This window comes from Paractinoplanes toevensis (genome assembly GCF_018332695.1).
GTDB classification, from domain to species: domain Bacteria; phylum Actinomycetota; class Actinomycetes; order Mycobacteriales; family Micromonosporaceae; genus Actinoplanes; species Actinoplanes toevensis.
In genome coordinates, this window is record NZ_BOQN01000132.1 from 1 (window position 1) to 55295 (window position 55295).

Annotated in this window: 58 protein-coding genes, 1 tRNA gene and 1 riboswitch (1 of these 60 running past the window's edge); of the genes, 28 read left to right on the top strand and 31 right to left on the bottom strand. The window is 70.7% G+C overall.

What is annotated here, in order from left to right; genetic code table 11:
- Positions 1 to 165 precede the first annotated feature (165 nt).
- Entirely contained in the window at positions 166 to 792 is a 627-nt protein-coding gene (locus Ato02nite_RS43625; RefSeq protein ID WP_213012608.1) for a TIGR03086 family metal-binding protein, read from the bottom strand.
- A 256-nt stretch (positions 793 to 1048) separates the two neighbouring features.
- On the bottom strand, positions 1049 to 3028 hold the full coding sequence (locus Ato02nite_RS43630; RefSeq protein ID WP_246608085.1) for a cobyrinic acid a,c-diamide synthase CobB: 1980 nt from the start codon (positions 3026 to 3028) through the stop codon (positions 1049 to 1051).
- Positions 3029 to 3139: 111 nt separating this feature from the next.
- On the opposite strand from Ato02nite_RS43630, the gene Ato02nite_RS43635 reads away from it, so the two are divergent.
- Positions 3140 to 4063: an SURF1 family cytochrome oxidase biogenesis protein gene (locus Ato02nite_RS43635; RefSeq protein ID WP_213012609.1), complete on the top strand. Its 924-nt coding sequence runs from the start codon at positions 3140 to 3142 to the stop codon at positions 4061 to 4063.
- A 9-nt stretch (positions 4064 to 4072) separates the two neighbouring features.
- Positions 4073 to 4537: a hypothetical protein gene (locus Ato02nite_RS43640; RefSeq protein WP_213012610.1), complete on the top strand. Its 465-nt coding sequence runs from the start codon at positions 4073 to 4075 to the stop codon at positions 4535 to 4537.
- Here Ato02nite_RS43640 and Ato02nite_RS43645 read toward each other — a convergent pair.
- From Ato02nite_RS43645 to Ato02nite_RS43685, 9 genes are all read right to left on the bottom strand, one after another.
- Positions 4534 to 6048: an ATP-dependent DNA ligase gene (locus tag Ato02nite_RS43645; protein ID WP_213012611.1), complete on the bottom strand. Its 1515-nt coding sequence runs from the start codon at positions 6046 to 6048 to the stop codon at positions 4534 to 4536. The genes Ato02nite_RS43640 and Ato02nite_RS43645 overlap by 4 nt on opposite strands.
- A gap of 106 nt (positions 6049 to 6154) precedes the next feature.
- On the bottom strand, positions 6155 to 6451 hold the full coding sequence (locus Ato02nite_RS52910) for a hypothetical protein (protein WP_307854267.1): 297 nt from the start codon (positions 6449 to 6451) through the stop codon (positions 6155 to 6157).
- 54 nt (positions 6452 to 6505) lie between these two features.
- Positions 6506 to 7975, bottom strand: coding sequence for an FAD-dependent monooxygenase (locus Ato02nite_RS43655; protein ID WP_213012612.1), 1470 nt, complete (start codon positions 7973 to 7975; stop codon positions 6506 to 6508).
- Between the two features lie 16 nt (positions 7976 to 7991).
- On the bottom strand, positions 7992 to 9344 hold the full coding sequence (locus tag Ato02nite_RS43660) for a dipeptidase (protein WP_213012613.1): 1353 nt from the start codon (positions 9342 to 9344) through the stop codon (positions 7992 to 7994).
- Between the two features lie 18 nt (positions 9345 to 9362).
- The gene (locus Ato02nite_RS43665) at positions 9363 to 10409 is read right to left on the bottom strand and encodes a M48 family metallopeptidase (RefSeq protein WP_213012614.1); all 1047 of its coding nucleotides are present in this window, start codon (positions 10407 to 10409) and stop codon (positions 9363 to 9365) included.
- 67 nt (positions 10410 to 10476) lie between these two features.
- Positions 10477 to 12003, bottom strand: coding sequence for a cobyric acid synthase (locus Ato02nite_RS43670; RefSeq protein WP_213012615.1), 1527 nt, complete (start codon positions 12001 to 12003; stop codon positions 10477 to 10479).
- Positions 12000 to 12950, bottom strand: a complete 951-nt coding sequence (locus tag Ato02nite_RS43675) for a cobalamin biosynthesis protein (protein ID WP_246608086.1) — start codon at positions 12948 to 12950, stop codon at positions 12000 to 12002. Before Ato02nite_RS43675 ends, Ato02nite_RS43670 begins: the two co-directional genes overlap by 4 nt.
- On the bottom strand, positions 12926 to 13381 hold the full coding sequence (locus Ato02nite_RS43680; protein ID WP_213012616.1) for a hypothetical protein: 456 nt from the start codon (positions 13379 to 13381) through the stop codon (positions 12926 to 12928). The genes Ato02nite_RS43675 and Ato02nite_RS43680 overlap by 25 nt, the downstream gene beginning before the upstream one ends.
- Before the next feature lie 114 nt (positions 13382 to 13495).
- Complete coding sequence (locus tag Ato02nite_RS43685) at positions 13496 to 14146, bottom strand: single-stranded DNA-binding protein (protein WP_213012617.1); 651 nt, start codon at positions 14144 to 14146, stop codon at positions 13496 to 13498.
- 156 nt (positions 14147 to 14302) lie between these two features.
- Here Ato02nite_RS43685 and Ato02nite_RS43690 point away from each other — a divergent pair, with 156 nt between their 5' ends.
- Entirely contained in the window at positions 14303 to 15322 is a 1020-nt protein-coding gene (locus tag Ato02nite_RS43690; RefSeq protein ID WP_213012618.1) for an alpha/beta hydrolase, read from the top strand.
- A gap of 15 nt (positions 15323 to 15337) precedes the next feature.
- Positions 15338 to 15410, top strand: a tRNA-Arg gene (locus tag Ato02nite_RS43695).
- A gap of 64 nt (positions 15411 to 15474) precedes the next feature.
- On the opposite strand, the gene Ato02nite_RS43700 is transcribed toward Ato02nite_RS43695, so the two are convergent.
- Entirely contained in the window at positions 15475 to 16110 is a 636-nt protein-coding gene (locus tag Ato02nite_RS43700) for a DUF4360 domain-containing protein (RefSeq protein WP_213012619.1), read from the bottom strand.
- Between the two features lie 237 nt (positions 16111 to 16347).
- On the opposite strand from Ato02nite_RS43700, the gene Ato02nite_RS43705 reads away from it, so the two are divergent.
- Positions 16348 to 16998 (top strand): DUF4360 domain-containing protein, encoded by a 651-nt coding sequence (locus Ato02nite_RS43705; protein ID WP_438873115.1) that lies wholly within the window; start codon positions 16348 to 16350, stop codon positions 16996 to 16998.
- A gap of 64 nt (positions 16999 to 17062) precedes the next feature.
- Here the strand turns inward: Ato02nite_RS43705 and Ato02nite_RS43710 are convergent, their stop codons facing one another.
- Genes Ato02nite_RS43710 through Ato02nite_RS43725 form a run of 4 tightly spaced genes read right to left on the bottom strand, consistent with a single transcriptional unit; the run spans position 17063 to position 20549 of the window.
- A complete protein-coding gene (locus Ato02nite_RS43710; RefSeq protein ID WP_213012621.1) occupies positions 17063 to 18244 on the bottom strand; it encodes an ABC transporter permease in 1182 nt (393 codons plus the stop codon).
- On the bottom strand, positions 18245 to 18895 hold the full coding sequence (locus Ato02nite_RS43715) for an ABC transporter ATP-binding protein (RefSeq protein WP_213012671.1): 651 nt from the start codon (positions 18893 to 18895) through the stop codon (positions 18245 to 18247).
- Between the two features lie 5 nt (positions 18896 to 18900).
- Positions 18901 to 19956 (bottom strand): peptidoglycan-binding protein, encoded by a 1056-nt coding sequence (locus Ato02nite_RS43720; RefSeq protein ID WP_213012622.1) that lies wholly within the window; start codon positions 19954 to 19956, stop codon positions 18901 to 18903.
- Complete coding sequence (locus tag Ato02nite_RS43725; protein WP_213012623.1) at positions 19953 to 20549, bottom strand: hypothetical protein; 597 nt, start codon at positions 20547 to 20549, stop codon at positions 19953 to 19955. The genes Ato02nite_RS43720 and Ato02nite_RS43725 overlap by 4 nt, the downstream gene beginning before the upstream one ends.
- A gap of 125 nt (positions 20550 to 20674) precedes the next feature.
- Here Ato02nite_RS43725 and Ato02nite_RS43730 point away from each other — a divergent pair, with 125 nt between their 5' ends.
- Together Ato02nite_RS43730 and Ato02nite_RS43735 are read left to right on the top strand one after the other, a co-directional pair.
- The gene (locus Ato02nite_RS43730; RefSeq protein WP_213012624.1) at positions 20675 to 21328 is read left to right on the top strand and encodes a response regulator transcription factor; all 654 of its coding nucleotides are present in this window, start codon (positions 20675 to 20677) and stop codon (positions 21326 to 21328) included.
- The gene (locus Ato02nite_RS43735; RefSeq protein ID WP_246608087.1) at positions 21325 to 22455 is read left to right on the top strand and encodes a sensor histidine kinase; all 1131 of its coding nucleotides are present in this window, start codon (positions 21325 to 21327) and stop codon (positions 22453 to 22455) included. Before Ato02nite_RS43730 ends, Ato02nite_RS43735 begins: the two co-directional genes overlap by 4 nt.
- A 19-nt stretch (positions 22456 to 22474) precedes the next feature.
- Here Ato02nite_RS43735 and Ato02nite_RS43740 read toward each other — a convergent pair whose 3' ends face one another.
- Positions 22475 to 23305: a DMT family transporter gene (locus Ato02nite_RS43740; protein ID WP_246608088.1), complete on the bottom strand. Its 831-nt coding sequence runs from the start codon at positions 23303 to 23305 to the stop codon at positions 22475 to 22477.
- Positions 23306 to 23504: 199 nt separating this feature from the next.
- On the opposite strand from Ato02nite_RS43740, the gene Ato02nite_RS43745 reads away from it, so the two are divergent.
- Positions 23505 to 24425 carry a phosphotransferase gene (locus Ato02nite_RS43745; protein ID WP_213012626.1) on the top strand — a complete coding sequence of 307 codons (921 nt, stop codon included), beginning with the start codon at positions 23505 to 23507 and terminating at the stop codon, positions 24423 to 24425.
- A gap of 163 nt (positions 24426 to 24588) precedes the next feature.
- A complete protein-coding gene (serA, locus tag Ato02nite_RS43750; protein WP_213012627.1) occupies positions 24589 to 25803 on the top strand; it encodes a phosphoglycerate dehydrogenase in 1215 nt (404 codons plus the stop codon).
- A gap of 38 nt (positions 25804 to 25841) precedes the next feature.
- Here the strand turns inward: serA and Ato02nite_RS43755 are convergent, their stop codons facing one another.
- On the bottom strand, positions 25842 to 27311 hold the full coding sequence (locus Ato02nite_RS43755; protein ID WP_213012628.1) for a hypothetical protein: 1470 nt from the start codon (positions 27309 to 27311) through the stop codon (positions 25842 to 25844).
- 101 nt (positions 27312 to 27412) lie between these two features.
- The gene (locus tag Ato02nite_RS43760) at positions 27413 to 28069 is read right to left on the bottom strand and encodes a response regulator (protein ID WP_213012629.1); all 657 of its coding nucleotides are present in this window, start codon (positions 28067 to 28069) and stop codon (positions 27413 to 27415) included.
- A gap of 221 nt (positions 28070 to 28290) precedes the next feature.
- Here Ato02nite_RS43760 and Ato02nite_RS43765 point away from each other — a divergent pair, with 221 nt between their 5' ends.
- The 4 genes from Ato02nite_RS43765 (at position 28291) to Ato02nite_RS43780 (ending at position 31750) form a co-directional block, all read left to right on the top strand.
- Positions 28291 to 28782 carry an AfsR/SARP family transcriptional regulator gene (locus Ato02nite_RS43765; RefSeq protein WP_213012630.1) on the top strand — a complete coding sequence of 164 codons (492 nt, stop codon included), beginning with the start codon at positions 28291 to 28293 and terminating at the stop codon, positions 28780 to 28782.
- Positions 28783 to 28833: 51 nt separating this feature from the next.
- Entirely contained in the window at positions 28834 to 29427 is a 594-nt protein-coding gene (locus tag Ato02nite_RS43770) for a class I SAM-dependent methyltransferase (protein ID WP_213012631.1), read from the top strand.
- Positions 29428 to 29573: 146 nt separating this feature from the next.
- On the top strand, positions 29574 to 30011 hold the full coding sequence (locus tag Ato02nite_RS43775) for a MarR family winged helix-turn-helix transcriptional regulator (protein WP_213012632.1): 438 nt from the start codon (positions 29574 to 29576) through the stop codon (positions 30009 to 30011).
- Positions 30008 to 31750, top strand: coding sequence for an MDR family MFS transporter (locus Ato02nite_RS43780; RefSeq protein ID WP_213012633.1), 1743 nt, complete (start codon positions 30008 to 30010; stop codon positions 31748 to 31750). Before Ato02nite_RS43775 ends, Ato02nite_RS43780 begins: the two co-directional genes overlap by 4 nt.
- 154 nt (positions 31751 to 31904) lie before the next feature.
- Here Ato02nite_RS43780 and Ato02nite_RS43785 read toward each other — a convergent pair whose 3' ends face one another.
- On the bottom strand, positions 31905 to 32684 hold the full coding sequence (locus Ato02nite_RS43785; protein WP_246608089.1) for an ANTAR domain-containing protein: 780 nt from the start codon (positions 32682 to 32684) through the stop codon (positions 31905 to 31907).
- Between the two features lie 48 nt (positions 32685 to 32732).
- Positions 32733 to 32921, bottom strand: coding sequence for a hypothetical protein (locus tag Ato02nite_RS43790; RefSeq protein ID WP_213012634.1), 189 nt, complete (start codon positions 32919 to 32921; stop codon positions 32733 to 32735).
- Positions 32922 to 33204: 283 nt separating this feature from the next.
- On the opposite strand from Ato02nite_RS43790, the gene Ato02nite_RS43795 reads away from it, so the two are divergent.
- From Ato02nite_RS43795 to Ato02nite_RS43815, 5 genes are all read left to right on the top strand, one after another.
- Positions 33205 to 33405, top strand: a complete 201-nt coding sequence (locus Ato02nite_RS43795; RefSeq protein ID WP_246608090.1) for a hypothetical protein — start codon at positions 33205 to 33207, stop codon at positions 33403 to 33405.
- Between the two features lie 10 nt (positions 33406 to 33415).
- The gene (locus tag Ato02nite_RS43800; protein WP_213012636.1) at positions 33416 to 33568 is read left to right on the top strand and encodes a hypothetical protein; all 153 of its coding nucleotides are present in this window, start codon (positions 33416 to 33418) and stop codon (positions 33566 to 33568) included.
- Positions 33569 to 33606: 38 nt separating this feature from the next.
- Positions 33607 to 34014: a hypothetical protein gene (locus Ato02nite_RS43805; protein ID WP_213012637.1), complete on the top strand. Its 408-nt coding sequence runs from the start codon at positions 33607 to 33609 to the stop codon at positions 34012 to 34014.
- 10 nt (positions 34015 to 34024) lie between these two features.
- The gene (locus Ato02nite_RS43810; RefSeq protein WP_203801599.1) at positions 34025 to 34342 is read left to right on the top strand and encodes a DUF3817 domain-containing protein; all 318 of its coding nucleotides are present in this window, start codon (positions 34025 to 34027) and stop codon (positions 34340 to 34342) included.
- A 208-nt stretch (positions 34343 to 34550) separates the two neighbouring features.
- A riboswitch (cyclic di-AMP (ydaO/yuaA leader) is annotated at positions 34551 to 34697 on the top strand.
- A gap of 58 nt (positions 34698 to 34755) precedes the next feature.
- Positions 34756 to 35685 carry a C40 family peptidase gene (locus tag Ato02nite_RS43815; protein WP_213012638.1) on the top strand — a complete coding sequence of 310 codons (930 nt, stop codon included), beginning with the start codon at positions 34756 to 34758 and terminating at the stop codon, positions 35683 to 35685.
- Between the two features lie 67 nt (positions 35686 to 35752).
- Here Ato02nite_RS43815 and Ato02nite_RS43820 read toward each other — a convergent pair whose 3' ends face one another.
- Positions 35753 to 36703 carry a sigma-70 family RNA polymerase sigma factor gene (locus Ato02nite_RS43820; RefSeq protein WP_213012639.1) on the bottom strand — a complete coding sequence of 317 codons (951 nt, stop codon included), beginning with the start codon at positions 36701 to 36703 and terminating at the stop codon, positions 35753 to 35755.
- Between the two features lie 533 nt (positions 36704 to 37236).
- Here Ato02nite_RS43820 and Ato02nite_RS43825 point away from each other — a divergent pair.
- Entirely contained in the window at positions 37237 to 37926 is a 690-nt protein-coding gene (locus Ato02nite_RS43825) for an SDR family NAD(P)-dependent oxidoreductase (RefSeq protein ID WP_213012640.1), read from the top strand.
- 4 nt (positions 37927 to 37930) lie between these two features.
- Here the strand turns inward: Ato02nite_RS43825 and Ato02nite_RS43830 are convergent, their stop codons facing one another.
- Positions 37931 to 38641 (bottom strand): dTMP kinase, encoded by a 711-nt coding sequence (locus Ato02nite_RS43830; RefSeq protein ID WP_213012641.1) that lies wholly within the window; start codon positions 38639 to 38641, stop codon positions 37931 to 37933.
- Positions 38642 to 38825: 184 nt separating this feature from the next.
- Between Ato02nite_RS43830 and Ato02nite_RS43835 the strand changes: the two genes are divergently transcribed.
- The 7 genes from Ato02nite_RS43835 to Ato02nite_RS43865 all read left to right on the top strand — a co-directional run bounded on the left by Ato02nite_RS43835 (position 38826) and on the right by Ato02nite_RS43865 (position 43975).
- Positions 38826 to 39410, top strand: coding sequence for a nucleotidyltransferase (locus tag Ato02nite_RS43835; protein WP_213012642.1), 585 nt, complete (start codon positions 38826 to 38828; stop codon positions 39408 to 39410).
- 1 nt (position 39411) lies between these two features.
- A complete protein-coding gene (locus Ato02nite_RS43840) occupies positions 39412 to 39663 on the top strand; it encodes a hypothetical protein (RefSeq protein WP_213012643.1) in 252 nt (83 codons plus the stop codon).
- Positions 39660 to 40403: a metallophosphoesterase family protein gene (locus Ato02nite_RS43845; RefSeq protein WP_213012644.1), complete on the top strand. Its 744-nt coding sequence runs from the start codon at positions 39660 to 39662 to the stop codon at positions 40401 to 40403. The genes Ato02nite_RS43840 and Ato02nite_RS43845 overlap by 4 nt, the downstream gene beginning before the upstream one ends.
- A 40-nt stretch (positions 40404 to 40443) precedes the next feature.
- Positions 40444 to 40587 (top strand): GPGG-motif small membrane protein, encoded by a 144-nt coding sequence (locus tag Ato02nite_RS43850; RefSeq protein WP_203801636.1) that lies wholly within the window; start codon positions 40444 to 40446, stop codon positions 40585 to 40587.
- A gap of 164 nt (positions 40588 to 40751) precedes the next feature.
- A complete protein-coding gene (locus tag Ato02nite_RS43855) occupies positions 40752 to 41633 on the top strand; it encodes an MHYT domain-containing protein (protein ID WP_213012645.1) in 882 nt (293 codons plus the stop codon).
- Between the two features lie 5 nt (positions 41634 to 41638).
- On the top strand, positions 41639 to 42355 hold the full coding sequence (locus Ato02nite_RS43860) for an HD domain-containing protein (RefSeq protein WP_213012646.1): 717 nt from the start codon (positions 41639 to 41641) through the stop codon (positions 42353 to 42355).
- Positions 42356 to 42364: 9 nt separating this feature from the next.
- On the top strand, positions 42365 to 43975 hold the full coding sequence (locus tag Ato02nite_RS43865) for a glycoside hydrolase family 13 protein (RefSeq protein WP_213012647.1): 1611 nt from the start codon (positions 42365 to 42367) through the stop codon (positions 43973 to 43975).
- Here the strand turns inward: Ato02nite_RS43865 and Ato02nite_RS43870 are convergent.
- Genes Ato02nite_RS43870 through xylA form a run of 3 tightly spaced genes read right to left on the bottom strand, consistent with a single transcriptional unit; the run spans position 43883 to position 47949 of the window.
- Positions 43883 to 45349 (bottom strand): MFS transporter, encoded by a 1467-nt coding sequence (locus Ato02nite_RS43870; RefSeq protein ID WP_213012648.1) that lies wholly within the window; start codon positions 45347 to 45349, stop codon positions 43883 to 43885. The genes Ato02nite_RS43865 and Ato02nite_RS43870 overlap by 93 nt on opposite strands.
- Positions 45350 to 45358: 9 nt before the next feature.
- Positions 45359 to 46741, bottom strand: a complete 1383-nt coding sequence (gene xylB / locus Ato02nite_RS43875; RefSeq protein WP_213012649.1) for a xylulokinase — start codon at positions 46739 to 46741, stop codon at positions 45359 to 45361.
- Positions 46742 to 46761: 20 nt separating this feature from the next.
- Positions 46762 to 47949: a xylose isomerase gene (gene xylA / locus Ato02nite_RS43880; protein ID WP_213012650.1), complete on the bottom strand. Its 1188-nt coding sequence runs from the start codon at positions 47947 to 47949 to the stop codon at positions 46762 to 46764.
- Positions 47950 to 48038: 89 nt separating this feature from the next.
- Between xylA and Ato02nite_RS43885 the strand changes: the two genes are divergently transcribed.
- Positions 48039 to 49157, top strand: coding sequence for an ROK family protein (locus Ato02nite_RS43885; protein WP_213012674.1), 1119 nt, complete (start codon positions 48039 to 48041; stop codon positions 49155 to 49157).
- A gap of 203 nt (positions 49158 to 49360) precedes the next feature.
- Here Ato02nite_RS43885 and Ato02nite_RS43890 read toward each other — a convergent pair whose 3' ends face one another.
- The 5 genes from Ato02nite_RS43890 to Ato02nite_RS43910 form a co-directional block, all read right to left on the bottom strand.
- A complete protein-coding gene (locus Ato02nite_RS43890) occupies positions 49361 to 49840 on the bottom strand; it encodes a MarR family winged helix-turn-helix transcriptional regulator (RefSeq protein ID WP_213012651.1) in 480 nt (159 codons plus the stop codon).
- 180 nt (positions 49841 to 50020) lie between these two features.
- Positions 50021 to 51721 (bottom strand): VWA domain-containing protein, encoded by a 1701-nt coding sequence (locus Ato02nite_RS43895; protein ID WP_213012652.1) that lies wholly within the window; start codon positions 51719 to 51721, stop codon positions 50021 to 50023.
- A gap of 239 nt (positions 51722 to 51960) precedes the next feature.
- A complete protein-coding gene (locus tag Ato02nite_RS43900; protein WP_213012653.1) occupies positions 51961 to 53013 on the bottom strand; it encodes a lactonase family protein in 1053 nt (350 codons plus the stop codon).
- A gap of 31 nt (positions 53014 to 53044) precedes the next feature.
- Positions 53045 to 53599, bottom strand: coding sequence for a hypothetical protein (locus Ato02nite_RS43905; RefSeq protein WP_213012654.1), 555 nt, complete (start codon positions 53597 to 53599; stop codon positions 53045 to 53047).
- A 67-nt stretch (positions 53600 to 53666) separates the two neighbouring features.
- On the bottom strand, positions 53667 to 54470 hold the full coding sequence (locus tag Ato02nite_RS43910; RefSeq protein ID WP_213012655.1) for a hypothetical protein: 804 nt from the start codon (positions 54468 to 54470) through the stop codon (positions 53667 to 53669).
- Positions 54471 to 54612: 142 nt separating this feature from the next.
- Here Ato02nite_RS43910 and Ato02nite_RS43915 point away from each other — a divergent pair, with 142 nt between their 5' ends.
- Positions 54613 to 55295: the start of a BTAD domain-containing putative transcriptional regulator gene (locus Ato02nite_RS43915; protein WP_213012656.1), read on the top strand. 871 nt of this gene lie beyond the right edge of the window; the window shows 683 of its 1554 coding nt (coding positions 1-683); the start codon lies at positions 54613 to 54615; its stop codon lies off the right edge, out of view.

Here is a 55295-nt window from a genome sequence, read left to right on the forward strand (position 1 = left end):
CCGGCGCTCAGCCGACTCGGACCGCTCAGGCCGGCGGTCGGGTGACTCGGACCGCCCAGGTCGGCGGTCGGACGACTCGGACCGCCCGGGCCGCACGGACAACTCGGACGACTCGGGCCGGCGGGCGGGCGACTCCGGCTCGGGTGACTCCGGCTGGGGCGGGGACTAAGCCGCCGGGGCCGCTCTCACCCAGCGCCGCGGCGGGCGGCGCCACGACGGGTCGCGACCGGCCAGGGCCAGGGTCTGGTCGAGCAGGGTGGCCTCGCTGTCGGTCGGAACCACCGGGCCGAACAGGCCGGGCACGCCCTCGGCCGGACCCTGGGACAGGAACTCGACCAGCACCTCGAGGGTGCGCGGATCGGCGAAGTACTCCTGGCCGGTGGCCCGGGCCAGGTCCCAGCTGTGCATGATCAATTCGTTCATCGCGACGATGCCGAGGCTCGCGGCCGGCATGGTCACGCCGCCCACGCGGGACGTGCCGGTCCAGGCGGCCGGGTCCTTCCACGCGGTGGCCAGCTCTTCCAGCAGGACCGGGAGACTGCTGCGCCAGTGGCGGCCGAGATGCTGGGCGGAGGGGTCGGGCGGTTGCTCGTCGGTGCCGGGAGCGTCGGTGCGTTTGCGAGCGGCCTGGGTGAACGCATAGGACAGGCCCATCAAATGATCGAGCAGGGCGGCGACGGTCCAGTCGGGACAGGGAGTCGGGCCGGCCAGTTCGGCGTCGCCGACGCCGAGGAGAAGAGCTCGCAGTTTACGAACCGGCGGGTCGAAATCCAGCGGCACACGATCGGCCACGGTCATCCTCCTTCGGGTCGTTGGTGTTAACCCCACGTTACGGGTGGGGTACGACACTTTTCCGGTCGAGGAAGACCGTTTTCGCGGCTGGGCGAGTTTCCCCTGGTTGCCGACCGACAGAGACGATCAGGCCGGCCGGTCGGGGACGGTCAGGCCAACCGGTCAGGGACAGTCAGGCCGGCCAGGGAGGAGACGGTCAGGCCAACCGGTCAGGGACAGTCAGGCCGGCCAGGGAGGAGACGGTCAAAGCCACCGGTCAGGAGACGGTGATGTCAGCCGTGTCGGCGAGGTCGGGCACGCTCGCGACGCCGGAGCCGCCGGCCGGCACCGGACCGGAGGCCGGCCTCGGCCCGCCCGCTGGCGGACGCGGATGGCCCTGCGGTCCCTCCGGCGGGCGCGGATGACCCTGGAGACCTTCCGGTGAACGCGGATGACCCTGCGGTCCCTCCAGCGGACGCGGATGACCCTGCGGTCCCTCCAGCGGACGCGGATGGCCCTGCGGTCCCTCCGGCGGACGCGGATGACCCTGCGGATTTTCCGGGGGCCAGGGATGACCGTGCCCGTGCGGGCCGTCCGGTGGGCGGGGGCCGCGCGGGCCCTCCGGCGGACGCGGGTGGCCGTGCGGACCCTGCGGGTAGGGCGACTGCTGGCCGTGCGACATGGCCGGGGAGGCCGGCTGGGCGTACGCCACCGGCTCGTCGCCGGCGATCCCCGGGGACGCCGGCTGGCCGTAGGGCTGCTCGAACAACGCCGGCTGGTCGTGCGGCATCGCGGAGGAGGCCGCCACCATCGGCGCGGCGTGCGCCATCGGGACGGGGAGCGGGATGGGCTGGGTGTTCTGCGGCGGCTGAAGGTGCTGCGGCGGCCCCTGCAGAGCGGCCGGGCCGGCGATCGCGGCCGACACCACCCGCTTCGCGATCTCGGGGGCGGCCGCCCAGTGCAGACCCAGCTGGGACGCGTGCACCTGCCGCCAGACGAAGCCCTCGGGGTTGCCGCCCGACCAGGTCCAGGCCGGCACCGCACCGGCCCGCGGCGTGACGATCCCGCGGTGCTGCTTGTAGCCGGTGATCCGGGCGCCGGCCGGCGCCAGCAGCGAGGTCGTCGGTGCGGTCGCCTCGCGGTAGCCGGCCACCGTCTGATCCCCGGTGGACGCCGACGTGTCCAGGACCGCGCACATCGGCCGGCCGTCGAAGTCGCGGCCCAGCCAGGGCAGCGCCACGCCCTCGGCCACCACCGGCCAGCCGTCGTGCGCGAACTTCGCGACCACGTTGCACAGCCGCCGATTGGCGGAGAGCTCCTCGGCGTACCCCTCGGGCAGGCCCGCCCCGACGACCAGCGCTCGCGTGCCCGCCGGGAGTGCCTCATCCCGCAGCGGGTCGACGACCACCACGTCGGCGCCGGCCGCGGTGAGCAGTTCGGCCGTCTCGACGTACGTGTAGGGCGCGCCCGGCCCACCGGCCAGCGCGACGATCGGACGCTGGTCGAACACCTCGCCGCCGACGGCGTCGCCGGGGGTCCAGATCGGGCCCGGCAGGGCCGGCGCGGCGTTCGCGAGGGCCATCAGGCGTTCCAGGTCGAGGCCGCCCGCGACCGCCTCGCCCAGCCGGCGCACCGCCCGGCCGGCCTCCACCGTGCGGTGCGCCACCGGAACCGGGCCGTGCGCGCGGGACGGCAGGACGTTCGGCAGGTCGCCGCGCCGCAGCGCGCCCAGCACCGGCATGCCGATGTCGTCGAGCGCGGTGCGCAGCATCTGTTCGTGCCGGGGTGACGCCACCCGGTTGAGGATCACCCCGCCCAGGTGCACCATCTCGTCGAACATCCGGAAGCCGTGCACGAGCGCGGCCAGCGAATGCCCCATCGCCGCGACGTCGATGACCAGTACGACCGGTGCGCGCAGGCTGGCCGCGACCGCGGCCGTCCCGTCCACCTCGGGCTGACCGGTCAGCGAGTCGAACAGGCCCATGGCGCCCTCGACGACCGAGAGCTGCGCGCCGGCCGCTCCGTGCGCGAAAAGCGGCGCGATCCGTTGCGCACCGACCAGGCGCGGGTCTAGGTTGCGCCCAGGACGACCGGCGGCGAGACCGAGGTACGCGGCGTCGGTGTGATCCGGTCCGACCTTGAATCCGGCGGCCGGGATGCCACGAGCCACACAGGCCGCGAGCAGTCCGACGGCGACGGCCGTCTTACCGTGCCCCGACGAGGGGGCGCTCACGACCAGACGGGGCTGGGCGGTCATCACTGGTTCTCCCGACGCTGAACTGGACCGGCGTGCCCGCGAACAGGTCCGCCGGACGGCACAGTACCCGGCTGCGGCGGTCGCCGCCCGACCGCCGGGTAGCCTCAGAGGGTGTACCGGTTCCTGCTGACACCTCGCTGGCTGGGCGCTGCCGTGCTGACGATCGTGGCCTCAGTGATCATGGTCATGCTCGGCAACTGGCAACTGCGGCGCTACGAGGAACGCAGCGCCATCAACAACCGCATCGACGCCGCCGATTCGACGCAGGCGGTCCCGCTCACCTCGATCCTGACTGCCCCGGCCGGTGCCGGCACCGCGGGCGCCTCCCCCGGCAAGAGCCTGGCCTGGACAAAGGTGACGGTCACCGGGCAGTACGACCCGACCCACGAGATCCAGGCCCGGGGGCGGACGGTGGACAGCAACGTCGGCTTCGAGATCGTCACGCCGCTGGTGCTGGCCGACGGCACCGCGGTGCTGATCGATCGGGGCTGGGTGCCGGCACCGCCCGAGGGCGCCAGCGCGGCTCCGACCGTGCCGGCCGCGCCGACCGGGGAGGTCACGGTGGTCGGACAGGTTCACCTGTCGGAAAGCCGACCTGCCCCGATCGAGCACCGGGACGGCCGGCTGGACACCCGGCGGATCGCGGTGCCGCACCTCGCGGGCGAGATGCCCTATCCGGTCTACGGGGCGTACGTGCTGCTCACCGAGCAGACGCCGGCCGCCGACCCGGCGTTCACCGCGATCCCGATCGACCACGAGGACGCCTGGCAGAACGGCGGCTACGCGGTCCAGTGGTGGCTCTTCGCCCTGATGGCCCTGATCGCGTACGGCGTGCAGGCGCGCAAGGAAGCCCAGGGGCCGGAGGCGCCCGCGAAGAAGCCGACGCTGCGCGACCGGGTCGCCGAGGCCGACAAGAAACGGGAGTCCGCCCGGCTCGCCGCGCTCCACGAGCCGGTGGATCGGGTCGAGGAGGCGGACCGCCGGGCGGCCGCCGAGGCGGAACGCCGGCTCGCGGCGCAGAGCGGCCAAGACTAGGGTCCTTGCATGACCTCGCCGAGCGACCCGTGGGGCCCCTCTCCGGACGATCCGTGGACCGTGCCCAGCCCGTCGCCGGCCACTCCGGCGCTTCCGGTCTCCGGGCCGCCGGCAGCCGCGCCCGGCCCGGTCATCGTGCAGATCGCGGAGATCGCGGTCACCTCGACGACCGTGCACACCCCGGCCGGTGACATCCCGCTCGCCGGGTCACAGTGGCAGGTCAACGACTACTGGCACAGCCAGCAGCGCATCCCGAGATGGGCGATCGTCCTCGCCATCGTCGGCTTCTGCGTGCTTACCGTGCTGAGCCTGCTCTTCCTGCTGATCAAGGAAACGGTGATGCAGGGCACGGTGCAGGTGACCGTGACCAACGGCACGCGGCAATATGTGGCCCGCATCCCGGTCACCGACCAGGTCGCCGTCACCACCATCAACCAGCAGGTCAACTACGTCCGCACGTTGGCTGCGCTCTAGGCGCCGAGTTGCAGGGCCCGCACGCTGTCGATCGTGTCGGCCTCGCTCGCCGGCTTGTCGTCGCGGTAGCGCAGCACCCGGGCGAACCGCAGCGCCACCCCGCCCGGATAGCGCGGTGAGGTCTGCACCCCGTCGAACGCGATCTCGACCACCTGCTCGGGCCGCACCCGCACCACCCAGCCGTCGTCCTCGGTCTTCAGCTCCTGGAAGCGCTCGGTCTGCCAGCGCAGCAGCTCGTCGGTGAGGCCCTTGAACGTCTTGCCGAGCATCACGAAACCGCCGGTCGCCGGGTCGAGCGCGCCCAGGTGGAGGTTGGACAGCCAGCCCTTGCGGCGGCCGTGCCCCCACTCGACGGCGAGCACCACCAGGTCGAGCGTGTGCCGGGGTTTGACCTTGACCCAGGCCGAGCCGCGGCGACCCACGTCGTACGGCGCCTCGAGGGCCTTGATGACCACGCCCTCCTGACCGGCCGCCAGCGCGGCGGCGAAGGCCGCCGCGGCCTCCTCCTCGACGGTGGCCGTCGTGCGCCCGACGAGCAGCGACGCCGGCAGCGCGTCGGCGAGGGCCGACCAGCGCACCCGGCCCGGCTCGTCGAGCAGGTCGGTGCCGTCCAGGTGGAGCAGGTCGAAGAAGTAGGGCACCAGGGCGGCAGCGGCGTCGCCCCGGGTGGCGGCCCGGCTCGACGTCTCCTGGAACGGGCGGGGTCGCCCGTCGGGGCCGAGGGTCATCGCCTCGCCGTCGAGCACCACCTCGCGCAGCGGCAGTGCCCGGACCGCCGCGACCACCTCGGGCATCCGGCCGGTGATGTCGTCGAGGCTGCGGGTGAAGACGGCCACATCGTCGCCGGACCGGTGCACCTGGATGCGGATGCCGTCGAGCTTGACGTCGACCGCGGCGGGCACACCGGTGGCCAGCAGCGCGGCGCCCACGTCGGGGGCACTCTGCGCGAGCATCGGGGTGAGCGGGGTGCCGACCCGCAGGTTGATCTCGGCGAGCGCGGCGGCACCGCCGGTCAGCGCGGCCACCGCCACCTGCTTGAGGTCGCCGGAGAGCAGCAGCGCCCGGCGCACCGCGACCACCGGCACCTCGGCGGCCTTGGCGATCGCGTCGGCGAGCAGCCCGGCCTGGGCGCCCTGCCGCAACTCGCCGGAGAACAGACCGATCAGCAGCCGCTGCTCGTCGACCGTCGCCGCGCCGAACAGCGCGCCGAGCAGGTCACGCCGCCGAGCCTGCGAACCGGCCCCGGCCACCACCGAGATCTCGGCGATCGCCGCGTCGACCGCGCCGACCGTCAGCGACGGCTCGGCGGCCGGCGGCGGCCGGTCGCGCAGGCTCGCATAGCCGACGCCGGTCTGCCGCTGCCGCAGCTCACCGGCAAGATAGGCCGACCCGGCCGCGATCTCGCCCGGGTCGAGCCGCCGCAGCGCGTCGGCCAACAACTCGATCTTGGCCTTGCGCCCGGGAACAGCCGCTACGGCAGCCGAGGTGGCCGCCAGATCTAGGAACCGCACGGGCTCATCCTGGCAGCCACCTCTGACATTTTCTTGCCGTCACGAAGCTCCCGACCCCCGGTCTCTTCGCGACTGTCGCGCGCTCCCCCGTTAGAAACGCGCGAGCTCAGGCCGCGAGCGGCTCGGCGATGCGGAACCCGCGGGCTCGCACCGCGTCGGCGACGCGGGACAGTTGGGCGTCGATCGCGCAGAGCGTCTGCGAGATCTCCGCGAGGTGATCGTTGAGGGCGGAGTCGTCCCACCCCTCGACGTCGACCTCGTCGAGCGCGCGCACGGCGGCACGCAGGCGGACGATGGACTCAAGGCGGTCACGGGAGCGAAGTCGATCGATGGCGTGGCGCGGCCCGACGGGCATCGGACGCACCACCAGGGACACCGAGGCAGGCACATCATTCGAACGCATGTTCGAGATCCTAACAGGATTAGAACACCTGTCGCACCTGCCTCACCCGTCCGGTTACGCGTGCATCAGGTGGCCGAACTCCTGCGCGGCGTCGGCCGGAAGGGCTTGCGCGGCCACGAAGCCGTCCGGCCGGACTAGGTACAGATTCCCTGGTCGCAGCGGTGTTTGCGGCGCCGCCGGGAAGATGTGCACCGAGACGCCCAGGTCGGGTGCGTCGGTCGCGGCGACTCCGCCGTAGGCGTGGATCTGCCATTGCAGCGACCGCAGCGCGGCGAAGTTGTCGCCGGCCCACGGGAGCCGGCGGCCCACCACCGCATCCCGCCGTCCGCCACCCGCCCCGGGCGTCATTCCGTAGTGGATGCGGGTCTGCGAGACGTACTGGAACAGGCGCGAACCGCCCCGGGTCAACGGCAGCACCCGCACCCCCAGCGGCGCCGCGAGCGGCACGACGGCCCGGCGCAGGGCGCGCGACACCGGTGACTGGGAGGTGATCGCGCCGAAGATCCGGTCGGTCGTGCCGACCAGGCGTTTCGCCACCGGGCGGCGCTCCGCCTCGTACCGGTCGAGCCAGCCGTCGCGACGCCGGCCGTGCACCACGTCGGCCAGTTTGAAGGCCAGGTTGTGGGCGTCCTGCAGGCCGGTGTTCATGCCCTGGCCGCCGACCGGCGAGTGCACGTGCGCGGCGTCGCCGGCCAGGAAGAACGGGCCGTCCCGGAACTGCGCGGCGATGCGGTGGTGCACCCGGTAGGTGGCGAACCAGCGGGATTTGTCGTAGGTCACCGCGAACCGGCGCAGCCGCGGCCGGACGTCGTCCTCGGTGAGCGTGCCGTCGCCGTCCGAGTCGCGAACCAGGCCGATCAGCCGCCAGGTGCCGCGGCCGCGCATCGGGAAGCCGAGCAGGAAGTCGTCGGTGCCGGGCCGCACATTGATCGCGCCCTCCACCATGCCGGCCGTGGCCAGGGCGTCGATCACGTAGAACCGGTGCGGGTTGGTGATGCCCTCGAAGTCGATCCGCCGGGCGCGGCGCACCGGGGAATTCGAACCGTCGCAACCGACGCAGAAGCGCGCCCGGACGGTGTCGTTGCCGGCCTTCGCCTCGACCCCGTAGTCGGTCTGCACGACCGCGGTGATCGGGGTCTCCCAGCGCACGTCCACACCGAGCTTCTGCAGGTTCTCGTAGAGGATCTCCTCGTTGCGGCTCTGCTCGAGAATCTGGATGTACGGGTACGGCGTGACGCCCTCCCCGAGCCGGCCGAGCGGAACCCGTCCGTAGACCCGGTCGAGGAAGCCGGGCGCCACCGCGTCGGCGCGCTGGGCCGCGGACAGCACCAGGTCGCCGAGGCCGAGTTGGTCGTAGATCTCGAGGCTGCGGGCCTGGACGACCAGTGCCCGGGATTCCCGGGTCGGGCCGTCCTTGCTGTCCACCACGATCACGTCGACCCCGAGTTTGACCAGCCAGTTGGCCAGCATCAGCCCGGTCGGACCGGCGCCCGCCACCAGCACGTCGCACGTCAGGTCGGCCATCGGCGACCCGCCTCCTTCAGCTCGTCAGCGCCTCCGCCACGTTCTTGAGCAGCAGGGCCTCGGCCACGCAGACCCGCTCGAACTCGCCCAGGTGCAGGCTCTCGTCGGGGCCGTGCGCACCGGAGTACGGATCTTCCACGCCGGTCACCAGGATCGCGGCGGCCGGGAACAGCTCCTGGAAGGTGGCGATGAACGGGATCGACCCGCCGACGCCCATGTCCACCGGTGCGGTGCCGTCCCAGGCGCTGGCGAACGCAGCGCGGGCCGCGTCGTACACCGGGCCGGTCGCGTCGATGACGCAGGGCGAACCGCCGGCCTCCAGGGTGACCTCGACCTGGGCGCCCCACGGAACGTACTTCTCCAGGTGGGCGCGGACGGCCGCGTACGCCGAGATGGGGTCGTCGCCGGGCGCGAGCCGCACGCTGATCTTCGCCTTGGCGGTCGGCTGCAGGGCGTTCGCCGCCTCGAAGGTGCGTGGGGCGTCGATGCCGAGCACCGAGATGGCCGGTTTGGTCCAAATCCGGTCGGTGATGGTGCCATGGCCGATCAGCTTGACGCCGTCGACGACGCCGCCCTCCTCCCGGAACCGGTCTTCCGGGTAGTCCACGCTGGCGCCCTCGCGACCGACCAGGCCGTCGACGGCGACGTCGCCGTTCTCGTCGTGCAGGGTGGTCAACAGCCGCGCGAGGGTCATCAGCGCGTCCGGGATCGGGCCGCCGAACATGCCACTGTGCACGGCGTTCTTGAGCACCTTGACCTCGGCGAACAGGTTGACGATGCCGCGCAGCGAGGTGGTCAGCGCAGGCTGGCCGATGTCCCAGTTGCCGGAGTCGGCGATCACGATGACGTCGGAGCGCAGCTCTTCGGTGTGCGCCTCGATGATGTCGTTGAGCGAATCGGAGCCGTACTCCTCCTCGCCCTCGACGAAGACGACGACGCCGACCGGCAGCTGGTCGCCGAACGCGCGCAGCGCGGCGACGTGCGCCATCACGCCGGCCTTGTCGTCGGCGGCGCCCCGGCCGTAGAGCCGGCCGTCCCGCTCGACCGGCTCGAACGGGTCACTGGTCCAGAGCGACACGTCGCCGGTCGGCTGTACGTCGTGGTGTGCGTAGAGCAGCACGGTGGGCGCGCCGGCCGGGGCCGCCTTGCGGCCGATGACCGCGGGCTGGCCGCCGTGCCGCACGATCTCCGTCTCGAGCCCGCAGCCCCGCAGCAGCTCGGCGACGGCCGTCGCGGACCGCTCGACCTGGGTGTGGTCGAAGCCCTCGAAGGCGATGCCGGGGATCCGGACCAGGTTTTCCAGGTCGGCACGGACCCCGGGCATCTCCCGCGCGATCGCGGCGCGCAGATCGGTTTCACTCAAGCTCATGGAACCGATCCTAGGGCCTCAGTCGGATGAATCCCGGCCTCGAGTGGAGGCCCAGTCGCGGGCACCGCGGGCGGCCGAGCCGGCCAGGTCGGCCGCGCCGCCGCCGACCTTGCGCACCAGGTTGACGAGCGGGTCCTGGGAGGAGGTGAAGCTCTCGCGGTAGGAGTTGGCGGCGGCCTTCACGTCCTCCGAGACCGAGGCGTTGCCGTCGTCGTCGCGGCGAGGGTACTCGCCGCCGAGGATCCGGGCGTACTCCCCCGAGTCGACCCATTTGCGCAGGTCGGCGGCCCGGGCCACGGGGACCGGGTGGGTGCTGCCCACGGTGATGCCGATCTTGTGGATGCTGTCCCGCAGGTCGCCACCGCTTTCGTACTCGGCGGCCTGCTCCAGGAACGCGGCCGTGTCGATCTGCGACAGGTCGCCGCCGCCGGCCAGTTTCATCAGCAGGCGGATCGAGGCGGCCGGGTCCTGACCGGCTAGCAGGCCGGCCCGGTCGGCGGACAGCTCGGCCTTGCGCCACCACTCGAGCATCGCCGCGATGATCCCGCGCAGGGCGAGCACGCCGATCGGCAGCCAGCTGACGTTCGCGGTCCAGGCGGTGAGGATCATCATGATGGTCTTGTAGACGGCGTGGCCGCTGAGCACGTGCCCCAGCTCGTGCCCGAGCATCGCGCGCAGCTCGTCGTCGTCGAGCTTTTCCACGGCGGCCGTGGTGATCACGATGAACGGCTTGTTGAGGCCGATGGCCTGCCCGTTGATGATCGGCGACTGGTTGACGAAGAGTTCGGGCAGCTCGGCCACGTCGAGGGCGCTCGCCGCCTCGGTGAAGCGCTGGTAGACGCGTGGGTACTGCCGGTGGTCGACCCGGATCGCGCCGGCCAGGAACTGGAGGCGGAAACCGCGCTCGTTCCACATGCCGAAGAACGCTTTGACCAGGTCGTCGAAGCCGCGCAGCTCGCGCAGCGCGGTCAGGGCGCCGCGGTCGGCCGGGTGCTCCCAGGCCCGCGAACTGATCCCGGTGAGCGTGACCCGCCGGCGTACCGGACGGTTTTCCTCGTCGGTCATGACTCCCCGCCTTTGAGCTGTCGTCGGGCCGTGCACCTCCGTCGACGGTACGCCGGGAACGCAACGCCTAGGGGGCGCCCGGTGGGACGAACGGCAGGTCGGGCGCCGGGCCCTCCTCGATCAGCCGCCACAGCGCCGCGGTGTCCAGATGTTCCTCGACCAGGTCGCCGAGCACGTCGAGGGCCCGCTCGCGGACGGCCGCGAACCGGGTGTCCGGTGCCGCCACGAACCCCCGTCGCCCGGCCAGCCGCGCCGCTTCCACCAGGAACCGGCGGCGGAACTCGTCGTTCTCGAAGGCGCCGTGCCAGTGCGTACCGAAGACGTTGCCGGCCACGGCACCCTCCGGGCGGCCGTCGGCGTAGTGCAGCAGCGGTTCGGCGGTGCCGGCCACCACGTACCCGTGATGGATCTCGTAGCCGCGCACCGGCGCACCGAGCCCGACACCGGCCGGCCGGGCCAGGGTCTTGCGCTGAGCGAACGCGATGTCCACCGGCAGCAGTCCGAGGCCGTCGACGGTGCCGAGCCCGCTCTCCACCTCGTCGTCGATCCGGCGGGCCAGCATCTGGAACCCGCCGCAGATGCCCAGCAGCGGCTTCCCGGCCGCCGCGTGCTGCCGGATGGCCTGATCGAGACTGTGTTCGCGGAGCCAGCCGAGGTCACTGACGGTCGCTTTCGACCCGGGCAGCACGACCAGGTCGGCGTCGGCGATATCGCCGGGTTCGACGGTGAGATGCACCCGTACGCCGGGTTCGGCGGCCAGCGCCTCGGCGTCGGTGGCGTTGGAGATGCGCGGCAGCCGCACCACGGCGACGCGCAGCCACTCCCGGCCGCGCGGCGCCGCGGGCCGGCCGAGGCTGCGCCCGTAGGCGAGCGAGTCCTCGGCGTCGAGCCAGACGTCGGGGTGGAACGGCAGGACGCCGTGCACCGGCCGCCCGGTCGCCGCGGTGATCATGTCGAGGCCCGGTTGCAGCAGGCCGAGGTCGCCGCGGAACTTGTTGATGACGAAGCCGCTGACCAGCGCCTGGTCCTCCGGGCTGAGCAGGGCGACCGTGCCGAACAGGGCCGCGAACACCCCGCCCCGGTCGATGTCGCCGACCACGATCGCGGGCAGGCCGGCCGCGCGGGCCAGGCCCATGTTCACGAAGTCGCCGTCGCGAAGGTTGATCTCGGCCGGGCTGCCGGCTCCTTCGCAGATCACCGCGTCGAAGTCGTTGCGCAGGCCGGTCAGGGTCTCGAAGGCCGTTTCCGCGAGCCGCTCCCGCATCGAGCGGTAGTTGCGGGCGGTGACCGTGCCGACCACCTCGCCGAGCAGCACGACCTGGCTGGACCGGTCGCTGCCCGGCTTGAGCAGCACCGGGTTGAACCGCACCTCGGGCGCCAGCCCGCACGCCGCCGCCTGCATCGCCTGGGCCCGGCCGATCTCGCCGCCGCGACCGTCCGGGCCGACCACGACGGCCGAGTTGTTGGACATGTTCTGCGCCTTGAACGGCGCCACCCGGACCGCGCGCCGGTGCAGCCAGCGGCAGATCCCGGCGGTCAGCACGCTCTTACCGGCGTCCGAGGTGGTGCCGGCGACGAGCAGGCCGCCGGTCATCGGCGGGCCAGCGCGATCCCGGCCGCGATCACCGCGGCCAACGCACCCACTGCCCCCGAGACCCGGGCGGCCCGCCGCAGGTGCACAGCCGACGGCCGCGGTCCGTCGCCAAGGAACGGTCGCACCTCGCTGCGTCCGAAATAGACGTTTCGCCCGCCGAGCCGCACCCCGAGCGCCCCGGCCATGGCCGACTCGCACTGCCCGGCGTTGGGCGACGGATGGTCGTTGCGGTCCCGCTTCCAGACCCGCAGCGTTTCCCCGGGCCGCCCACCGGCGACCGGTGACACCGCGACCGTCAGCAGCCCCGTCAGCCGCGCCGGCCCCAGATTGAGCAGGTCGTCGAGCCGCGCCGACGGTGTGCCGAACCGGGCGTACCGCGCCGAGCGGTGCCCGACCATGGCGTCCAGGGTGTTCGCCGCCCGGTAGGCCAGCAGGCCCGGCAGTCCGAGCAAGCCACCCCAGATCAGCGGCGCCACGACGGCGTCCGATGTGTTCTCGGCGACCGACTCCACCGTGGCCCGGGCCAGCTCGCCCGAGTCCGATGTCGACGGATCCCGTCCGCACAGGTGATTGAGCCGCCCCCGGGCCGCCGCCAGGTCACCGCGGTCCAGATGGCCCGCCATGATCCGCGACTCGCGCCGCAGCGTTCGGCCGCCGAGCACGGTCCAGGTCGCGGCCGCGACGAGCGCCGCCCGGGCAACCGGCCGCCGCCGGGTGGCCGCCGCCGCGGCGAGCCCCAGCAGTGCGGGCCCGCCGACGGCGACGGCCGTGAAAACGGCACCGGACCGGCGATCCGGCGCGTACACCTTCTTCTCCAGCGCACCGGCCGCCGTGCCGAAGCCGGCGACCGGGTGGAACCGACGCGGATCACCGAGCACGGCGTCGAGCAGGAACCCGGCGAGCAGCCCGGTCGCGTCCGCTTTCACGAGCACAGATCGCAGACCCACACCGGCTGCTCGTCGGCATCCGGCGCGGGCTCGAACGGCACCGGCTCCAGCTGACCCCAGGCGATCGCGCCCGGCGCCCGGTCCACCAGGAACTCGGTGACGATCGCGTGCAGGTCGCTGGTGACCCGGTAGGGCGAGCCGAACGGCAGCTCGTCCGGCCCGCACGTGCGGGTCGAGCAGCGCAACTGCCCGGCTTCCCCGTCGTGCCAGACGTAGAACGTGACCGGCCCCGGCTGCTTGGCCGTCGCCACCTGGTCGCGCAGCAGTTCCGCCGTCTCCTCGAAGGCGGCCACCACCTCGTCGGACGTCAAGCCCATGCGCTCGTGCGGCGGCGCGCCGAACCAGCTGGTGTTGACGAGCTCGGCGTCCTGGTCGTGCGGCGAAAGCACCAGTGTCTCGCCCGCGATCGCTCGGATCTCCTTCAACAGCACTGGTTCAGTCTGCCCGCCCGACCCCGGGCCGGACCAACCGGGCGGGTCCTCCGGGTGGCCCGATCCCACGAAACGATCGGGCCACCCCGTTCGGGCGAGTGAAAGGCGGGTGGATCAGGCCGCCACCGGCTCCCGTTTCGTCCGCCGGGTCCGGCGCGCGCCCGCCGGCTGCTCCGCGACCAGCCGCTCCACCTCGAGCGTGAGCTCGTCCTCACCCTCCGGAACGGCCGGGACCTCCACCGGCACGGGGTCGGGCTCGGCGAAGGTCGGCGGCTCCTCGGCCGCGAGCGGCAACCCCTCCCCGAATCCGATCGGCATCTCCTCGGCCGGCACCGGCTCGGACAGCTCGCCGGTCACCACCGCCTCCGACTCGGCGTCCTCGACCGCGGCCACCTGGGCGGCCTTGTTGCGGAAGAACCGAGCCCGGCCGCGGGACAGGTCGTGGCCGATCGACATGGCCTCCATCTCGTAGGAGACCCGCGGCTTGTTGTCCTCGTCGGTCCAGTCGCGGGTGAAGAGCCGGCCGTAGATGACCACCGGGTCACCCACGGCGAGCGACGACGCGACGCCCTCGGCCAGCCGGCGCCACGCACTGACCCGGACCCGCAGGTGGTTGCCGTCGACCCAGCGGTTGTTCTCCCGGTCGAAGCGCCGGGCCGTCGAGGCGACCCGGAAGTTGGCCACCAGCGATCCGGTGCTGGCGATCCGCCGCCATTCGGGTGCCGTGAGTACGTTGCCCACGACGACCAGGTTGGTATCGAACACTTTTGCCCTCCAGGGGTTGGGACGTTGAGGAGGCGAGCATGGCCGCCGCCGCGTACCGCCCGGGGATCTTGATCGTGGGCCTGTGGATTGGGGATATCGGCCGTGCGCCCGCCGGATCTGGTATGTCGGCGGCCTGCGGATGGGTAGCCTGGCGCTGTGGAGATCGACGTCCTGGGACCGCCCTACGAGCGGCACACCATCAATTTGGGCACCGACGACGAGGGCCCGGTGGTCGCCACGCTGGTGCGCCGCCGCGGTGACCGCCCGAGCCGCCGCGCTGTGCTCTATGTGCACGGCTTCGTGGATTACTTCTTTCAGACTCATCTCGCCGATTTCTTCGTCGAGCGCGGCTGGGACTTCTACGCCCTCGACCTGCGTAAGTACGGTCGCAGCCTGCTCCCGCACCAGACGCCGAACTTCGCCCGCAGCCTCACCGACTACTACCCGGAGCTTGACGAGGCGGCCCGGATCATCCGGGACGAGGACGGCCACGACCAGATGCTGGTGGCCGGCCACTCCACCGGCGGCCTGATCACCGCGCTCTGGTCGCACTCCCGGCAGGGCAAGGGCATCGTCGACGGCTTGTTCCTGAACAGCCCGTTCTTCGACTTCAACGTGCCGTGGCTGGTGAAGGGCCCGCTGATGGCCACGGTGCTGAGCGTCAGCGGCCGCAGCCCGTACCGGAAAATTCCGACCGCCGGCCTGACGGTGTACGGCGAGAGCCTGCACAGCGACCACCGTGGCGAGTGGACCTACGATCTGGCCTGGAAACCGATCGAGAGCTTCCCGGTGACGGCCGGCTGGCTGCACGCGATCCGCCGGGGCCAGCGCCGCCTGCGGGCCGGCCTGTCCATCGACGCCCCGGTGATGGTGGCCTGCTCGACCCGCACGTTCCGGGGCCGCGCCTGGTCGGAGGACGTCCGCCTGACCGACGCGGTGCTGGACGTCGAGCACATCGCGCGCTGGGCACCGGGCCTGGGCGACCGGGTGACGATCGCCCGTTTCGACGGCGGCATGCACGACCTGACGCTCTCCGGCAAGGACGTGCGCACGGTGGTGTTCCGCGAGCTGGGCCGCTGGGTGGACGCGTTCGTGCCGGCGCCGGGAACGCCGGAGATCGAGGTGCCGCCGGCGCCGGAGGACAAGGCGGACGACAAGGATTCCGCGACCGCTTAGTATGTCGGTGGCCCAGCGCTCGTAGCTCAGCGGATAGAGCAACGGACTTCTAATCCGTCGGTCGCAGGTTCGAATCCTGCCGGGCGCGCAAAAAGGCGGCGAGCGGCGCAGATGCGCCGCCCGCCGCCGAGAAGGTGCTGACCGCCCCAGCGTCAACACTGCTTCCATTGGAACTGGACCAGGGTGTAGACCTCGCCGTCCGAGGCACGCATCGAGATGTAACTGCGTCGCGTCGAGGTGCCCGCGTAGACCCGCAGCTCGGTGTTGATGTTGAGGCTGCGCGTCACCCCGCAGGGTGCCCAGACCAGGTCGGCGGTCTCGGTGATGTCGGTGGCCCGCCAGCTGCCGTCGTACGGCCCGGTGAACGGGTGGTCGACGTAGTTGTTGTCGGACGAGCCCTGGAAGTAGTAGTTGGCCCGTTCCAGCGCGGTGGCCCCGGACTCCAGGTGCATCTTGCCCCAGTAGTCGGCTCGGGCGATCGCGAAGGTGAACCCCTGCGGGATGTGCACCAGCACGTTGACCTGGCAGTTCTTCCGGAAGTCGGTGGGGTCGGTGCTTCCGCCGTCCTCGGCCAGGTACTGCGAGTAGGAAATCTTGAAGGCGGTGTTGTCGGACTGCATCGCGGCCGACGCGGTGCCGGCCGGGCAGCCGGAGCCGTTGACGGTCTGCACGTCGAGCGTGACCTGACCGCTGGGCGGGGTGAGCGCGGCGTCGGCACGGGCCGGCCCGGACAGGGACAGTGCCGCGAGCACGGTGGCGGAAGCGAGTGCGGCCAGCCTGAAGGTCATCGGGGGTTCCCTCCTCGGCGTTCCAAGGAATTAGACATTGATCAATATGGATGGGGCGAACGAATGCTAGCGTCCCCTATCTAGACCTAACAAGTGTTAATTTGTTTGCTCATAAAAGGTCTGTTCGATCAACTCAAAAAATCATGCATTGACGCTCTTCGATGGAATGTCTACCGTGACCCGCATCCCGAGAGGTCGCTGGGGCCTTTTCTGGAAGGAGTCCAAATGCGAAAGGCGTTGTACATTTTCTGCGCCATGCTGGGGGTGCTCGCATCGGCCTTGATCGCCGGTCCGGCATCCGCGGTCGGCTATCTCGATCTACCCGTCCCACCACCCACCGACCGGATCGTCATCGACGTGGTGACGGTCAACGGTTCGGGTTGCCCGGCCGGCACGGCGGCGGTCGCGGTATCCCCCGACAACACGGCCTTCACGGTCACCTACTCGCAGTACATGGCGCTGATCGGGGTGGGCGCGACGTCCACCGACTGGCGGAAGAACTGCCAGCTCAACATCATCGTGCACGTCCCGAGCGGATTCACCTACGCGATCAGCAAGGTGGACTACCGCGGGTTCGCGTCCCTCGAGCAGGGCGCCACCGCCCTGCAGAAGGCCAACTACTACTTCCAGGGCCAGTCGCAGACCGCGTACGTCACGCACAACTACGCCGGCCCGATGGGCGACGACTGGCAGAACAGCGACGAGATCCCGATCGCGTCGATGGTCTGGGCGCCGTGCGGCGCGCTGCGCAATCTCAACATCAACACGGAACTGCGGGTGTCGGCCGGCACTTCCGACGTCAAGAAGACCACGAGCTTCATTTCGATGGACTCCACCGACGGCGCACTGAACACCGTTTACCACTTCGCCTGGCAGAACTGCCCCTAGTAGGAGGAGAAGGCGCCGGCCGGAATGATTCTGGCCGGCGCCCCGGCGTGCCCACAATCGAAACTCAACTGGATGCGAGCGCCTCCGTCGGCGCCAATCGGGCCGCCCGGACGGCCGGATAAAGACCGGCGATCGCCCCGATCACCACGGTTGCACCCACCCCGCCGGCCAGGGCCCACAGCGGCACCACGGTCGGCCAGTTCTGCGTCGTCGCGTACGCCCCGGTGACCAGATAGCCGAGTAACACCCCGGCCGCGCCACCGAGCAGCGACAGCAGCAGCGATTCGGTGACGAACTGCGTGCGTACCTGTCCCTTGGTCGCGCCCAGCGACCGCCGCAGGCCGATCTCCGCCCGCCGTTCCAGCACCGAGATCACCATGGTGTTGGCCACGCCGATGCCGCCCACCAGCAGCGCCACCGCGCCCAGCCCCAGCAGCAGGGCGGTGAAGGTGGCGTTCGCCGTGCGCTGCGCGGCGAGCGCGTCGGACGGCCGGGACACCTTCACCTCGTCCGGCTGCTGCGGGTTGGCGGTCGGCCCGAGCACGTGCCGGACCGCCTCGACCTGCGACTCGATCGCCCGGGCGTAGACCGTGGTCGGATGCCCGTCGAAGCCCAGGTAGGTGGCTGCCGCCGACCAGCCGACCAGAGCCGCCGAGTTCAGCTCCGGCGCCAGCGGCACCGGATCGAGCACCCCGATCACGGTCCACACCCGTCCGTCCAGATAGACCGTGGGCGGGTTGCCGAGCCGGCGGGCCGCGTCCGAACCGAGGACCACGGCCGGGTACCGGGCGGTGGCGGCGTTCAGCCAGGTGCCGCCGGACAGCGCGGCGCCGACCGTTCTGAGCAGGTCCAACTCGGCGGCGAGCACGGCCAGTCCGCCGGTCTGCCCCTCCGGGATCCGATCGGTGCGGTAGACGTTCACGTCGTCCACCGACCCGGTCGCGGTGGCCGACAGCACCGGGCCGATCCGCCGGATCATCGGCACCGCCGTGTCCGGCAGGTCCGAGTTCTCGCCGAACATCGTCTGCCCCGGCGTGACGGTCAGCATGTTGGTGCCCAGCGCCGCCAGGGCCCGGTCGAGGTCGGCCTGGCTGGACGCCGAGATCCCGACGACGGCGGTCATCGCCGCGATGCCGATGGCGATGCCGAGCGATGACAGCACCGCGCGCAACGGTCGGGCGCGCAGGCCGGTGCCGCCGAGACGCAGCAGGTCGGCCGGGCTCAGCCGGGTGGGCCACAGCGACATTCAGACCACCTCCCCGTCCCGCATCGGCACCTGCCGGGGCAGACCGTCGGCGATCTCGTGGTCGTGCGTGATGACCAGGACGGTGGTGCCGCTCGCGTTCAGCTCGCGCAGCAACTCCACCACCCCGGCCCCGGAGACCGAGTCGAGGTTTCCGGTGGGTTCGTCGGCGAGCAGCACCGCCGGATCCCCGGCCACGGCCCGGGCGATGGCGACTCGCTGCCGCTCGCCGCCGGAGAGCTGGTGCGGACGGTGGGTGAGCCGGTCACCCAGGCCGACCCGGACCAGGGCGGCCTCGGCGCGCCACTCCCGCTCCTTTTTCGGTACGCCGGCGTAGAGCAACCCGTCGGCGACGTTGGCCACCGCGTCCCGGCCCGGCGCGAGGTGGAACTGCTGGAAGACGAAGCCGATCCGGCGTGCCCGCAGCGCCGACAGTTGCCGGTCGCTGAGGGTCGCCACATCGTGCCCGTCGATCTTCACGCTGCCCTCGGACGGCCGGTCCAGCGTGCCGATCAGGTGCAGCATGGTGGACTTGCCCGACCCCGATGGACCGACGATCGCCACCAGTTCGCCGTACTCCACGGACAAGTCCACCGACCGTACGGCGGTCACGCCGCCGGGATAACTCTTGGTGACCCCGGACAGCTCGATCACCTGACTCATGCCGGCACCCCGACCTGCACGCCGGCCTCCAGGCCCGCGCCGGTGACCTCGACCTTGCCGTCGGCGAACAGGCCGGTCTCCACCGCGACGATCCGGGTGGTGGTGCCGTCGACGACCTGGACGCCGTAGCCTCCCTCGGCCAGCGCGAGCAGCGCCGCGACCGGCACGGTCAGCACGTTCTTGCGTTCCGACGAGGTGAAGTGGACGGTCACCGACGCCTCGTCGAGGCCGGCCGGCGCGCCGGAGAAGCCGATCGTCACCTCGAGCAGGGTGGTGTCCGGCTGGTCGCCCTGGCCCTCCTGCACCGCCGTACCCAACTTGATGATCTTGCCGTTGACCTTTTTGCCGTCGGGCATCTCGACCTGGACCGCGGCGCCCTTCTGGGCGAGCCGCTGCGAGGCCATCGTCAGCTTCACCGTCGCGACCAGCGCGGTGCCGGCGTACTTCAGCAGTTCGGTGCCGTTCATCGCGGCGGAACCGTTCTCGGCGGTGACCGAGTCCACCCGGATCGCCGTCGCGGCGTACCCGATCTGGCCGGTCTCCACCCGGCCGGTCTCGCTGAGACCGAGGTCGTCCTGCCATTCCTCGACCGCGTCGGCGGTGGCCGACGAATAGGTGCTGTCGACCGTGAATCCGCGATAACCGAGCGCCCAGAGGTTCTTCTCGAACTGCTTCACGTCCGTGCCCTTGATCCCCGGCGCGAGCGTCCGGTAGGAGGGCAGCGTGCCGTAGAGCAGCACCACCGGCTTGTTGTCGATCTTGTAGAGCGTCTGCCCCCGTTTGATCACCGCGCCGGCTGCCGGCAGCCAGGTCACCGTGCCGCCCGACTTGGCGGCGAGCGTGCTGGTCAGGCCGTGGCCCAGAGTGCCGTCGTGGGTCTCCCGGTCGACCAGCGTCTCGCGCGCGATCTCGGCCGTGGACGGCGTGGTGTGGTCGCTGGCACCCGCACTGTTCCCGGACGGGTCGGGCAGGTTGAAGACGGTGACCGCGGTGGCCACCGCCCCGACCGCCACCACACCGGCCACGATTCCCGCGGTCCGCCGGGTGCTCATCCGACCCTCTTCTCGGTCGCCGGGCCGCCATCGGTGCCGCCGCCCGACGTGTGCTGCTCGGTGTGCTTCTCGGCGCCCTCCGGCAGGTATTTCGCGCACGCCTTCTCGGCCTTGTCGAAGGTCGGATCGCCCGGCCCGGTGCCCAACTTGCTGCCGTCGATGGCGAGCCTGCCGTCGGGCTCCGGGTCCGGGAAGTTCGGCACGCCGTTCTCCCGCATGCACTTGGCCTGGGCGCGGACCTTCTCGAGGTCCTCGGCGCTCGGCTTCGGCGCCTCGCCACCGTTCGGCATGTACTGCTTGCAGGCCTTCTGCGCCGCCTCGACCTTCGAGCGGTCGACGCCCGGCGGCTCCGCGACCGCCAGCTTGCCGCCCGACGGATCGGGGAACCAGGTGATGCCGTGGTCCCGCATGCACCGCGAGAACTTCACCGGCGCGTCCGGGTCGTCCGAGGCGGACGCACTGGCGCTGCTGCTCGGTGTGGCGGTGCCGGTCTGTGCGCTCGCCACCTGCGGATCGTTCGACGCGGCACGCCCACAACCGGCAGCCACCAGGGCTGACATGAGGGCGAGCGCCGCGACCGTCCGGGTTCGCATCGTCGTCTCCTTCACCGGCGGCCGGTCGGCCGCCACGGGACGAAGTACAGCGATCGACCGGTTTCCCCGCCGTCACGGAAAAACGTGACGCCCAATTGACGCCGCCGCGCGGCACGATGAGAGGCATGCGCATCCTGGTGGTCGAGGACGAACCGCTGCTGGCCGACGCGGTGGCCCAGGGCCTGCGCCACGAGGCTCATGCGGTCGACGTCGCCTACGACGGTGCGGCCGCCCTGGAACGCTTCGGCGTCAACGACTACGACGTGGTGGTGCTGGACCGCGACATCCCCGCGGTGCACGGCGACGACGTGTGCCGGGTCATCGTCACCAAGGGCGAGACCCGGGTGCTGATGCTGACCGCCGCCGCCGGCATCGACGACCGGGTCACCGGCCTGTCCCTCGGCGCCGATGACTACCTGCCGAAACCCTTCGCCTTCCGGGAACTCTCCGCGCGGGTCACCGCGCTGGGCCGCCGGTCCCGCCCGGCCGCCCCGCCGATCCTGCGCCGGGGCGGCATCAGCCTCGACCCGCACCGGCGCGAGGTCCACCGCGACGGGCGCTACGTTCCGCTGTCCCGCAAGGAGTTCGCGGTGCTGGCCGAGCTGCTGCGCGCCGACGGCACCGCGGTGTCGGCCGAGGTGCTGCTGGAGAAGGCCTGGGACGAGAACGCGGATCCGTTCACCCACGCCGTACGCATGACGATTTTGAAATTGCGCCGCAAGCTGGGTGAACCGCCCGTGGTGCTCACCGAGCCGGGAGTGGGGTATCGAATCCCGTGAGACTCACCGTCCGCACCCGGCTGACCCTCTTCTACGGTGGCCTGTTCGCCTTGGCCGGCATGGTGCTGCTGGGCGTCACCTACGTGCTGGTGTCGCAGCGCCTGACGATGCGGGTGGCCGGCGAGGCGTCACTCTCGAAGAGCGTCGGGGTCGGGCCCGGCGGTCAGGCACCCGAACCGCAGTACGTCGAGAAGATCGTCGCCGGCACCCAGGACACCGCCCTGCACACCCTGCTGACCCAGGGCCTGATCGCGCTGGTCGTGGTGAGCGCGGCTGCGATCGCCCTGGGCTGGCTGATCGCCGGCCGCATGCTCCAGCCGCTGCACCAGATCACCGCGACCGCGCGGCGGATAGCCACCGCCCCCGACGCCGACCGCGGCCTGCACGAGCGCATCGCGCTGACCGGCCCGACCGACGAGATCAAGGAACTGGCCGACACGTTCGACGTGATGCTGGCCCGCCTCGACCACTCGTTCGACGGCCAGCGCCGCTTCATCGCCAGCGCGTCGCACGAACTGCGCACCCCGCTGACCCTGAACCGCACCCTGCTGGAGGTGGCCCTCACCCCGGACGGGGTGTCGGAGGAGGTCCGCCAGTTGGGCACCACCCTGCTGGCCATCAACGACCGCCACGGGCGGCTGATCGACGGCCTGCTCCTGCTGGCCCAGTCGGACCGCCCGGTCACCGAACGCTCCTACGTGGACCTGGCCGACGTCGTCGAGCACGTGGCCGTGTCCGACACGGTCAAGGTGCTGACCGAACCGGCCGAGGCCGCCGTGGCCGGCAACCCGGTGCTCCTGGAACGCCTGGTGCAGAACCTCGTGGAGAACGGCATCCGGCACAACATCCCGGCGAACGGCTGGGTCCGGGTGCGCACCGGCATCCGCCCCGACGGCTGGGTGGCCCTGGAGGTCAGCAACTCCGGACCGCCGATCCCGCGATACGAGGTCCCCGGCCTCTTCGAACCGTTCCACCGCTACGGCACCGAACGCCTGCACTCCCCCGGCGCCGGCCTGGGCCTGTCGATAGTCCGGGCGGTGGCCAAGGCACACGGCGGCCAGGTAACCGCCACCGCACGCGACGAGGGCGGCCTGACCGTGACGGTGCTGCTCCCCCGAGCCCCGTGAGGCCGATCTCAGCCCGCCGTCACGGGGAAGTGGGGGTGGGAACGGCCCGGTCGGCCGGGTCGGTCGCGGACGGGGTGGCGACGGCGGTGCGGCGGGCCAGGCCGATCACGCCCAGGGTCATCACGATGGCCGCCACCGCGACCACGACGCGGCCCTCGACGCCGAAGCGGAAGCTCTCGTTGAACACCACCACGCCGGCTATCGCGGCCACGATCGGATTGGCGACACTCACCGTGGCCAGCGGGGCGGCCAGGCCCGCGCCCCGATAGGAGAGCTGGCTCAGGACGTAGCCGCCGATCCCGAGCAGCACGACCATGCCGGCCTGGAACAGCGAGACGGCGGCCGGCCCGTCGTCGGCGAAGGCGGCCATCACGGCCTTGGACAGGACCGACGAGATGCCGAAGGCCACCCCCGCGGCGGCCGCCAGCAACACCCCCCTGGTGCGAGGGCCGGCCGTCGTGGAGGCGCCGATCAGCCCGGCCACCAGGATCAACGTGACCAGGGAGAGATAGCGGCTGCCGGTCGAGGTGAGCAGCGCCGGCTCATCGGACTCCACCGAGAGGGACATGATCAGGGACAGCCCGGCCACCGTCAGGCCGGCGTCTATCCAGGCCGGGATGCTTATCCGGGTGCGATATCGCAGCGCCGAGATGGGCAGGGCGAAGAGCAGGGTCAGGGTGCCCAGGGCCTGGACCACCGCGACCGTGCCGAAGTTCAGGGCGATCACGTGCAGGCCCACCCCGCCCGCGGTGAGCACCAACGCCACCGCCCAGCGGGTCAGGCCCCGCTGGCCGTTCTTGGCCAGACGTTCCTGCGCGACGGCGGCCCCCGCATAACTCGCCGCGGACAAAACAGACAGCGTGACAGCCCAACCAAGCGACGCCATAAACACCCCTCTTTGAGCTTGCCTCACTTACCCCCGTCTCAGCCTCTCGATTTCGCAGGATCTTGGCGTCATCCGGAAGGTGTAAATCCATCTGCGTCAGTTGCGGTACCCCGACGGGAAAATGCCTTTCGGTGGCGAGGAGCCCGCTGCCACGATCGTGGTCATGACGGACACGGCGAACACCCGGATCGGCTGGCTCGACCTGCCGGCCGCGGTTCGCGCCCGGATCGAGGCGATCATCGGCGGCGGCCGGGTGGCGGAGGCCGTGTCGCAGCGGGGTGGTTTCTCCCCCGGCACCGCCGACCGGGTCAGGACGGAAACCGGCCGGAGAGCCTTCGTCAAGGCGGTGTGCCCGGCGATCAACGTCCGGTCGGCCGAGCTGGCCCGGATGGAGATCCACGTCAGCGGCGCGCTGCCGCGGACGGCCCCGGTCCCCGAGCTGCTGGGCGCGTTCGACGACGGCGACTGGGTGGTCCTGGTCCTCGAGGACGTCGACGGTGCTCAACCCCGTACCCCTTGGGTGGAGGCGGAGTTCGACGCGGCCCTGGCCGCGCTCGCCGAGCTGGCCGACGCCGTCACCCCGTCGCCGGTCGGCGGCCTGCCGACGACGGCGGAACGCCTCGCCGACGACTTCGCCGCGTGGGAGATCGTCGCCGCCGACCCGCCCGCCGATCTCGACCCGTGGCTCGCCGAGCGACTGACCGAGCTGTGCGCCGCGGCGAAACGGTCCCTCGACGTCCTGGGCACCGGCAACACGCTGGCGCACTGCGACATCCGGGCCGACAACCTGCTGGTCCGCCGGGACGACGGCCGGGTCGTGATCGTCGACTGGCCGTGGGGTGCGATCGGGCCGGAGTGGCTCGACCGGCTGCTGCTGGGCATCAACGTCCGGGTGCACGGCGGCGATCCGGCGCGGGCACTGACCGGCATCGAACCGGACGTGGTCACCGACTTCCTGGCCGGCCTGGTCGGCTATTTCGAGTACGTCGGCCGGCTGCCCCCGCCGCCCGCGATCCCCACCGTGCGCGCCTTCCAGCGGTGGCAGGCCGAGGCTCTGCGACCGTGGCTGCGCGACCGCCTCTGATCCGCAAACCGCCCCGGGCCGTATAAAGGTTACGACGATCGCACCAGGTGGGAGGTCCGGCACACCTACCCGGACCGCGACCGGCCGCGCATTAGGCTGGGATATCTGGGCTTCGGCGTGGCGGCCCGGACCGCCGAAAAATCCTCACACGGAACGGAACACGATGATCGACCAGGCCAAGGTGCGAGTCCTTCTGCTGGAGAGCATTCACCGCGACGCGGTGACCCGGCTCGAAGCCGAGGGGTACTCCGTCGAGTCCGTGCGCAACGCCCTGGACGAGGCGGAGCTGATCGAGCGCATCCAGGGGGTGCACCTGCTCGGCATCCGGTCCAAGACCCAGGTCACGGCAAAGGTGCTCGAGGCCGCCGACAGTCTTGTCGCGGTCGGCGCGTTCTGCATCGGCACCGACCAGATCGACCTGCACGCCGCGTCGGCGGCCGGGGTCGCCGTCTTCAACGCGCCGTTCTCCAACACGCGCTCGGTGGTCGAGCTGGCGATCGGCGAGATCATCGCGATGACCCGGCGGCTCACCGAGAAAAACACTCTCATGCACCAGGGCGTGTGGGACAAATCGGCGGACGGCGCGCACGAGATCCGCGGCCGCCGGCTCGGCATCATCGGGTACGGCAACATCGGCACCCAGTTGTCGGTGCTCGCCGAGAACCTCGGCATGCACGTGTCCTTCTACGACACGGCCGACAAGCTGGCGCTGAGCAACGCGCACCGCTGCGCCTCGATCGAGGAGCTGCTGGAGACCTCTGACATCGTCACCATCCACGTGGACGGCCGGCCGGGCAACGCCGGTTTCTTCGGTGCCGAGCAGTTCAAGCGGATGAAGCCGAACGCGCTGTTCCTCAACCTTTCCCGCGGCATCGTGGTCGACCATGTCGCACTGCGTGACGCCCTGGTCGACGGGCACATCTCCGGCGCCGCGGTGGACGTCTTCCCGAAGGAGCCGAAGGGCCGCGGCGACGAGTTCGTCTCCGAGCTGCGCGGCCTGCCCAACGTCATCCTCACCCCGCACATCGGCGGGTCGACCGAGGAAGCGCAGTCCGACATCGGCGACTTCGTGGCGAACAAGCTGACCCATTTCATCAAGGACGGCAACACCACGCTGAGCGTGAACCTGCCGGGGGTGGCGCTGCCCGAGCAGGACGGCATGAGCCGCATCGTGCACGTCCACCTGAACACGCCGGGCGTGCTCGCCAAGGTCAACAGCATCCTGGCCCAGCACTCGGTGAACGTCGAGGGTCAGCTGCTGAGCACCCGCGGGGAGTACGGCTACCTGATCACCGACATCAGCGGCGGCTACAGCGACGAGGTGCTGGACCAGCTGCGCAACATGGAACAGACGGTCCGCCTGCGCGTTCTGTCCTGAACTGAGGGAAAAGGGGGCCGGCCCGCGAAGGCCGGCCCTCAGGCGTTCTCGACCGTCAGTGACGTGATCCGGGCACCGGCCGTGACGTCGTACCGGTTGGTGACATCCCAGCCCTTCGGCGTCAGCGTCGACCCGGCGGCCACGTCCTTGAGCGTCCGCGACCCGGCTACGACCGTCTGCGCACCGCCACCGACCTTGATCCGCACCGGGTTGGCGGCCGGCGATTTCAACACCAGGGAATCAACCGCGCCATTGATCTTCACCGGGACGGTTCCGGTCGGGCGGGACAGGGTCAATTGAGCCGTACGCATACCGGCGACCATCTCCAGCCCGCTGATCTGCCCACCGCTGACGTCGATGACCTGCTTCTCGGCGTACCCGGAGAACCGCAGCTGCCAGCGCACCTTGGCCGCCAGAACGACGTCGATCTCCCCGCCGGTGCCGTCACCGTCCTTGCTGACCTGCAGTTTGACGTCGTCGTTGCGGATGGTCGGGCTGGGCAGGATGCCGGCGTCGTCCGGTGTGGAGATCCGGTACAGATCGTCGCCGAGCTCGCCGATGGTCACCTTCACCGAGTTGGCCCCGGCGAGCAGCTCGAAGCTCGCCTTGGTGCGGTTGTCGAGCGGCGCGGTCGCGGTCCGCTCCCCGGTGTCGCCGGTGCCCAGCTGCAACACTCCGTCGAGCTTCTCGTCGGAGCCGGAGAAGTAGACGACGCCGACCACCGAACCGGTCAGCAGCACGATGGCGCTGAGCACGATCATGCCGATGGTGAACGCGCGCGACTGCCGCTGCGCCGGAGCCGGCTCGAGGGCGGGTTCCCGGTCGTGCCGGACGGCCCGGCGCTCACCGGTGTCGGTACGCCAGTTCGCCATCTCGCCGGAGGGTGCACCGAGCGCACCGGACGGACCGCGCAGCGCACCCGCGCCGGACACCCGGTCGAGCGTGTCCGGCCCGGGCGTGAGCCGGGCCGGCGGCGGCCAGTTCGACGAGGCCGGAACGGCGGGCGCGGCCAGAGCATCGGCGGCCGGAGCGGGCCGCCGGGAGCCCTGCCGCCGCAGCGGGAGTTCATCCGGCGCGTAGGACGGAGCGTAGGCCGACGCGGAGGACGGCGGCCCGGAGGCCGGCGAGAGGGCCGACGAGGCCGGTGAGAACTCGAAGGACCCGGAGAAGTCGTCGGGCGCCATCGAGGGCAGCGGCTCGAAGGATCCCGAGGAGGCCGGCGGCCCGGAGGTGGGCGCCGAACGCTTGGGTGAGATCGGTCCGTCGCCGAAGCCGAACGATGCCCGGCCCGAGCCCCGCGACGTTGCGGCCCCCTGGTCCGGTTCGGCTTCGGCCGGCATGTCGGTCCCGTCGGTGAACCACGATCCGCCGGTGGTCGAATCGGATGGCGGATGTGCGGGCGGACGGCGATAGAGGGTGTCACCCTCCCGGCCGCCCCGTCGGTTGCCGGTGGCCATCGGGTCGGCCACCGCCACATCGGACGCGTCGTCAGCTGCTTCTCGGTCCACAGCGTGTCTCCCCTGTCGCATCGCCGGTCAGACCCGGCTACCCCGCCAGAGGTACGTATTTGAAGTTCACGCGGATGAGTGCTGGTGCCAACTACTTAGAGTTAATGCCGATCCTGGCTGAGCAGGCCGCGCCGACTGGCGATCGCGACCGCTTCCAGCTGGCTGTGCGCGCCCAGTTTGGCCAGCACCGCCTTCACGTATCCCCGGCAGGTGTGCAGGCTGATGCCGAGCCGCCGGGCGATGGCCCGGGCGTCCAGGCCGGCCGCCATGAGGTGCAGCACTTCGTCCTCGCGGACGGTCAGTCCGCCGCCGCGCGGAGCGGCCACCGGGGTGGTGCTGCGCAGCAGGCGGGCGAGGATGTCGGTGGAGACGGTCATGCCGCCGCCGTGCGCGGTGCGCAGCGCGTTGAGGACGTCGCCGAGGGCGCCGTTCTTGGAGAGGAAACCCGCGGCACCGGCCGCCGTCGCTCGCCCGACCAGCGCTGACTCATCGCTCGCAGTGAGGATCACCACACGCGTGTCGGGCTGCCGGACGCGAATCAGCTCAGCAATCGCAATACCGTCCGCATCGGACAGTTCCGGATCGAGAAGGATCACATTGGGCTGGAGCTGCGCGGCCAGCTGGAGCGCCTCGGCACCGGTGCGTGCGTGCCCCACGTACTGCAGGTCGGGCTGGCCGGCCAGAGCGTGTCCGAGCAGCTCGGCGAACGTCTGGTGGCCGTCGACGACGAGGACGCTGATCGCTTCGCCGTTGTTCATGCGCCACCTTTCAACCGAACGGACCTGGGGAAGTCTACGGAGTACCGGCTCTCATCTTTGCCCTACCAACAGCCTGCCGCAGCGACGGGCCGGATCCGTTCCGCCGGTACGCCCGATGGCCGGATGAGGCCAAGCGGCCGTGATCACCAATCTTTCGGTTGATCTGGCCCCCTCGCGTTAGGGCTTGCCGGTCAACTCTCTCAGACGCAGAGTTTCGATTCATGTTCGACATCCAGCTCTTCGGCCGCATCGAGGTTCGCACTCGGGGCGAGCGCCTGGCGGGCCGTGACTTCGGCGGCGACCGCCCCCGGCACCTCCTTGCCCTGCTCGCGCTGCGTGGCGAGGCGTCCATGTCGGAGCTGGCCGAGCAGCTGGGAACGAACAAGAAGTCCGTTGAGGCCGACTTGTCGGTTCTTCGGCACCACCTGGAACCGGGCGCGAGCTCCCGCGACTCGGTGATCGTCAGCCACCGCGGCCGCCTGCGCCTGGACCCCGACCGGGTCCGGGTCGACGTGGCCCGTTTCGAGGAGCTCATCGCCGCCGCCGCGAGCCGGCCGGCCGCGCGTGCCGCGAAACCGCTCACCGCGGCCGCCTTCCTGGCCACCCGTCCGCTGCTGGAGGACGAGGACGTCGCGTGGGCCGCCGAGGCCCGCAACGAGTACCGCGCGAAGCTGTTGATCGCCCAGCGCACCGAGGCCACGCCGGCGGTGTGACGCGGCTCAAACAGCGCGCCCCGCACTAGGCCGAAGGCGCAAAATCACCGGGTGCCGACGACCACCCTGCTGCCCGTTCCGCTGACCCCGGAGATCTCCCTCCACCTGGTCAGTGGCCCGGTCGGCCTCTTCGACCTGACCGGCGGCGAGTTCCGCAGCGACGAACCCCTGCCGTTCTGGGCCTTCGTCTGGGCCGGCGGGCAGGCTCTGGCCCGTTATGTCCTCGACCATCCGGAAACCGTGGCCGGCAAGCGCGTACACGATCTTGCCTGTGGCTCCGGCGTGGCGGCCATCGCCGCCGCCCGGGCCGGCGCCGCCCACGTGGCCGCTACCGACCTGAACCCGGCCGCGGTAGCGGCCGCCCAGCGCAACGCCGCCGCCAACCACGTCACCGTGAGTGATACCCCAGATCATCCCGAGGTGATTCTGGCCGGTGACGTCTTCTACAGCCCCACGGTCGCGCCCGCCATCACCGCCATTCTTCGCGAGGCCCGCCGAAATTCGGCCGATGTCCTGGTTGGCGACCCCGGACGGGGGTACTTCCCGGAACGGCTCTTCACCGCGCTGACCGAGTACGTCGTGCCCGTCCCGGCCGCGCTGGAGGAAGCCGAGACGCTCACGACCACCGTCTGGCGGATGCGATGAGGGTCACTCTCCGCACGAGATAACCGAGATGCGTTCATCACACAACCAGTTGTAGGCTGCACGCATCAATCAGGCCACACAGGTGGGTAACGCACGTGCATGAATCGGACAGGAGCAGCGGTCCGGGTCGACTGGCCGACGAACTTATGCGGTTCTTCCGGCTCGGCGCGCGGGCCAAGAGCATGCTCAACAAGGGTGACCTGGGCGCGGAGTTCTCCGCGCTGATGCTGCTCTTCCCGCTGCGCTTCCACGGCCCGATGCGCGTGACCGACCTCGCCGAGGTCAAGCAGGCCGACCCCTCGACGGTCAGCCGGCAGGCCGCCCAGCTCGTCAAGGCGGGCCTGGTCCGGCGCGAGGCCGACCCGGAGGACGGGCGGGCATCGCGGCTGGCGATCACCGAGGCCGGCCTGGACGCCTGCCGGCAGCTGCACGACGCCCGCGAGGCGATGCTCGCCGAGGTGCTCAGCAGCTGGCCGACCGAGCGCGTCGAGGCATTCATCGAGCTTTTCACCGAATTCAACACGGCGGTCGAGACGCACGTCCGCAGCGCTCCGGCCGCGACACCAGCACGGGAGATCGCGTGAGCAACCCCGAAACCGCCGCACCACCGGCCGCCGGGCCGAGTGCGGAATTCACCCACCGGCAGATCCTGACGATCCTCGGCGGCCTGATGATGGGCATGTTCCTGGCCGCCCTGGACCAGACGATCATGGCTACCGCGACCCGGACGATCGCCGACGACCTGCACGGCTTCGACATGCAGGCGTGGGCCACCACGGCGTTCCTCATCACGTCGACGATCTCCACGCCGCTCTACGGCAAGCTGTCCGACATCTACGGCCGGCGGCCGTTCTTCCTGTTCGCGATCGGCATCTTCATCGTCGGCTCGATGCTCTGCGGCCTGTCCCAGAACATGTACGAGCTGGCCGGGTTCCGCGCGATCCAGGGCATCGGCGCCGGCGGCCTCATGTCGCTGGCCCTGGCCATCATCGGCGACATCGTGCCGCCCCGGGAACGAGCCCGTTACCAGGGCCTCTTCCTGGCCGTCTTCGGCACCGCGAGCGTCATCGGCCCGATCCTGGGCGGCTTCTTCGCCGGCGCCGACACCATCCTCTGGGTGGACGGCTGGCGCTGGGTCTTCTACCTGAACGTGCCGATCGGCGTCGCCGCCATGGCGGTCGTGGCCCGGGTGCTGCACCTGCCGCACCACCGCACCGACCACCGGATCGACTGGCCCGGCGCGGTCAGCCTGATCGTCGGTCTCGTGCCGCTGCTGACCGTCGCCGAGCAGGGCCGCGACTGGGGCTGGGGCTCCGGCCGCTCGGTCGCCTGCTACGCGATCGGCGTGATCGGCATCGTCGCGTTCATCTTCGCCGAACGGGCCTACAAGGAAGAGGCGCTGCTGCCGCTGCGGCTGTTCGGCAACCGCACGGTCGCGGTCGGCGCCACCTCCAGCACGATCCTCGGCATGGCGATGTTCGGCGGCCTGATGACCGTCCCGCTGTACCTGCAGATCGTGAAGGGCTCCTCGGCCACCATGGCCGGCCTGCAGATGATCCCGTTCGTGATCGGCATCATGGCCGGCTCGATCACCGCCGGTCAGCTGATCGCCCGCACCGGCCGCTACCGCATCTTCCCGATCATCGGCAGCTCCCTGATGCTGGTCGCGCTGGGCCTGTTCGCCCTGATCGGGGCCGACACCCCGCTCTGGCAGACCATGCTGATCATGGTGGTCATGGGCCTCGGCCTGGGCGGCAACATGCAGCCGATGATCACCGCGGTGCAGAACGCGGTCTCCCCCCGGGAGATCGGCGTGGCCACCAGCTCGGTGACGTTCTTCCGCTCGATGGGCGGCACGCTGGGCACGGCGATCTTCCTGTCGGTGCTGTTCAACGTGCTCCCCGGCAAGATCGGCAACGCGTTCAGCTCGGCCCGGGCCACCCCCGCCTTCCAGGCCGAACTGGCCGCCCACCCCGACCAGGCGCGGATCCTGCAGCAGGCCACCAGCGGCGGCGGCAGCAGCAGCGACCTGAGCGACACCTCGTGGATCAACAAGCTCAGCGACGTCCTCGCCCACCCGTTCAAGGTCGGCTTCTCGGACGGCATCCAGGTGGTCTTCCTGATGGCCCTCGCGATCATGGTGATCGGCCTGATCGTGGTCTTCTTCCTGCCGGAGATCCCGCTCTCCCAGCGCTCGGCCCAGCAGCAGCGGGCCGACGACATCCTGGCCGCGGAGAACAGCGACGGCGTGCCCGGCGAGGTCGGCGCCGGCCCGCTGGCCGACAAGCCGGACACTCCGGTCCGGGCCGGAACCGACAAATAACCATCAAACCCTTCCGGCGTACGCCGGGAGCACCGTCGACAAGAGCCGGGGCCGCCCGCGGTCCCGGCTCCGTCGTCTCCTCCGCCGGCGCGAGGGTTACCACTGGATCGGGCCGATAGGCGCTGCCGGACAAGCCGGCGGGGCGAAAGATCGTTCAGCTGTTGCGGGCCGCCGCGGCGGCCACCAGCCGTTCGGCGACCGCACGGCGGTCCAGGCCGAGACGCTGGGCCGTCTCCCCCAGCACGTCGTAGGCCTCGCGCACGCCGCAGCCCCGCTGCGCGATGATCACGCCGACCGCCCGGTCGACGGTCGCGTCGGTGCTCGTCTGGTCCCGCCGGCGCAGCTCGCCGAGCAGCACCTCGGCGTGGTTGACCAGGGCCATCGCGGTGATCAGCAGATCCGGGGCGAGAGCTCCGGTCCGATCCAGGTAGAGACACACCCCGCCGACCTCGGCCCGCGGAACGTCGAGCGGGATCGCGACCACCGCGTGGATCCCGGCCTCCCGGGCCGGCCCGGCCAGCTGCGGCCAGCGCTCGTCGGTGGACAGGTCCTCGACGGTGGTGAGGGCCCGGGTCCGGGCGGCGTCGAGCCCGGGACCGGTGCTCAGCTCGTACGCAAGCTTGTCCAGGCGTTCGCCGCCCGCACCGTGCGCGGTGCAGGTGAGCGGCCCACCCTCACCGATCAGGGTGACCGAGCAGCGGACCGTGCCCGGCACCGCGCCGGCGGCGAGGGCCGCCAGGCGCTCGAGGGCCGCAGCGAAGCTCTCGGCGCCGAGCAGGCGCACCGACAGCTCGTGCAGCAGTCCGGCGAGTTCGACCGCGTGCGGGCCGCTCAGGGCCACAGAACGCGCACCGCTGCGGGTGCGCGCGGGACGGCGCAGCAGGCGGGCGGGACCGCGCAGCGGGGACGAAATCCGGCGATTCGGGGCAGACACGCGGGGCATATTGCCATGACCATCGACAGACACGGAAGTTCGTTGCCTCTACCGAGTGGTGTCGGCGGGCGGGACCGTCTGGTCGGAGCGGCGCTGTTCGCGTGCTTCAGGGTCGAATTCGCGCTCGTCCGAGTCGGCCAGGATCGCCGCAGCCTGCGCCTCCGGGTCCGCGCTGCCGGCCGCCCGCTCCTCCGGGAGCAGTTCGGCGGCTCGCTGGGAGATCCGGTCGTCAGTCATGCCGATCTTGTACCCCTCCGGGAAGACCCCTGAAACACAACAACGCCCCTGGGTTACCCCAGGGGCGCTGCCACAAGATGTCGGTGTGCATGTCGCCTCTCGGCGAGTGGCACAACACGGCTCCAGCCGAACGGTATTCCGTGAAGGCATTAGTGGTGAGGCCCGGGGACACTGGACACACCGACATCCGCTATCAACGATCGGCATACCGGGGCCATTCCGTGCGGGATTGTGACCCGCGCCACAGAGTTTGCCCGGTTCGGGCCGGGGTAGTCGTCGTGCCGTGACCGACGACTATCGCGAACTCGACGCCTTCCTCGACGACGCCTACGAGGGTCAGGAACGACTGAGCAGCCTCGATCTGCAGCGCCGCGCGATCGCCGCCGAACTGCCGGCGACCGCACGGACCAAGGTGGACGCGCTGCCGGAGGGTGAGTACGCCCAGGACGAAGCCGCCGAGGCCCTGCGCCTCGTCGAGGTCTGAGGGGGACGGCATGGAGCCCATCGGAGACCCGGACGACGACCAGGACTTCGCCGAGGAGCACGAGCAGACCACGGTCGACCCGGCGGTCAGCAGCGGCGAGGACGACGGCGAGCCGGAGAGCCCGGAGGGCTGGGACGGCCTGGACGGTGACGGCCCGCCCTGATCGCCGCCGAAACGCGCGCCGCCGGTATTCTCGTGGGCATGAAGGGGCTGTGGACGCCGTCGTGGATAGCGCGGCACGTCCTGGCCCTGGCGGCCGTGACGGTGTCGCTCGGGTTGGGCTGGTGGCAGTTCAGCCGCGCGAGCGGGGGCAACTCACTCAGCTGGGGTTACACATTCGAGTGGCCGGTCTTCGCCGGTTTCTTCGCGTTCCTGTGGTGGCGTGAGGTGCAACTCGCCCGGCACCCGGAAAAAGCATCGGAACCCGACGAAGAGCCGGAACGACTCCCAGGTGGGCCTGTTACGGTCGGCCGTCCGGTGCGGGTGGCCGTCTCGGCCCCGCCGGCCGAGGACGATGCCGACCTGGCCGCCTACAACGACTACCTGACGTGGCTGGCCGACCATCCGGAAGCCCGCCCCGTCGACTACCCCGGTTACCAGAAGAACTAGGACGTGGATCGTGCAGGGAGCCCTGACCCGCTACCGGATCATCGCGTGGATCGTCGGCGTCTGCCTGCTCGCGCTCGTCGTGGTCGGCATGCCGCTGAAATACCTCGGTGACAACGACGTCGTGGTGGCCACCGTCGGGCCGGCGCACGGCTTCCTGTTCATGGTCTACCTGGTGCTGACCTTCGATCTGGCGCGCCGGGCCGGCTGGGCACTCCCGCGCATGCTGCTGGTCATGGCGGCGGGCACGATCCCGTTCCTCTCGTTCTGGGCGGAGCGTAAGGTCTCCCAGGTGTGGATCCCCGCCGAACTGGCAAAAAGTCCAGTTTGAGCCGCTGAATAACGCGGCGTCTTCGGCGAATGACAATGTGTTATCGGGATCATTCCCGCATTTCTGACCTTTGTCTTAAATCCCGCGCGGAGGCCTTGATTTTGTTTTCCGCGCCGATAAGTTAGTGCGGTTGGATCGGTCCGCAGTCACTCCCCTCGGTGACACCGGCCAACGCCGCCGAATCGGCGCGGTGACCCAGCGTGTTCTCCCCCGAACATCGCGAGGTCCCGCGACAGAACCGGGGAACCGCGTTTCTGGGGTGAATCCGCGCAAGCGGTAGGGCGCTCTTCCGAGCCCACTGATCCTCAGAAAATCCCGGCATCAGCTAACCCGGTAGGCGGCCGAGCGGAAGAAAGGCCGACACACCGGTGCCACACCCCCGAACCAGGCTTCGGTCACTCGTGGTCGCGGCGATGGCGATCGCGCTCACCGGGTCCATGGCGACCTCGGCACACGCAGCGCCCTCCGAGACCGAGCTGAAGAAGAAGATCGAAACGGCTTCCAACCAGCTCGAGGACATCACCGAGTCGTACAACAAACTCAAGATCGAGCTGGCCAAGACGGCCGCCGACCAGAAGGCTCTGGCCGCGTCGATCGCGCCGGCCAAGGCGAAGCAGCTGGTCGCCAGCGCCCAGGTCAACAACATCGCCGCCACCTCGTACAAGCAGGGGCGGATCGGCCCGATGGCCGCCATGCTCGGCAGCGGCGACCAGGGCAGCCTGGTCGACCGGATGAGCTACCTCGATCTCATCCAGCGTTCCAACCAGCGTGACCTCGACGCTTACATCGAGACGACCGCGACCTTCAACGAGCGGTCGGCCGCCCTGAAGACCACTCAGGCCAAGCAGGCGGCGCAGCTCAAGGCGATCGACACTCGGAAGCAGAAGATCGAGGGCGACATCAAGAAGCTGAAGGCCATGCGCGAGCAGGCCTACGGCAGCGCCTCCGAGACCGGCGTCGCGGGTGCCGCCGGTCCGGCCCCGGCCATCTCCGGCTCGGCCGGCAAGGCGGTCTCCTACGCGTACACGCAGGCCAACAAGCCCGCCTACTACGGCTACGGCGACTCGGGGCCGAACACGTTCGACTGTTCGGGCCTGACCATGATGGCGTGGTCGCAGGCCGGCAAGTCGCTGCCGCACAACGCCGCGGCGCAGTACAGCGCCACCGCACGCATCTCCAAGTCCCAGCTCCAGCCGGGCGACCTGGTGTTCTATCGAAGCCTCGGTCACGTCGGCATCTACGTCGGCGGCGGCATGATCATCGACGCGTCCCGCCAGGGCGAGCCGATCAAGAAGCGTTCGATCAACGTCATGACCCCGTACGGCTACGGCCGGGTCAAGTAGTTCCCGGACACGCATAAGGCCGGTACCCCTCGGGGTACCGGCCTTTTCGTCTGGGAAGGGGAGGTTGTTACGCGGCCTGCAGGCCCTCGGCCCGGGCCAGCTCGCGCAGCCGGCCGAGCGCCTGGATCTCCAGCTGGCGGATGCGCTCCCGGCTGAGCGAGAAGCGCGAGGCCACCTCGGTCAGCGAGTGCTCCCGCCCGTCCTCGAGGCCGTAGCGGGCCCGCATGATGCCGGCCGACCGGTCGTCGAGGTGGTTGAGCAGGCCCTCGATGCGCTGCCGCTCCAGTGCGGTCAGCACGATCTCCTCGGGCGACGGTGCGTCGCTGTCGGCCACCAGGTCACCGAGGTTGGTGTCGCCGTCGTCGCCGACCGGCGTGTCCAGCGAAACGGTGTCCTGCGCCCAGCGGGTGAGCTCGTTGACCCGCTCGACGGTGACGCCGAGCGCCGCCGCGATCTGGTCGGGCTCCGGGTCGGCGCCGAGCTCGCGGACGAGCTGCCGGGTGACGTTGCGCATCCGGTTGACGTCCTCGACCAGGTGCACGGGGAGGCGCACGGTGCGCTCCTGCTGGGCGATGGCCCGGCTGATCGCCTGGCGCACCCACCACGTCGCGTACGTCGAGAACTTGTAGCCGCGCTCGTAGTCGAACTTCTCGACCGCGCGAACGAGGCCGGTGTTGCCCTCCTGGATCAGGTCGAGCATCGGCATGCCCGACCGCACGTAACGCCGGGCGATCGACACGACCAGCCGCAGGTTGGCCCGGATGAACAGGTCCTTCGCCCGCCGGCCCTCGGTGACCAGGCGCTCCAGTTCCTCCCGGCTCACACCACGCGGAACCTCGCCCTCGTCGAGCAGGAACTCTGCGTAGAGGCCCGCCTCGATCTGCTTGGACAGGTCGACTTCCTCGACTGCGCCCAGCAGCGGCGTCCGGGAGATCTCGTGCAGGTAGACGCCGACAAGGTCACGCTCCTCGGCGACCTGGTCGGTCCTCAAGACGGTGTTCTTCTCCACGTTGCCCACGGTCCCCTCATTGCCTTAACTACTAACCACGCCGCAACTTCGTTCATTTGCGGTTACTGGCATCTACACAACAAATGGCTGCCTGGCCTGATTCCGGCTGGTGGGTCGAAAGTGTCACGAATGCCTGAGTGATACCTGAGAGCCGCGTACGATGTTCCTGAAGGGGACTCTCTCTGGGGCATTCACGCGCCGCAGCCGTTCACGGTCGCGCAGCATGACTCCTACCCGCGTTGGTCTCAATGACACCATCGGCCCCTCATCCGTCGCAGCGACGGGCATCACCATGGACCTCGGACGCTCGTCACTACCCAGTACGGCCAGGCGCCTTCCCGGGTTCAGGTGCAGCATCGACAGCTTCGCGACCGGCCTGAAACAAAAGCCTCATCGAAAAGATCCCGACGTGCGCAAGCCGATCGGGACCACCTGCCACAATGCGGCACGAGACGCCGGACTTCACTCGCCCGGAAGGGTGACGTACCCATAGGTGACTCCCGCTGGGTGAAGTGACGAGAAACACAGGAAGATTGATCTTCATGAACAGCGAACGGACGGTAATCGTCACCGGCGGCGCCGGCGGGCTCGGCGCGGCCACGATCGAGGCCTTCCTGGCCGGCGGCTGGCGCGTGGTGGCGCCGGTGCGGCCGGGCCGGGCGGCGGCCCTGCCGGGCGGCGCGGTCGCCGTCGATGCCGATCTGAGCGACGTGGCCGACGTCACGGCCGCGGTCTCGGTCGCGGCCGGGGAATCCGGGGCGCCGCTGCGCGCGGTGGTCAATCTGGCCGGGGCGTACGCCGGGGGCGGGCTCATCGCGGACACCCCGATCGAGGACTTCGAACGTATGCTGACGGTCAACCTGCGGCCCACCTATCTCGTCACCGCCGCGGCGCTGCCCCACCTGGTGGCGGCCGGTGGCGGCGGGATCGTCTGCGTGTCGTCGCGGGCCGGGGTGGCGCCGTTCCCCGGTGCGGCCGGTTACGTGACGGCCAAGGCCGCCGTGCTGGCGTTCGCGGGGGCGGTCGCGGTCGAGTACAAGAAGGCCGGGGTGCGCTGCAACACCGTGCTGCCCAGCGTGATCGACACCCCGGCGAACCGGCGGTCGATGCCGGACGCCGACTTCGCCCGCTGGGTGCGGCCCGACGAGATCGCCCCGACCATCCTGTTCCTGGCCTCGGACGCCTCGGCGCCCACGACCGGCGCCCAGATCCCGGTCTACGGCCAGGCGTAGCGGACTACAGGGACTCAGCCAACTGCCAGCCGAGGGCGGTCACCCCGGCCAGGAGCGGACCGCCGGCCAGGACCATCGTGCGCATCCGGGAACCGGCCCGGGTGACCGCGGCCGGCAACGGCAGGCGGCTGCGAATCTCGGCGGCCACCTCGTCGGGGGTGCCGTTCGCGTCGATCACCACGAACTCGCCGTACTCCGGCAGGGAACGGTAGGCGGCCGCGGCCGCGGACAGGTAGTCGGTGCTCTCGTGGTCGTAGCCACGGGCCTCGATGCGGTCGTGGGCGACCTGGGGATCGACGGTGAGCAGGAAGGTCACGTCGGGCCGCGGGAACAGGCCGTAGGCCAGGCGGGCGCGGCGCTCGGCGGCCGGACGGGCGGCCCGGGCGCGGAGCGAGGCGTACTGGCACACCGCGTACCGGTCCATCACGGTGATCTGGCCGGTGAAGGCACGGCGCAGCAGCGTGCGCAGGATGGCCAGCCAGCGCAGCACCGACTCGACGAAGAGCATGGCCCGGCGGCCGAGCAGGTCCTCGGCGTCGTCACCGCGACCGAGGCGGGCGGACAGCCGGCCGAACCAGCGACGACCACCGGCATTACGCCGGTAGGCGGCGTTCAACCCATCGGCGGCCAAGGCGTCGGCCAGGCGGTGGGCCTGGGTCGTCTTGCCACTTCCGTCGATGCCGACGAGGGCGATCGTGCGCGGTTGGCGGGTCATGCCCACCAACGGTAACCGGCCCTGCCCAGAGCGTTTCACAGCAAGCACCGCTCAGCCCGTACCAAAATGGGGTCAAGCCGTTGATTTTGGTTCGCCCGTCCCCTTGGCGTGAGGTTCAAGGGGAAGGGCGCCCGGGTAGGGGATATCGGCACGGACCCGCACACGTCGACAGGGAGAAACCACCATGCCGCATCACGTGGACGCCGGGCTGGCCACGACGCTCAAGCGGGTGGCCTCCACCCTCAAGGCCGCGGACATCCCCTTCGCCCTCGGCGGCAGCTTCGCGGTCTACGCGCACGGCGGCCACTCGAGCGACCATGACGTCGACTTCCTGATCCGCGAGCAGGACAAGGAGACGGCGCTCAAGGAACTCGCCACGGTGGGTTTCCGCACCGAGCAGCCGCCCGAGGACTGGCTGGTCAAGGTCTACGACGAGGACCGGATGGTGGACCTGATCTACCGACCGGTGGAGACGCCGGTGACCGCCGAGACGCTGCGGGACAGCGAGATGATCTCGGTCGAGGCGATCAGCATGCCGGTGATCTCGGCCACCCAGCTGATGGTGCACAAGCTGCTCAGCTACAGCCAGCACTACTGCGATTTCGCCACCGGCTTCCCGGTGGCCCGCTCGCTGCGCGAGCAGATCGACTGGGACCGGGTCCGGCGGGAGACGACCACTTCGCCGTACGCCGAGGCCTTCCTGATCCTGCTCGACCGCTTGGACGTCGTCCCCTTCCCGGGGGACAAGCCAGTAAGGGTAGGGGGATGAGATGAGCACCCAACTCGACGAATACCTGGAAGCCGAGATCCAGAGCCTGTTGACCGACGGGCGGGTCGCCGAACTGGGCATCACCGTGAACCGCCGGGAGCACCTGCTGGTCCTGGGCGGCGAAGTGGAGAGCACCCACCGGCGGGACGAGATCTGCCGGCAGATCAACCAGCGATTCCCGGACGTACAGATCGTCTGTGACATCGGCATCATCCGGGCCAGCGCGCCCAGCGAGGTGGAGGAGATTTCATGATCCGGATCGCCGCCGTCGGCGACGTCCACGTGGACAAGGATGTCCTCGGCCGGTTCCGGCCGGCCCTCGAGGAACTGCCCGGCCACGCCGACGCGCTGTTGATCGCGGGAGACCTGACCCGGCACGGCACGGTCGACGAGGCACGCTGCTTCGCGACCGAGTTCGGCGGGCTGGGCGTTCCGGTCGTGGTGGTGCTCGGCAACCACGACCATCAGAGCGACCAGCAGGCTCGGGTCACCGAGGTGCTCACCGATTCAGGCATCACCGTGCTCGAGGGCGACGCGACCGTACTGGAGCTGAACGGGCACCGGCTCGGCATCGCCGGGGTGAAGGGTTTCGGCGGCGGGTTCGCCGGCGCCTGCGCCAGCAACTTCGGCGAGCGGGAGATGAAGGAGTTCGTGGGCACCACCGAGGTGATCGCGGCCCGGCTCGAGGAGGCGCTCAAGTCGGTGCAGTGCGACGCCCTGGTCGCGCTCACCCATTACGCCCCGGTGCCGGACACGCTGCTCGGTGAGCCGCTGGAGATCTACGCCTTCCTCGGCTGTTACCAGCTGGGCCGGGCGATCGACGCGGCGCCCACCGCGCTGGCCCTGCACGGGCACGCCCACCACGGCTCGGAGCGCGGCCGCACACCGGGCGGGGTGCCGGTGCGCAACGTGGCCCACCCGGTGATCAAGCAGGCGTACAACATCTACCAGCTGTTGTCGGAGACGGTCGACACAGAACTGATCTCTACATAACAGGGGTTTCCGATTTGGAGGGCAGGGGTATCCGGATCGCATGGAATTTGTCCTCTGGATCCTCGCAGTCATCCTGGTGGTCGCCGGCATCCTCGCGCTGTTCCGGCGGCAGCTCCTCTGGGGCATCATTCTGATCATCGTCGGCCTGCTCGTCGGCCCCGGTGGCGTCAGCATCTTCACCTGATCCTCCCTCGGAACCCGCAAACTGAATCCCCCAGAACCGGGACCACCTCTTTGGTGGCCCCGGTTCTCCTCTTTGTGAGGAGCCGCACACGAAGTGCGATGGATGTGCAGTTAATTGACCGTAAATCACTCGGGCACATCCGTCGATCTTCGCGAGGTACCGCAGTGACCGAGGTCCATCACTTCACCTACGGGGTCTTCAACCCGATAGCCGCGTATCTTCTGGCCTTCCTGGGTTCGTTCTTCGGTCTGCTCTGCACGGCCCGGGCCCGCGACGCCCGAACCCGTGGCCGGCGCACCCGATGGCTGAGCATCGCCGCGTTCGCCATCGGCGGTGGCGCCATCTGGCTCATGCACTTCACCGCCATGCTCGGCTTCGACGTCCCGGCCAGTCCGGTCCGGTTCGACGTCGGCATGACCGTGGCCAGCCTGCTCTTCGCCGTTGTCGCGGTCGGCCTGGGCCTGATGATCGTCGGGCACGGCCCCCGTCGGCTGGGCCGGGTGATCGGGGCCGGCCTGCTGACCGGCGGCGGCGTGCTGGCCATGCACTACAGCGGCATGGAGGGCATGCATGTGGCCGGCACGATCCACTACAACCTGGCCCTCGTGCTCGCCTCGGCGATCATCGCGGTGGTGGCGTCCTCGGTGGCGCTCTGGTTCGCCATCTCGGTTCGCGGCTGGGCACCGGTCATCGGCGCCGCCGCGATCATGGGGATCGCGGTGTGCGGCATGCACTACACCGGCATGGCGGCCATGACGGTGACCCTCGATCACCAGCTGGTGGAGGTGCACGGCATCCGGCCGCTCACGATGATCGTGCCGATCATGCTGATCACCGCGGCCACCATCGTCGGGGTCGCGCTCAGCGCACTCCAGGCGATGACCGAGGAGGAGTTCACCGACGGCGCCGGCACACCCAGGCGCGGCGTGCACGCCGAGAACAACCCGTGGTCACTCAAGCAGGCGTCGCTGGCCACCTCCGCCCGCCGTCCGTCACCCCGTCCGGCGCCGGTCCGGTCGACAACCAACGGGGAATCACTAGTCTGATCGACATGGCGACCCGGATGCTGTTGTCGATGCCACTGCATGCGATCACCGAGGTCTACGGCGAGGCGGGGCTGCGCGAGCGCTTCCTCCTGGAGATCGGCTCCTTCCCGCCCGCTGAGGCCGGTCAACTGGTGGCCGCCCTCGACCTCGCCGCCGAGCTGCATGCCGAGGACCGCCGCGTCCGCGAGCCCTACCTGAACCATCTGCTGCGGGTCGCCATCCGCATCCTCCGGTATTACGGGGTGCGGGACGTCGACGTGCTGACCGCGGCGCTGCTGCACGACGCCGTCGAGGACCACCCGGCCGAGCTGGGCATGCTCGCCGCCGGCACGCACCAGGAGCTGACCGAGGCAGCCATCGCCGAGCTGGCCCGCCGCTTCAACCCCCGGGTGGCCGAGCTGGTCCGCTCGGTCACCAACCCGGAGTACGACCCGCTCCGCGACCGCCACGAGCAGTACCGCGAGCACGTGGCGACGAGCCTCGACCGCGACCCGTGGGCTCGGGTGATCAAGCTCTCCGACTTCACCGACAACGGCGTGGGTGTGGTGCACACCACGGCCGAGAAGGCCTTCTCGTCGGCCACCAAATATCGGCCGCTCGTGCCCAAGCTGCGCGAACTGGCCGGGCGGCCGGACACCCCGCTGTCGGTGGCGGCCAAGGACCACATCCTCGACCAGCTGGACCTGGCGGAGGAGCGGTTCGCCGCCATTCTCGACGATTAATCTGGCGGCATGCCCAACGACTGGTGGCGTGAAGCCGTCATCTACCAGGTCTATCCCCGTTCCTTCGCGGACAGCGACGGCGACGGCATGGGAGACCTGCCCGGCATCACCGGGCGCCTGTCGCACCTCCAACAGCTCGGCATCGACGCCGTCTGGCTGTCACCGTTCTACCCCTCGCCGCAGCACGATGCCGGCTACGACGTGGCCGACTACCGCTCGGTCGATCCGCGTTTCGGCGACCTCGGCGACGCCGACAAAATGATCACCGAGGCCCACCAGCTGGGCCTGAAGGTCATCGTCGACCTGGTGCCCAACCACACGTCCAGCGAGCACGCCTGGTTCCGGGCCGCCCTGGCCGCCGCGCCGGGCAGCCCGGAGCGGGAGCGCTACATCTTCCGCGAGGGGAAGGGCGACCTCCCACCGAACTCGTGGACCAGCATGTTCGGTGGCTCCGCGTGGGAGCGGGTGCCCGACGGCCAGTGGTACCTGCACCTGTTCGACGTCTCCCAGCCCGACCTGAACTGGGGCAACCCGGAGGTGCGCGCCGAGTTCGCCGACATCCTGCGGTTCTGGCTGGACCGCGGCGTCGACGGGTTCCGGGTCGACGTGGCGCACGGCCTGATCAAGGAGGAGACGCTGGCCGAGTGGACGCAGCCCAGCGCGATCCTCGGCGGCCTCGACCCGGTCGGGCCGCGACCACCCATGTGGGACCAGGACGGCGTGCACGAGGTCTACCGGGAGTGGCGGGCGGTCCTCGACGAATACCAGCCGGCCCGCATCCTGGTCGCCGAGGCCTGGGTGGCGCCGGCCGACCGGCTGGCCCGCTACGTCCGCCCCGACGAGATGCACCAGGCGTTCAACTTCGAATACCTCGAGGCCCCGTGGCGCGCCGCCGACCTGCGCCGGGTGATCACCTCGACGATGGCCGCGAACGACTCGGTCGGCGCGCCCACCACCTGGGTGCTGTCGAACCACGACGTGGTGCGGCACGCGACCCGGCTCGGTTACCCGGTCCGCTCCGGCCGGACGAACGGCATCGGCGCCGAGGACCCGCAGCCGGACACCGCGCTGGGCCTGCGCCGGGCCCGCGCGGCCACCCTGCAGATGCTGGCCCTGCCCGGCTCGGCCTACCTCTACCAGGGCGAGGAGTTGGGGCTGCCGGAGCACACCACGATGCCCGACGAGGTGCGCGAAGACCCGACCTGGGCGCGATCCGGGCACACCGAACGGGGCCGGGACGGCTGCCGGGTGCCGATCCCGTGGGAGGCCGACGCACCCTCGTACGGCTTCGGGCCGGCCGACGCCAGCTGGCTGCCGCAGCCGGCCACCTGGGCCGAGTACGCCCTGGACCGCCAGGAAGGGGTGCCCGGGTCGACCTGGGAGCTGTACCGCCGGGCGCTCGCGCTGCGCACGGAGCACGCCCTCGGGACCGGCTCGCTGCGGTGGCAGGAGGCGTCCTCGGACGTGCTCGCCTTCCGCAACGGTGACGTGCTGGTGATGACGAACTTCGGCCAGCCCTCGGTGGCGTTACCGGCCGGGGCTCGGGTCCTGCTCACGAGCGAGCCCCTCGATGCCGACGGCCGGCTCCCCGCCGACGTAACCGTCTGGGCGGTCGTCTGAGGTAGCGGCCACGGCCAGCAGGGCGGTGTGCGTATCGGCCATGTCCTTCGCCACCGTCCGGCTGGCCAGCCAGAACATCACCCCGGTCGGCACCCAGAACAGCTGGAAGCCGGCCAGCCCGACGGCGTAGTTGAGCGGCGGCGGGAAAGCGCCGGCCAGACCGCGGAAGGCCACCGCCACGAACGCGTTGCCGCCGGCCCGGCCGAAGCCGTTGACCAGGTTGCCGAGGCTGTAGACGGTGCCGCGGTGCTCGGGCGGGTTGACGTCGGCGATCAGGGCGAACCAGTTCGGCGAGTTGGCCGAGGTCAGCATCAGCGCGAACACCGCGGTGGCCAGGGCCAGGCCGACCGACGGCTCGGTGAAGACGTCGGTGAGCACGGCCTTGATGACGGCGCCCGACCCGGCGCCGTCCGGCACGTCGATGGTCATCGGGACGAAGAACAGCACGATGTAGAACGGCACGGCGGCGAGCACGCCGACCGCCGCGACCAGGGCCCGGCCCCGGGGCGTACGCCGTTGCAGCCGGTCGCCGGCCAGGCCGCCCAGGATGCTCAGCGCCCCGCCCAGCTGGAACAGGGTGGCGAACACGCTGCCGATCAGCACCGCGGTGCCGGCCGTGTAGCCCTGGTCCTCGGCCCGGGACCGGAACAGGATCGGCAGCCACACCAGCGAGCCCAGCGCGATCTGGGCGGTGGCCCCCTGCAGGATCAGCCAGATGTTGGTGCGCCGGTTCAGGATCACCGGCAGATCGCGGGAGTGGATGCGCTCGTCGTACTCCACCCCGGCCAGCTCCGGCTGGCTGTCGCCGCGCGGCACGTTGTAGGTGAACAGGTAGGCCACCGTCGCGACCACCCCGGCGCCCGCGGTGACCAGGAACGGCTCCCGCCAGTTCGCATGCCCGAGCAGGCCGCCGAGCAGGGTGCCGGCCAGCGTGCCGACCCCCTGGGAGAGGCCCCAGAAGCTCATCACCAGGCCGCGCCGCCTCGGCGAGATGAGGTCGCTGACCACGGCGAAGCTGACCGACGCGACGGCACCGAGGCCGAACGACGCGACGATCTGGGCGAGCAGGAACGAGGAGTAGCTGTCGGCCAGGCCGGACCACGCGGTGCCGACCACCCAGATCGAGGTGCCGGCGATCAGCACCGGCTTACGGTCGGTGCGGTCGCCGGCGTACGCGAAACCGATCGCCGCCACCGCGCTGATCAGGAACATGATCGTGGTGGCCAGCGCGATGTGGCCCTCGCCGACGCCGAGCGAGTCGCCGATGCTGCCGTAGAGGGGCGGCACGAGCCCGATGGCCACGTTGTCCAGCGACGCCAGGATCACGAAGACCGCGACGCTGTAGACCCGGTGCGACGGGCCGCCCTTCTTCACCCGTGAAGGTTAGCGGGGCTGCACTCGTTTGTACTGCTCGCGGATCAATGGCACGGGCGTCGCCTCATATACCTCGGGGGTCTCGGCCGTCCAGGCCGGCGGCTCGTCGCTGCCGAGCGCCACCCAGGCGGCCTGCCGGGCCGCGCCGTCGGCGACGTACTCCCCCGGCGGCGGGACCAGCACCGGCAGCCCGAACAGTTCCGGCGCCACCCGGCGGACCGCCTCGCTGCGCGCGCCACCGCCGACCAGGACCACCCGGTTGGCCGCGGCACCGCGGTCGACCAGGGCGTCGAGACCGTCGGCCAGGGCGCAGAGCATGCCCTCGACCGCGGCCCGGGCCAGGTGTTCCGGGTCCGAGGTCTTGAGCGTGAGCCCGTGCAGCGAACCGGTCGCGTCGGGCAGGTTGGGGGTGCGCTCACCCTCCAGGTAAGGAATCAGCACCAGGCCGTCGGCGCCGGCCGGAGCGGTCAGCGCGAGCCGGGACAGCTCCTCGTGGTCGACGCCGAGCAGCTTGGTCGCCGCGTCCAGCACCCGGGCCGCGTTGAGCGTCACCACGATCGGCAGGAAGCGGCCGGTGACGTCGGCGAAGCCGGCCACCGTGCCGCTGGGGTCGTCCGGCGACACCTCGGCGGAGACGAAGACCGTGCCGGAGGTGCCGATCGAGACGACCACGTCACCCGGGGCCGCCCCGGTGCCGAACAGGGCGGCCGCGTTGTCGCCGGCCCCCGGGCCGAGCGGCGCGCCGTTGGGCAGGTGACCCGCGATGCCGGTCGGGCCGAGCACCTCGGGTGTTTCGATCAGGCGCCCGAAGCCCAGCTCGAGCAGGTCGGGGCGATATTGGTTGGTCTTGGCCGACCAGTACAGCGTGCCGCTGGCGTCGCTGCGGTCGGTCTTGATCGTGCTGATGTCGGTCGACCCGGACAGTTTCCAGGTCAGCCAGTCGTGTGGCAGGCAGACCGCCGCTGTTCTATCGGCGTTCGACGGCTCATTTCGGGCCAGCCAGCGCAGCTTGGTCAGGGTGAAGCTGGCCACCGGGACGATGCCGACCGCGTCGGCCCACTTCTCCCCGCCGCCCAGCTCCTGGATCAGGTCGGCGGCCGCGCCGGCGCTGCGGGTGTCGTTCCACAGCAGCGCCGGGCGGACCACCTGGCCGTTCTCGTCGAGCACCACCATGCCGTGCTGCTGGCCGGCCACCGAGGCGGCGGCCACGTCGTCCAGGCCACCGGCCTGCTCGATCGCTTCCTGCAGGGCGGCCCACCAGGCGTCCGGATGCACCTCGGTGCCGTCCGGATGCGCGGCCCGGCCCTGCCGGACCAGCTTGCCGGTCTCCGCCTCGCGGATGACCACCTTGCAGGACTGGGTGGAGCTGTCGATCCCGGCTACCAGAGTCATTTCTTCCCTTTGCTCGACGCTCAGCTGGCGCGCAGAACGTGGTCGATCGCGAGCTGGTGCAACTTCACGAAACCGTAGCCCTGGGCCCCGGCCGCGTCGACATCGAAGTCCTCGAAGGCACTCTTGTCGTTCAGCAGGTCCTGGTAGGTCTCGCCGGCGTTCAGCGTGGGCTGGGCCAGGTCGAGCACCTTGCTCTCGGCCAGCGCGGCCTGCACCACCGGGTCGGCCCGGAACTCCTGCGCGCGCTCCTTGAGCAGCAGGTACATCCGCATGTTGGCCTTGGCCGACTCCCACACGCCGGTGAAGTCCTCGGTGCGGGAGGGCTTGTAGTCGAAGTGGCGGGGGCCGTCGTACTTCGGTCCGCCGCCGACCGGGCCGTTCTCCAGCAGGTCGACCAGGGCGAACGCGTTGAGCAGGTCGCCGTGGCCGAACACCAGGTCCTGGTCGAACTTGACCGAGTGCTGGCCGTTCAGGTCGATGTGGAACAGCTTCTTGTGCCAGAGCGCCTGGGCGATGCCCTGGAAGAAGTTGAGGTTGGACATCTGCTCGTGGCCGACCTCGGGGTTGATGCCGAACAGCTCCGGCCGCTCCAGCTCGTTGGTGAAGGCGATGGCGTGGCCGAGCGTGGGCAGCAGGATGTCGCCGCGGGGCTCGTTCGGCTTCGGCTCGATGGCGAAGCGCAGGCCGTAGCCCTTGTCCTCGGAGTACTGCGCGATGAGGTTGAGGCCCTCGCGGTAGCGGTCGAGCGCGGCGTAGATGTCCTTGGCCACGTCGTACTCGGCGCCCTCGCGGCCGCCCCAGAGCACGAAGGTCTTGGCGCCCAGCTCGGCGGCGAGGTCGACCTGGCGAAGGATCTTGCGCAGCGCGTAACGCCGGACCGAGCGGTCGTTGCTGGTGAACGCGCCGTCCTTGAACACCGGGTGGGTGAAGGTGTTGGTGGTGACCATCGGGACGACCAGGCCGGTCTCCTCCAGCGCCTTCTTGAACGAGGCGAGGATCGAGTCGCGGGTGGCCGCGTCGGAGCCGAACGGGATCAGGTCGTCGTCGTGGAACGTCAGGCCGTAGGCGCCGAGCTCGGAGAGCTTGTGCACCGCCTCGACCGGGTCGAGCTCGGGGCGGGTGGCGTCACCGAACGCGTCACGGGCCTGCCACCCGATCGTCCAGAGGCCGAAGGTGAACTTGTCTTCGCGGGTGGGCTGGACCGGCACGGTTACCTCCACGTAACGGGATCGATTTGTTTATTGGTTGAATTATTTGGAGCCCGTGTGGCATTGTCAAGGGCGTGACGGGCCGGATCATGACTGCCTCGGGGAGTCCCGTGCGGCAATCAAGCGTGCGCGCCCATAATCTCGCGCTGGTGCTGCGAACCGTGGCGAACAGCGCAGATCGGCCATCTCGGGCAGCGATCTCGACCTCCACCGGCCTGACCCGGGCCACCGTCTCCGCTCTCGTCGACGACCTGATCGCGGGCGGCCTGCTCACCGAGCACGACCCGGCACCGCGCACCGGCGCCGGCCGGCCGGCCGCCGGCCTGGCGCTGAGCCCGGCCGGCCCGGCCGGGCTCGGGCTGGAGATCAACGTCGACTACCTGGCCGCCTGTGTCGTCGACCTCACCGGCGACGTGCGGCACCGCTTCGTCACCCAGAGCGATCAGCGGCGGCTCTCCCCCAGTGCGTCGCTCGCCTCGCTCGGCGGGCTGGCGCTGCGGGCCCTGGAGGCGGCCTCGGCCGACGGCCTCGCCATCGCCGGGGCCGCGCTCGCGGTGCCCGGCCTGGTTGCGCCGAACGGCATCGTCCGGGTCGCGCCCAACCTCGACTGGCAGGACGTCGACGCGCCGGCCCTGCTCAACGTGCTGCCCGGGCTCGGTGGCCTGCCCATCACCGTCGACAACGAAGCCAACCTGGCGGCCCTGGGCGAGCTGCGGGCCGACAGCGGCGAGCAGTCGTTCCTCTACGTCTCCGGCGAGATCGGCATCGGCGCGGGCATCGTCCTGGACGGCGAGCTCTACCGCGGCGGGCGTGGCTGGAGCGGCGAGATCGGGCACGTCACGGTCTACCCCGACGGCCGGCCGTGCCGCTGCGGCGCTAACGGCTGCCTGGAGCAGTACGCCGGCCAGGAGCAGATCGCGGCCGACGCCGACCTGGCCGCCTCCGCCCTCGGGATCGCCCTGGCCGCGGTGGTCAACCTGCTGGACATCTCGGTCATCGTGCTGGGCGGCACCTACGCACCGGAATTCCCCCGGCTGCGCCCCGGCATCGAGGCGGAACTGGCACGCCGCGTACTCACCGCGGGCCTGGCGCCGGTCACCCTGCGTGCCGCGGCGCTGGGCCCGGACGCCGCGATGCGCGGCGCCGCCGGCGCGGTGATCCAAGCGCTGATCGACGACCCGGCGGCTTTCTTGATCCGTACGGCGTAACCGCCGGCCAACCGCAGGCGCCCGTAACGGGGTTTTCGCCGGCGCGTGCTTCCGAGCTCGGCCGCGCCGGGTGCGGCGAGCCGCGCCAGGCGGACGGGCCGCCGCGGGCGGCTTACGCGGTGCGGACGGCTTGCGCGCCGCGGGTTGCTTGCGCGGCGCGGGTTGCTTACGCGGGCGCGGGCGGCTTGCGCGGCGCGGGTTGCTTACGCCGTGCGGGCCGAGGCGGTGCCCTCGCCCGAACTCTCGTCGGCCGCGGCCGAGGCGAACTCGGAGAGGCCGCGCAGCAGCGCCGCGCGGCCGGCGACGGACATCTTCTCCAGCGTCGCCGACAGCGCCAGGCGGCGGGTGCGGCGGAGCTCGGCCAGCAGGGAACGGGACGACGGGGTCAGGTAGAGGGCGATCTCGCGCCGGTCGGCCCGGCCCGGGACGCGCTCGACCATGCCGGCGGCGACCAGGCGGTCGCAGAGCCGGCTGGCCGAGGAGAGCAGCATATTCATCTCGGCGGCCAGGCCACCCAGGTTGAGACCCTCGGAGCGCTCGACCGTGAGCAGGGCGTTGAGCTGGGCCCAGGACAGCCGCGGGGTGACCTGCTCGCGAGCTTGGTCCCAAGCGGACAGCAGGGCTTGCGCAGCGTCGTCGATCGCCGCCGCGTGCGTCGGATCCGGGCCGTCGTGAACCGCCATGGTGCAGCAGAGACTACCTTGCGCGCGCCGCGACAGGATGCTTCCGGGGGCGCGCGACGTACGGACGTTGCCGCGAGTCGCGGCAGCGGCCCGGCCATTCCCGGAAGCAGGCGGCCGCGAGCGGCAGCAACGGCCGCTACCCAGTAGGTAACGGCCGTTGCCTCGTACGGATATCGGGGTTTAATTCGCCCCGGAGCGGGAGGCGATCGCCTCGAGGAAGATTTCGCCGATCTTCGCCGGGTCCTCGGCGATGAAGACGCCGCCCGCCGAGGTCGGCTTCACGATGGTCTCGAGCTCCTGGCGGTTGACGCCGGTGCCGATACCCACGATCACCACGCGGACCGGGCGCTTCGGGTCGTTCAGCGCCTTCAGCTTGGCCACCAGGGCCTGCTGCGTGATGCCTTCCTTGCTGTCCTCGCCGTCGGTGAACAGGATCACCGAGTTGATTTTGCCGGGCTGCCAGGAGTTCTGAACGTTCTGGTAGGCCGCGAGCAGGGTGTCGTAGAGACCGGTCTGGCCGCTCTTCTTCGGCACGATCTGCTTGATCGAGTCCTGCAGCTTCTGCCGGTTCGAGGAGAGCGGGCTGATCGGCACGATCTCCCTGTACGGCTTCTTCCCGTCCATCTCGGTGGAGAACAGCCACACGCCGACGGCCCACTTGTCGTCGAAGAGCGCCAGACCACCGGAGGCCGCACCTCGCGTGACCGCGGCCCGGTCGGCGCCACCGGCGGTGGGCACCTTCTCGAGCATCGAGCCGGAGACGTCGAAGACGGCGAGCACCCGGCCGGGCAGCGTGATCGCGGCCCAGCTGCCGAGCACCTGGCTGACCGCGCTGGCGTCCAGGCCGGACGCGGCGGTGCCGCCCTCCGACTTGGCACCGGCGCTGGTGCTGACGGCCGGCGACGCGTCCGGCGCGCCGAGCGGAGCGGCGAAGCCGGAACCGGCCGAGCCGTCCGGGGACCGCAGGCCCGCGCCGGCCAGCGCGTTCTTGAACGACGCGGTCTGCAGCTGCTGGCGCAGCCCGGTGGCGGCGGCCGACTTCTGCAGGTCGACCTCCGGCATGATCGCGTACGGGTAGTCGAGCGACATCGGGCTCGGGTCGAGGTAGAGCGCGACCAGAGCGACCGGCGGCTTCTCGGCGTTGTACGCGATCACGTCCTCCTCGGACAACGGTGCAGCGCTGAGGCTGGTCGCGATGTCGTTGGCGTCCCCGGAGTGCGGGAACTTCTGGAGGAGGTCGTCGCGCAGTGCCGAGGAGGACTGGGCCAGCGCCTTGATCGCCCCGACCTTGGCGGCCTGGGCCGACTGGCCGGTGCCGGCCGCCTGGCCGAGCGCGAGCAGACCGGCGAGACCGGCCGCGTCGCGGGCCGGGTCGACCACGCCGACGCGCATCTGGGTGCTGGTGGTGACCTGACCGAGCAGGTCCTTCCAGCTGAGCTTCTTGTTGGGCCAGCCGACCTGCTCGGCGATCGGCTGCGGCATGGCCACCACGACCGGGCTCTGCGCGACCGGCTTGCCGTCGGTGGGCACGAAGCCCGGCGCCTCGGTCTTGAGGCGCAGCAGCCAGGTCGACGAGTCCGCGATCCAGACGTCGGGAACCTTCACCGACTCGGGGGCGGCGCCGAGCCCGGTCAGCGTGACCTTGTGCTCGCTTGCCACGGCAGCGGCCATGGTCGCCGGGTTCACCGGAGTCACGGCGACAGCGACACAGGTCCCGTTGACGTTCGCGCCGTCCTGGATCCACTTCTGCGCAGTCTGTTCGACGGCAGGAGCGATCTCCGGCGCGGCAGCGACGGTCAACTTGACTGAACCGGAGCACCCGGAGTCGGAGAGTTGTTGGTAGCCCAGGTAAGACCCGGCAAGCACGACGACGATTGCCATCGCGGCTCCAACTACGCCCGCTCCTCGGAAATTGAAGTTTCGACGATGGCGACCTGACACGCGCTCTATAGTGCGCATCGCCAGAGCCGAGCGCCATATACGTTTGGCGGAAAGTTACTCAGATTAGGTCAGGTGCCCGACAAAGTGACCTTGGGTAGTGGCGCCATCTCGATCAGTACGGGCGTCTGACCGGTTTTTGGCGATTCGTCGCAAGGGTGTTGATCGCCCTATCTCGCGAATCATCTGATCGACGTCGATGTCCAGCGCAGTAGGCAGGTGGGGCTGGCCTCGGCCATCGGCTCCCCCTGCGGCAGCGGGATGCCGGACTCGGGATCGATCCTAAGCGTTGTAACGCTGTGTGACAATTGATTGGTTACATAGAGGTGATCCCCGAGCAGGATCATGTGCCGTGGCCACTCCCCGCCGGTGGGCGTCTCGGCGATCTTCACCGCGTCGTCGCCGTCCCAGGCGAACGTCGTCACGGTGTTCGGACCCCGGTTGGCGACGTAGACGAACCGGCCGTCCCGGCCGCAGACGATCTCGGCCGGATAGGTCGGGCCGTCCTGGTCACTCACCGGCGCCTCGCCGGCCAGCTCCAGCGAACCGTCGGCCGCCGGGCGGTACCACGTGAGGTTCGCCGCCAGCTCGCCCACCAGCAGCAGCGTGCCGTCCGGGGCGACGCGCAGGTGGCGCGGGCCGGTCCCGGGCTTCGCGGTCACCGCCGGGGCGAGCATGGTCAGCCGGCCGCTGACCGGGTCGAGCCGGCACCGCCACACCCGGTCGGAGCCCAGGTCGGCGATCAGGATGCCGGTGCGGTCCTCGACCACCATGTGCGCGTGCGGGCCGCGCTGCCGCTCCGGGTCGGGGCCGCTGCCCTCGAGGTCGACCAGGTCGGTGCGCTCGCCGGGAGCGCCCTCCGGGTCGAGCGGGTGCACCGCGACCGAGCCGGACGTGTAGTTGGCGACCAGGAGATAGCGGCCGTCCGCGGTGACCGAGAGATGGGCGGGGTCGGAACCGCCGGTCGGCTGGATCGACAGCGGGGTCAGCTCGCCGTCCGCGGCCACCGTGAACGCGCTGATCGTGCCGTCGGCCTCGAGCTCGTTCACCGCGTACAGGATCGGCAGCGTCGGGTGCTGGGCGAGGAAGGACGGTGACGGAGTGCGGGCCGCCACGCCGAGGCGGGTCAGGACACCCGAGGCCGGGTCACGGCGCAGCAGGCCGATGCCCTCGGCCTCACCGCCCTTGTCACCCGTGTAGCCACCGACGAAGACGAACTCAGCGTGGGAACCCATGGTGAGATCCCACCACATCCGGGCGGATTCCTCAGATGGCTTCCGCGGCGAGTTGCCGGGCCGCGCGGACGCAGGAGCTGGTCAGGCTCAGCGGATGGTCCGCCACCAGGAAATTCCCGCGCAGCGTGACGGTGCCCTCGACGAACGGGTAGCGGTCGGTCAGCCCCAGCCGGCCGATCAGCCGGGGCAGCGGGGCCCGGTCGGCACCCATCGCGGTCAGCAGCGCGGCGGCGAGCGCGGTGCCGGCCTCCGCCAGCGGTGTGCGGATCCGGAACGACGGGACGGCCAGCGCGGCGTACGGGAAGGAGGCCAGGCCGCCGTCGGACCGCCAGAGATGGAAGCGCCGGGCGGCGCGGCTGCTGTGCAGCCGCCATCCGGCGCCGGCCAGCCAGTGCGGCCAGCGCTTCAGGTGGTACGCCTCGACGGCCGCCGCCCAGCTACGGGCCGCGCCGCGCTCCCGGAGGCATTCGACGTGGCAGGGACCGGGCAGTACGCCGGTGCCAGGGGCCACCATCCAGGGCAGGGCCGTCCAGTCGTGGCCGACCAGGCCGAGCACCGGACGGCCGCAGAGGGTGCAGTCGATCACGGTTCCCCAATCCGGTCGGCGGCCGCGCGGGCCCCGTGACCCCGCGCGACCGCCTCATCCCCCCGGATCAGCCGTTCAGGAACTCGTAGGCCGCGGCGGGAGCCTTCTGCTGCTCGCCGGCGGCCGGCTCGGCCAGCTTCGCCGTGGAGTCGTAGCCGGTGTAACTGACCGTGTAGTCGTGGGCCTTGGTCTTGCCGGCCGCCGGGATCTTGACGACCAGGCTGGTCAGATGACCGCCGTCGACGACCGCGGTGAACGGCGCCTTGGTGGCCGCGGCCCCCATGGCCTTGATGCCGGCCGCGTCGACGATCTCCGCGGCGTCGGCCTTGGTCAGGTCGGTGGTGCCGGTGAAATGTCCGGCCAAGGTCTCCTTGAGGCCGGTGGCGTTCTCCACGAGCAGCCCGGCATAGCCCGGGTCCAGCTCCTGCCCCTCTTCGAAGATCGATTTGTCGGTCATCTTCGTCTGGTCGAGGAGCATCCACTTCTTCGGTAACTTCGGCAGGCCGGCCACGCGCGGGCTGAACGCGATCCGCACCCAGCCCTTCTCGCCCAGCACCCGGAAGTCCATCTTCAGCGTGGTGTTGGCTTCCTTGATCTCCTCGGCCATGTTGACCTCGATGGCCTCGGCCGGCCCGTCGACGACGCCGGAAACCGGAGTCTCGCTGCCCTTCACCTTGTAGGTGTAGGGCGGGGCGTCCGCGCCGGGCACCGCGTTGAGAAGTACCTCACGCGGTTCGGCGGCGGTGCTGGCGGCGGCCTCGGTAGCGGGCGTCACCGAATCGGTGCTTGCGCCGCAGGCGGTGAGCGTGACGGCAGAAACTGCGGTAACCGTGGCAAAAGTGGCGAGGTGCGTGAAGCGTGCAGTAGTCATGGTCGTTCTTTCTGCGGGTGGTGTGTCCTAGCCGACGGATCACAGACTGGACGAGGGCGGCACCCTATCCGCTGCCGTTATGCTGCTGCCCTCTGCGGTACCGCTGCCGCAGTGACGTCAGCGCAGGCCAGGGGGGTGCGGGGTGATCGGCACGGCGCTTCGCTTCGAGATCCTCGGCGAGGTGCGGGTGTTGCGAGGCGGCGTCGCACTCCCCCTCGGGCCGGCCAAACAGCAGGCAGTGCTGGCCGTGCTGCTGCTGCAGGCCGGCCGCCCGGTGCCCACCCACCAGATCGTCGACGCCGTGTGGGGCGACGATCCGCCGGAGAACGGCGCCAACGTCGTCCAGAAATACGTGGCCGGGTTGCGCCGGGTGCTCGACCCGGAACGAGCGCCGCGCACCCCCGGCGAGTTGCTCGCCCTCACCGGCAGCGGCTACGTCCTGCGCGCCGAGGGCGCGGTGGACGCCGACGACTTCCAGGCCGCGCTCACCCGGGCCGAGGCCGAGCAGGCTGCCGGGTCGGCCGCCGAGGCCTCCGCCACACTGCGCGCCGGGCTGGCGCTGTGGCGGGGCGAGGCGCTCGCCGGGCTCACCGGGCCGGTCTTCGACGCGGCGCGCACCCGGCTGGCCGACGCCCGCGCCACCGCCTGGGAACGCTGGGCCGAGCTCGGACTGGCCCAGGGACGGGCCGATGCGCTGATCCCGGAACTGGCCCGGCTGATCGAGGAGTTCCCGCTGCGCGAAGGGCTGCGGGTGCAGCAGATGCTGGCCCTGCACCGGGTCGGCCGGCAGGCCGAGGCGCTCGCCTTCTACCAGAACACCCGGGA

Coding starts and splice junctions, on each gene's coding strand:
- Ato02nite_RS43710 (WP_213012621.1), bottom strand. CDS start 18,244: ATGTCGCTGTGGCCCACCCGGCTGAGCCCGGCCGACCTGCTGCGTCTC.
- Ato02nite_RS43890 (WP_213012651.1), bottom strand. CDS start 49,840: ATGGCGGTTCACGACGGCCCGGATCCGACGCACGCGGCGGCGATCGAC.
- Ato02nite_RS43815 (WP_213012638.1), top strand. CDS start 34,756: ATGGCGATCGCGCTCACCGGGTCCATGGCGACCTCGGCACACGCAGCG.
- Ato02nite_RS43720 (WP_213012622.1), bottom strand. CDS start 19,956: ATGAGCACCCGGCGGACCGCGGGAATCGTGGCCGGTGTGGTGGCGGTC.
- Ato02nite_RS43860 (WP_213012646.1), top strand. CDS start 41,639: ATGGCGACCCGGATGCTGTTGTCGATGCCACTGCATGCGATCACCGAG.
- xylB (WP_213012649.1), bottom strand. CDS start 46,741: ATGACTCTGGTAGCCGGGATCGACAGCTCCACCCAGTCCTGCAAGGTG.
- Ato02nite_RS52910 (WP_307854267.1), bottom strand. CDS start 6,451: ATGCGTTCGAATGATGTGCCTGCCTCGGTGTCCCTGGTGGTGCGTCCG.
- Ato02nite_RS43660 (WP_213012613.1), bottom strand. CDS start 9,344: ATGAGCTTGAGTGAAACCGATCTGCGCGCCGCGATCGCGCGGGAGATG.
- Ato02nite_RS43745 (WP_213012626.1), top strand. CDS start 23,505: ATGACGGACACGGCGAACACCCGGATCGGCTGGCTCGACCTGCCGGCC.
- serA (WP_213012627.1), top strand. CDS start 24,589: ATGATCGACCAGGCCAAGGTGCGAGTCCTTCTGCTGGAGAGCATTCAC.
- Ato02nite_RS43895 (WP_213012652.1), bottom strand. CDS start 51,721: ATGGCAATCGTCGTCGTGCTTGCCGGGTCTTACCTGGGCTACCAACAA.
- Ato02nite_RS43850 (WP_203801636.1), top strand. CDS start 40,444: ATGGAATTTGTCCTCTGGATCCTCGCAGTCATCCTGGTGGTCGCCGGC.
- Ato02nite_RS43655 (WP_213012612.1), bottom strand. CDS start 7,975: ATGGCCGACCTGACGTGCGACGTGCTGGTGGCGGGCGCCGGTCCGACC.
- Ato02nite_RS43630 (WP_246608085.1), bottom strand. CDS start 3,028: ATGACCGCCCAGCCCCGTCTGGTCGTGAGCGCCCCCTCGTCGGGGCAC.
- Ato02nite_RS43790 (WP_213012634.1), bottom strand. CDS start 32,921: ATGACTGACGACCGGATCTCCCAGCGAGCCGCCGAACTGCTCCCGGAG.
- Ato02nite_RS43800 (WP_213012636.1), top strand. CDS start 33,416: ATGGAGCCCATCGGAGACCCGGACGACGACCAGGACTTCGCCGAGGAG.
- Ato02nite_RS43640 (WP_213012610.1), top strand. CDS start 4,073: ATGACCTCGCCGAGCGACCCGTGGGGCCCCTCTCCGGACGATCCGTGG.
- Ato02nite_RS43835 (WP_213012642.1), top strand. CDS start 38,826: ATGCCGCATCACGTGGACGCCGGGCTGGCCACGACGCTCAAGCGGGTG.
- Ato02nite_RS43845 (WP_213012644.1), top strand. CDS start 39,660: ATGATCCGGATCGCCGCCGTCGGCGACGTCCACGTGGACAAGGATGTC.
- Ato02nite_RS43670 (WP_213012615.1), bottom strand. CDS start 12,003: ATGACCGGCGGCCTGCTCGTCGCCGGCACCACCTCGGACGCCGGTAAG.
- Ato02nite_RS43760 (WP_213012629.1), bottom strand. CDS start 28,069: ATGAACAACGGCGAAGCGATCAGCGTCCTCGTCGTCGACGGCCACCAG.
- Ato02nite_RS43885 (WP_213012674.1), top strand. CDS start 48,039: ATGACTGCCTCGGGGAGTCCCGTGCGGCAATCAAGCGTGCGCGCCCAT.
- Ato02nite_RS43775 (WP_213012632.1), top strand. CDS start 29,574: ATGCGGTTCTTCCGGCTCGGCGCGCGGGCCAAGAGCATGCTCAACAAG.
- Ato02nite_RS43765 (WP_213012630.1), top strand. CDS start 28,291: ATGTTCGACATCCAGCTCTTCGGCCGCATCGAGGTTCGCACTCGGGGC.
- Ato02nite_RS43865 (WP_213012647.1), top strand. CDS start 42,365: ATGCCCAACGACTGGTGGCGTGAAGCCGTCATCTACCAGGTCTATCCC.
- Ato02nite_RS43825 (WP_213012640.1), top strand. CDS start 37,237: ATGAACAGCGAACGGACGGTAATCGTCACCGGCGGCGCCGGCGGGCTC.
- Ato02nite_RS43725 (WP_213012623.1), bottom strand. CDS start 20,549: ATGCGAACCCGGACGGTCGCGGCGCTCGCCCTCATGTCAGCCCTGGTG.
- Ato02nite_RS43665 (WP_213012614.1), bottom strand. CDS start 10,409: ATGACCGACGAGGAAAACCGTCCGGTACGCCGGCGGGTCACGCTCACC.
- Ato02nite_RS43700 (WP_213012619.1), bottom strand. CDS start 16,110: ATGACCTTCAGGCTGGCCGCACTCGCTTCCGCCACCGTGCTCGCGGCA.
- Ato02nite_RS43830 (WP_213012641.1), bottom strand. CDS start 38,641: ATGACCCGCCAACCGCGCACGATCGCCCTCGTCGGCATCGACGGAAGT.
- Ato02nite_RS43840 (WP_213012643.1), top strand. CDS start 39,412: ATGAGCACCCAACTCGACGAATACCTGGAAGCCGAGATCCAGAGCCTG.
- Ato02nite_RS43730 (WP_213012624.1), top strand. CDS start 20,675: ATGCGCATCCTGGTGGTCGAGGACGAACCGCTGCTGGCCGACGCGGTG.
- Ato02nite_RS43910 (WP_213012655.1), bottom strand. CDS start 54,470: ATGACTACTGCACGCTTCACGCACCTCGCCACTTTTGCCACGGTTACC.
- Ato02nite_RS43900 (WP_213012653.1), bottom strand. CDS start 53,013: ATGGGTTCCCACGCTGAGTTCGTCTTCGTCGGTGGCTACACGGGTGAC.
- Ato02nite_RS43805 (WP_213012637.1), top strand. CDS start 33,607: ATGAAGGGGCTGTGGACGCCGTCGTGGATAGCGCGGCACGTCCTGGCC.